Source organism: Rhodococcus sp. NPDC055112, assembly GCF_053607505.1.
The window spans coordinates 1-54,824 of the sequence record NZ_JBSGTR010000030.1 but is presented as its reverse complement, the minus strand read 5'-3'; the positions used below and the strand labels follow the sequence as shown (position 1 = coordinate 54,824).

Below are 54,824 nucleotides of genomic sequence, written 5' to 3'. Positions count from 1 at the left end.
GATGACGAGGAACAGCACCGTGCCGATGCCCGAGAACAAGAGCGTGGTCGTCACCGGGAATCCGGTGATCGTCGGCACCAACAATGTCGCGCCGAACATCGCGATCACGTGCTGCATACCGATTCCGACCGTGCGTGGCCACGACAGCCGCTCGTCGGGTGCCACGACGGCACCGTCCGCGATCCTCTTGCCGTCGCCGTGCATCTGCCAACGGAATCGGGATCCACCGGCGCCCGTCGTAATCTCCTGCTCAGTCACGGGGGCCAATTCTAGGACGCGACACCGCATTCGCGCCCACGTGGATGAAACGGTGCGATCGATCGGCCCCTCGGCTAGCGTTACCGCCCATGAACGGGCCAGCTGGTCCGTGACTTCCGTTCCCGAGGAGTTCCATGTCTATTCGTCCCACTTTGGGGAGTGTTGGCGAACATGAACTGCAGAACGAATTCGGCACAACAGAACGTGCCGAGCGGTTCTATTCCGATCAGATGCTCAATCACCTGAATCCGACGATGATCGAGTTCGTAGCCCGGCAGGAAATGGCGTTCATCGCGACCGCTGATGCACACGGCGAATGCGATTCCACATTCCGGGCTGGTGAACCGGGCTTCATCCACGTCGTCGATCCACGGACCGTCGCGTATCCGGAGTATCGCGGCAACGGGGTGATGGCCAGCCTCGGCAACATCAAGGAGAACCCTCATGTCGGGATCCTGATGATGGATTTCGTCCGCGACCTGATCGGTCTCCACGTCAACGGCTCGGCTCGTATCGTCGAGGACGTCGACCTCCGCGCCCAGCTGGCCGACCTGCCCGACACGCACGCCAACGGCCGCACCCCCGAACGCTGGGTGGTCGTGGATGTCGAAGAGGCATACATTCACTGCCGCAAGCACATTCCACGAATGGCACCCGTCGATCGGAACCGTTCCTGGGGCACCGATGACGTGCGCCGCAAGGGCGGCGACTACTTCGACGCGAAGGGCACCCCGCACGAACTGCAGGAGCCGGTCGCACCCGCCGCGGAAATCCCGGCCGAGCCGGCGAAGGCGCCCGCACGGAAGCGGGCCGCGAAGAAGGCGGCCACCGGCAAGACCCCGGCCACCAAGACCCCGGCCAAGAAGGCACCGGCGGCCAAGACACCAGCCAAGAAGGCCGCCGCACGAAAGGCCGCTCCACGCAAGGCGGTCGCCGCAACGTCGGCCACCTCACGGACCCCGGTCAAGAAGAGCGTGTCCCAGAAGACCACTGCCGCACGCATTCCGGCGAAGCGGACGGGCACTTCGGAGCCGACCGTCGAGGAGTGACCCGAGGATCTACTGCAGGGTCCAGGCGATGAGGTCGTCGGCGGTCCAGGTGTTGATCACCCTGTCCGCCCCGACCCCGGCCGCCTGAGCCCGCTCACACCCGTATCCCTGGAAGTCGAGCTGGCCGGGCGCGTGCGCGTCGGTGTCGATCGCGAACAGGCAGTCCCGTTCGAGCGCCAGCTCGATCAGGCGCGCGGGCGGATCACGGCGCTCTGGCCTGCTGTTGATCTCCACCGCCGTGCCGAACTGGCGGCAGGCCTCGAACACGACCGCCGCGTTGAACTTCGACTCCGGCCTGGTCCCTCGGGCGCCCTCGACCAGCCTGCCGGTGCAGTGCCCGAGCACGTCCACATGCGGGTTGGCGACGGCCCGCACCATCCGTCTCGTCATCGCGTCGGACTCCATCGCGAGCTTCGAATGCACGCTCGCGACCACGATGTCTAGCTCGGCCAGCAGACCCTCCTCCTGGTCCAGGGAGCCGTCGTCGAGGATGTCCACCTCGATGCCGGTCAGGATGCGGAACGGCGCGAGTTCCGAGTTCAGCTCCGCGACCACCTCGAGCTGACGGCGCAATCGGTCGGCGGAGAGTCCGTTCGCCACCGTCAGCCGCGGCGAATGGTCGGTCAGCGCGCAGTATTCGTGACCGACCATGGCTGCGCGACGCATCATCTCCCCGATGGGGCTGCCGCCGTCGGACCAGTCCGAGTGCGTGTGCAGGTCGCCGCGCAGTGCCGCGAGCAGCGCCCGGCCGCCCTCACCGATCTGCCCGGCCTTCGACCTCACCTCGGTCAGGTAGGCGGGCACCCCGCCTGCATATGCCTCCGAGATCACCGTGGCCGTCTTCGGCCCGATCCCACTCAGCGCGGCCCAGGTCCCGGTGCGGCCGAATCGGTCCCGCTGCTCGTCACTCAGGGCCTCGACGATGTCCGCGGCGCGGCGGTAGGCCTTGACGCGGTGCGTCTCGGCCCTGCTTCGTTCGAGCCAGTACGCGATCTCCCGCAACGCCTCGACCGGGTCCATGAGTACATCCTGAGCCCTCGGTGGTGACCTGGCCACCGGTTGCGGGCAATACCGTCGTTCTAGGGCGCGTGCAGGCCGGTGCGCTCGGCGACCCAGTCGAGCTCGCGTGCCAGTGCTGGTCCCCACACCTGCGGGCTGTGGCCCCCGGGCAGCTCGTAGTAGCGGGCGTCCATCCCGGCGGCCCGCGCTGCCTCGAACATGCGCTGCTGTTGGGGTCGGTACTCCTCGTCCCCGCTGCCCGCCACGAACACCCCGGCGAGCTGCGGCATGGTGGTCACTGCCAGCAGGTCGCGCGCGTTCACCGCGGCGAACGCGGACTCATCGCCCCCGAACGTCGCGGCAACCGTGCTCGCGTGGTCACCGAGCGACGGCTCGTCCTGCCCCGAGATGTCCACGAAGGTCGGATACACGTCCGGGTGACGAACGGCCAGCTGGACCGAGCAGGTACCGCCATAGGAAAAGCCGCCGATCGCCCAGTGCTCGGGATCGTTCTCCACCTGGAGGTGTCCTGTGATCCAGTCCGGCACGTCCCGCGCCAGGTAGGTGTCCACGTTTCCGAGCTGCGAATCGAGGCACAGCGGCACCGCATCGGTCGCCCCGAGAGCGTCCGGGACCACGACGACCGGGGCCAGGCCGTCGTGCTCGGCTGCATACGAGGTGACCGTCTCGGCGAGGCCGCCGAGGGTGAGCCAGTCATCCGGCTGCCCGGGGTTGCCCGCGACGAGAACCAGAACGGGCAGCATCGCGCGCGGCGAATCCAGATAGGCGGGCGGCAGGTAGAGCAGCGCGGGCCGTGGTGCGAAACCCGACACCGCGCCAGGGATCTCGACGTGCGTGAGCACACCGTCCCGGGCCGAGCGCAACGGCCGTCGCCAAACATCGGCCACGGGGTCACCCGACTGGACCTCGGCCTGTGGCCCCGGCACCGCGGCGAAGTCCGTCGCCATCGTGCCGGGAGGTGCCCGGTGCCCGATCACCGCACCGAGCGTGGGAAAGGTACCGAGATCCTCGTTCACCACTCCGGCACCGCATGCGAGAAGAGCCGCGGCCGTCGCCAACGCGAGCGCCACCCTCCCACGGCCCCGGCGACGAAGCAGGCAGCCCGCGGCCGCGAACATGCCGAAAAGGCCGACCGCGATACCCAGAAAGCTCTGCACCGACAGTTGAGGGGGCAGCGGCCGCAGTGCCAACCACACAGCCACCGCGATGCAGGCGGATGTCGCGACGGCGAGGCCCGCGACCGTCCCACGCACCCGAATCGGGACCCCCCGCAGCGCCGTGCCCGCGCCGGCAAGCCCTCCGACCCCGAGCACGAGTACGGCGGTCACGGCAACGGCGCCGGTCATCGACAGCTGCGAGAGTGCGCTCAGCACGGCATGGGCGCACATCGGACCAGTATCACGCCCGTTCCGGTCCCGACACCAATCGGACAAATCGTGGCCGTCGGCGCTGGCGTGGCGCTCTGCTTGGAGGCGTAGGCCCGGCTACTGCGCGCGGGGCGGTAGTTGGGTTTGCGCCCACTCCGCCCACTCGCGATTCATGGCGTGGAAGCGTTCGCCCCACTCCATGGCGATCCGGCCGTAGACCGACAGATCGGTGTCGTCCCAGTCGATGGCGGCCTTCAGTGAGGCCAGCTCGCCGTGTGCTTTGAGTGAGCGGTCCTCGATATCGCGGAGGTACTCGCGAGCATGCTGCTGGGAAGCGACGCCGAGGAAGAACACGCGCAGCAGAGTTTCGTTGCGCGCCGACCGCTTGGGTTTGGTGGTGGTGAGCCAGGTGCGCAGGTCGTCGAGTCCGGCCTCGGTGATTGTGTATTCCTTGCGCCCGCGCGGGCCCTCGTCGGTGACGGCGATCAGTCCGGTATCGGCGAGTTTGGTGAGCTCGGTGTAGATCTGGCTCTGCGTCGCGGGCCAGACGTTGGCAAGGGACTCCTTGAAGCGCCGCAGCAGGTCGTAGCCGCTGGCCGGTCGATCGGACAGCAGCCCTAGTAGCGCGTAACGGAGACTCATGGCATGCACTCTACATTCCAGTATTGACATGTCGAATATGGAGGCTCAGTATTTGACATGTCAAAACTGGAATGTCAACGGCAAGGAGCCGGACGAAGATGACGTACCTTCGCACTTTCGCCCCGTGGATCGTCTACGCCGTGATTCCGTCGCAGCACTGGCAGTGGTCCGCGATGATCGCGCTCGCCATCGCGCTGGCCGGTATCGCCCAGCAGATCCGCGCCGGGCAGCAATGGGACGCGCTGATCATCGACATCGGGTCGGCGGCGTTCTTCACGGCGCTGACAGCCCTGGCGTTCACCGATCCGGACACCGCGCTGCATCCGTACATGCCCGCCATCTCCTCTGGGGTGCTCGCGCTGATCGCCGGCGTCTCACTGCTGGCGCGGGTGCCGTTCACCCTGCCGATCGCCAAACAGACCACGCCGCAGGAGTTCTGGGATCAGCCGATGTTCATCCGGACCGCCTACATCCTGACCTCGGTGTGGACGGCGAGCTTCGCCATCGGCTGCATCGCACTGACCGCGCTCGCCCATTCCTCCTCGGGCCTGCGCACCACGGTGCAGGTGCTGGCCTTCGTCGTCCCGGTGGTGTTCACCGTCCGCTACGTCGCCCACGTCCAGGCCAAGGCGAAGCTGCTCGGCGAGCCCGCAGCCTGACCCTTCACGACACCCTTCGAAAGAACAGGTACGGATCATGACCGTCCCACATCTGACCGGCAACTACGCACCGGTCACCGAGGAACTCACCGCCTACGAATTGCCCGTCACCGGAACCATCCCCGCCGAGTTGACCGGCTGGTACTTGCGCAACGGCCCCAACCCGCACGCCGCGGCTTCACAGCACTGGTTCCTCGGCGACGGCATGGTGCACGGTGTGCGTCTCGAAGACGGACGCGCCGTCTCCTACCGCAATCGGTGGGTCCGCACCACGACCTTCACCGAAGGCGCACGCGGTCGGGACAGTCAGGGCAATCGGGATCTCGTGGCAGGCGTGGCCAACACCCACGTCATCCGGCACGCGGGGCGCACCCTCGCACTGGTCGAGTCCTCCTACCCGTACGAGTTGACCTGCGACCTGGACACTGTCGGCCCGCACGATTTCGACGGCAAACTGACGACCGCCATGACAGCGCACCCCAAGACGTGCCCGGTCACCGGCGAACTGCACTTCTTCGGCTACGACGTCTTCGAGCCGTATCTGACCTATCACCGCGCCGATGCCGCCGGCAACCTCGAAGTGAGTCGTGCGGTCGAGGTGCCGGCCGCCACCATGCACCACGACTTCAATCTCACCGCGCGGCACGTCGTGTTCATGGATCTGCCGGTGCTTTTCGACCTCGCGACCGCGCAGGCCGGAACGGGTATGCCGTTCCGGTGGAACGACGACTATCAGGCGCGACTCGGCGTACTGCGCCGCAATGATCCGTACGGTGAGATCCGCTGGTTCCCGATCGACCCTTGCTATGTCTTCCACGCACTCAACGCGCACGACGAGCCGGGCCGAATCGTCCTGCACGTCATGCGGTATCCGAGCATGTGGCGGGCCGATTCGCACGACTTCGAGCAGGCCACACTGTGGCGATGGACCATCGATCTGGTCGCCGAAACGGTTCGGGAGGAGCAGCTCGACGACCGTGTCGCGGAATTTCCTCGGGTCGACGATCGGCTCGCCGGTCTCGACACCCGATTCGGGCATGCCAGCGTCTCGGGCAGCAGTGGCGCGCTGATCCGCTACGACTTGCACCAGAGTGTCAGCTCAGCTCATGAATTCGGCCCCGGCCGGATTCCGGCCGAGGCGTCCTTCGTCGCCGCCGATGAAAACCCCGGCGGCGACGGCTATCTCATGACCTATCTCTACAACGCCGACAGCGATCGCAGTGATCTGGTCATCCTCGATGCAGGCGATCTCGCCGCGCCGCCGGTGGCGACTGTCCACCTGCCCAGCCGGGTCCCCTACGGGTTCCACGGCAATTGGCTCGCCGACATCTGACCTCGGCGCGATCGACGGCGTTGCGCCCGCTTCGGCGAAGTCGCCGAAGCAGGTGCACCGGCGCACCGCATGTCAGGTCAGAAGCTCGTTTCGACGGGCACGGGCGGCAACGTGACGACCTGGCCCGCGTAGCTCAGTCCGGCCCCGAAGCCGAGCAGCAGGGCGAGCTGTCCGCCCTTCGCCTTACCCGTCACCAGCATCTCCTCCATCGCGAGTGGAATCGACGCGGCGGACGTGTTGCCGGTGTTCTCGATGTCGTTCGCGACCGGCACGTCGTCCCCGAGGCCCAGGTTCTTCTTCATCAAATCGTTGATCCGGGCGTTGGCCTGGTGCGGGACGAAGACCTCGATGTCCTCGATCGCGACGCCGGACTCAGACAGGATGCTGCCGAGGGCCTTGGGCAGGGTGATGGCCGCCCACCGGAACACGCGCGGGCCCTCCATCGACACCACCATGCGGCCGACCTGCTCGGCGTCCGCACCCTGGGCCTGCAGGGACTGCGCCCGGTCCATGTATGCGGGGATGTCGTAGTTCTGGCTGATGGCGGCGGAGTTCTCGCCGTCGCTACCCCACACCGTCGGCGAGATGCCGTTCCGCTCGCTGGGGCCGACCACCACCGCACCCGCGCCGTCGCCGAAGATGAAGGCGGTGTTGCGGTCGGTCGGTTCCATCACCACGGACATGGTCTCGACACCGATGACCAGGACATACTCGGCCGACCCGGACCGGATCATGTCGGTGGCCACGCCGAGCCCGTAACCGAAGCCGCCACAGCCCGACGCGAGGTCGAACGCCGCGATGCCGTTGATCCCCAGTTCGTGTGCCACCTGCGGGGCGCCGTGCGGGATCTTCGTCTTCCAGCTGCCGGTGGCGAGGACGAGCGCGCCGATCTGCTCCTTGTCGATGCCGCTGTTCTTGATCGCGCGCTCGGCCGCGGCAACGGCCATCGACTTCGCGGTCTCGTCGCCGCTGATCCAACGGCGGTTGCGGATGCCGCTGCGCTCGTAGATCCACTCGTCCGACGAGTCGAGTACCTCGCACACCTCGGCGTTGCTGACGATCCGCTGGGGCCGGTAGGCACCGATACCGAGCAGCGAGACGTTCTCGTGCCCCTTCTTGACCGCAATGTTGAACATCTGGATCTTGCCCTTCGCCGCTGTGAGAGTTGTCCGCCGTTCGGCTGACGTGTGAATCGGCATGGAGCCTACCGACCCGAACCCGACAACTGTTCAGTTCCGTCGACGCCGCGAACGGATCCGCCACCACAGCAGGCCGCCGACGGTGACCACGAGCCCGGCGCCGACGCCCGCGGCGATCAACGCCCCTGAGTCCATCTGCAGTGCAACCCCCACCTCCCCGGCCGCGGGGGTGACCAGCGCCGTCGCCCCGTACAGGACCCGTATCGGCGGCAGCGGTCCGCCGTTCGCCTCGGACGCGCTGAGCAGGTCCCCTGCCGGGGTGAAGGCGATGGCCTCGCCCTGCGGTTGGTCCGGCATCGGCACCCGGATCGCCTCGGCACCGGTCAGCGCCGCCACCACGTCGCCGTCCGGCGCCGGGTACAGGTACACGTCGGTGTAGGTGCGCAGCGCCACCACCGTGCCGTCCCGGCTGACCGCACCGCCGGTGATCATGACCCCGCCCGCGAACGGGATCGGGCCGCCCGGTGTCTCGGTCGGCTCGAATCCGATCTGCCCGACCCGCTCCAACGCGGTGGGGCCCGGGCTCGGCAACTGCTCGGCGCGCAGTGCACCGACGGGCCGATAGATGCCGCTCGCGCCGAACAACTCCTTCGTCACGAGCACCGGGACCCCGTCGCGGCCCAGGAGGATCGCCTCCGCGTCGTGGGCGCCGTCCGGGTAGGTGAGCCGGCGCAACGTGCCCGCACCGGTGCCGGTGTCCATGTCGGTCAGCGCGACGGTGGTCCGCGCACCGGCATTGTCGCCGGTGTCCGAGAACCACAACCGCCCGTCGGCCTGTGCCAGATCCTCCACGTCGAACGGGTCGACCGGCAGCGGCAACGTGCCGGTCACCCGGCACTGATCATCGAGGACCCGAACCGCATCGTCCGTCCCGCTGTCGGCGGCCGCGTAGATCCCGTCATCGGTGACCGCCAGACCGGACAACTCCTCCAACCCGGAATCCGTTGGAGTGCAGAAGTTCTCGAAAGCAACGTCGACCGTCTCGATCGGAGCGGGTGCCGCGCTCGGCTGGGCCGACGCGGGCGCCGCGGTGAGGGCGGCCGAACCAAGGACAGTGACGACCACCGCCGCGAGGCGGCTACGCACCGAGGTCGACCAGTCCGGTGGCGCCGCGCAGGACCTGGATCGGCGGCAGCGGACCGCCGTTCGCCTCGGACGCGCTGAGCAGGTCGCCGTCCGGGGTGAAGGCGATGGCCTCTCCCTGCGGCTGGTTCGGCATCGGGACCCGCACCGGCGTCGTACCGGTCAGCGCGGCGGCGATGTCTCCGTCGGGCGCCGGGTAGAGGTAGACGTCCGTGTAGGTGCGCACCGCGACCACCCGACCGTCGGCACTGACCGCGCCGCCGGTCACCAGGATGGACCCCGCGACCGGCATCGGGCTGCCGGGGGTATCGGTTGGCGCGTAGGCGATCTGCCCGATGCGCTGCATCGGCGCCGGGCCCGGGCCGAGCTGGTCCAGGGAGGCGCCACCGGCCGGGCGGTAGATCCCGCTGGCCGCGAGGATCTCCTTGGTGACGATCACCGGTCTGCCGTCGCGGCCCACCAGCAGCGTCTCCGCGTCGTGCGGGCCGTCCGGGTAGGTGAGCAGGTGCATCGTGCCGCCGCCGGTGACGGGATCCACGTCGGTCAGCGACACCTGCTGGCGGACCCTGTTGTTGTCACCGGTGTCCGAGAGCCAGAGCCGACCGCCGGACATCGCCATGTCCTCGACGTCGACCGGGGTCCGCGGCACCGGAACCGTGCCGGTGAACCGGCACTGGTTATCGAGCACCCACACCTCGTCGTCGGTGCCGCTGTCCCCGATGGCGTAGATCTTGTCGCCGGTGGAGACTAGTCCGGATATCTCCGCGAGCCCGGGATCAGTTGGGGTGCAGAGCGTCTCGAAGCGGGCGTCCGACGCCGCGGAACCCGACGAGGAGCCGGTGGAACCGCTCGACCCCGGCGCAGCCCCGGCCGGGGCCGCGGTCAGCACGGCCGAGCCCACCACCGCCAGCGCGAGCACCGCCGACCGGCTACGCATCGGCGCGCCAGGCAGATCCGGCCGCGGTGCGCGCAGCGTCGAGACAGGCAGCGCCCGGTTCCGTCATGTCCATTCCCGTCCGGTCAGGCGCTGTGTCGGTACTCCTGGAGTGCGGAGGCCAGCGCCTCCGGCACCTTCGCGCGGACCAGTGTGCCCTCCGGCTCGTGCGAGGACCCGAGAATTCGTCCATCCGAGTGAATTCGGGCCACCAGGTCGCCGCGGGTGTACGGCACCAGCACGGTGACCTCCACCTCCGGCGCCTTCACGATCTCCGCGAGGCACTCCCGCAGCTCGGCGATACCCTCGCCGGTCCGCGCCGAGACGAACACCGCACCGGGCAGTAGCCCTCGGAGCTGGGTGAGCGTCACCGGATCCGCGGCGTCGATCTTGTTGACCACCAACAGCTCGGGCGGCGCAGGCGAATCGGTCTCGCGGAGCACCTCGGTTATCACCTCGCGCACTGCCTTGATCTGGTCCGTCGGGAGCGGGTCGGAGCCGTCCACGACGTGCAGCAGCAGGTCGGCGTCGGCGACCTCCTCCAGCGTCGACCGGAAAGCCTCGACCAGCTGGGTCGGCAGGTGCCGGACGAAGCCGACGGTGTCGGTCAGTACGTACTGGCGGCCGTCCTCGAACTCGGCCTTGCGGGTGGTCGGGTCGAGGGTGGCGAAGAGTGCGTTCTGCACCAGCACGCCTGCGCCGGTGAGCGAGTTGAGCAGGCTGGACTTGCCTGCGTTGGTGTATCCGATGATCGCGACCGACGGCACCTCGCTGCGCAGCCGCTGGGTGCGCTTGGTGTCGCGGGCGCCCTTCATCTCCTTGATCTCGCGGCGCAGCTTCGCCATCCGCTCGCGGATCCGGCGGCGGTCGGTCTCGATCTTGGTCTCGCCCGGTCCGCGCGTTCCCACGCCGCCGTCCTTGCCCGCGCGGCCGCCCGCCTGCCTGGACATCGACTCACCCCAGCCGCGCAGCCGCGGCAGCATGTACTGCATCTGAGCCAGCGCGACCTGCGCCTTGCCCTCGCTGGAGGTGGCGTGCTGGGCGAAGATGTCGAGGATCAGGGCGGTCCGGTCGATGACCTTGACCTTCACCACCTTCTCCAGGGCGTTGAGCTGCGCGGGGGTCAGCTCGCCGTCGGCGATGACGGTGTCGGCGCCGGTGGCGAGCACCACCTCACGCAGTTCGTTGGCCTTGCCGGAGCCGATGTAGGTGGCGGCGTCGGGCTTGTCGCGGCGCTGCACCAGCCCCTCGAGAACCTCCGAACCCGCGGTCTCGGCGAGCGCAGCCAGCTCGGCCATGCTCGCCTCGGCCTGCGCGGCGGTGCCGTGGGTCCAGACGCCGACCAGCACCACGCGCTCGAGGCGCAGCTGGCGGTACTCGACCTCGGTGACGTCGGTGAGCTCGGTGGACAGTCCGGCGACACGGCGCAGCGCAGCGCGCTCGTCCAACTGCATCTCACCGACCGACGGGTCGTGGCCCGTCCAGCCGGTGTCGTGGTCGGTGGCGTCGTGGTCATCGGCGCCGCGGTGCTCGGCGCCGATGTCATCGAGGATCGGTGTCTTCGTGATACGCGGTGTTTTCGTCATACAGGACCCATGGTCCCACGACCGACCCTCCTGGTGCACGCGCATTTACGCGAGCGCGTTCCACCAGTCGTCGTCGATCCGCCCGGAACCGACCAGAACCGACGGACCCCGCAGTTCGGCGGCACCGTCGCGCACCGCGACCAGGACCTCACCACCCGGCACCCGCACCAGGACCTCGCCCTCCTCACGCCCGTCGGCCCGCAGCGCAGCGGCGGCGGCCGCGACGGTGCCCGTGCCACAGGACCGCGTCTCGCCGACCCCGCGCTCGTAGACGCGCATGTCGACGGCGCCGTCGACGAGCGGCGTGAGGATCTCGATGTTGACCCCGTGTGGGAAGAAGTCCGACGCGAACTCTGGCGCTGCCGTCAGGTCGAGCGCGGCGAGCTTGTCGGCGGTGAGCGACTCCTCGACACAGGCCAGGTGCGGATTACCCACGTCGATGCCCAGCCCGGTGAACGTCTGGCCGCCCACGGTGGCGCTGGAGGTCCCTAGCTCGGTGACCGTGCCCATGCCGACGCTCACGTCGGCCGTCCACCCGTCGCAGCGGTGCACGGCCACGGGCCTGGCGCCCGCGCGACTGCCGACCACGAACTCGGTCGCTCCCTCGAGGCCGGTGGCCCGGAGGTAGTGCGCGAACACCCTGACCCCGTTGCCGCACATTTCGGCGATCGATCCGTCGCCGTTGCGGTAGTCCATGAACCAGTCGTCGTCCCCGACGCCCTCGGGCAGCGTGTCGAGGACGCCCCTGGCGCGCAGGGCGCCCGCCCTGGCGACGCGCAGGACGCCGTCGGCGCCGAGTCCACGACGCCGGTCGCACAGCGCGGCCACCCGATCGGCGCGCAGATCCAGGCGCACGTCGAGGTCCGGCAGCACCACGAAGTCGTTCTCGGTGCCGTGGCCCTTGCTGAATTCCATGCCGATCATGCTACCGAGCGGCGGGTACGGTTCGCCGACCCCGGCGAACAGGGCCATCCGCGCGGCCAGCCGGCCTGCGAGAGCCGCCGACGACGCGTCCGGATGCGACGTCCAGTCCGAATCCCACTCGTTGTTCATCCGCGCTGCCTCGCGATCTCGTAGAGGCAGACCGCGCCCGCGCTCGGTGCGCCGAGGGAGCTGGCCGCGCCGCCGATCGGGATGCTCGCGGTGACGTCGCAGGCCGCGCGCCAGGAGGCGCTCATCCCGCGGGTCTCGTTGCCGATGACCAAGATCGTGCCTCCCGTGAAGTCGTGCTCGAAGATCGGCACGTCGCTGTCCTCGTCGGTGCCGACGATCCGCAGCTCGGTGCCGCCGTCACGGATCCGCGCCCGGTAGGCCAGCACCTCGTCCGCGTCGGCGACCGTCAGCACCGGCAGTGCGAAGAGCGATCCCGTCGAGGCGCGAACGCACTGCGGGTCGTACGGATCGGCGGCATGCCCGGCGACGATCACCGCGTCCGCACCGAAGGCGTTGGCCGACCGGATGAGGGTGCCCAGGTTGCCGGGCGAGGACGGCCGGTCGAACACCACGAGCAAGGGCGACGCCCCGGTGAGCGCGAGCGAACCCAGCCCGCGGTGTCGCTGTTTCGCGACCGCGATCAGTTCGGGCGAGGCGTCCTTCTCCCCCAACTCCGCCATGAGTTCGCCACTGACGCCGACCTTCTCGTGCTGCCAACCGTCGAGCACACCTCGGGCCCATGACGAGAGCGGAGGTCCGTCGATGCGGTACAGGAGCGCCTCCAACGGCCAGTCGTGCTCGATCGCGAGGGTCAGCGGTCGCACACCCTGGATCAGGAAGCGCGCCGACTTCGTCCGCTTGGCGCGGGTGTTCAGGTACGACTCCCACTGCTGAAAGCGCGCATTGCGCACCGTGACCCGCGCGTCGCGCGCCGCGAGTCTGCTCACCGGCTTCTTGCTCACTGGCTCCCCACAATCGTCATTGCACTAGAGATCACATCGCGGTCGCCGCCGTCGAGCCAGTGCACCCGCTGGTCGCGCCGGAACCAGGAACGCTGCCTGCGGACGTACCGCCTGGTCCCGATCAGGGTCCGCTCCCTGGCCTCGTCCATGTCGTACTCGCCGTCGAGCGCGGCCAAGACCTGGGCGTAGCCGATGGCCCGCGGGGCCGTCACACCCTTGCGCAGTCCAACCTCGATCAGGCCGAGAACCTCCTCGACGAGACCGCCGTCGAACATCATCCGGGTGCGCAGCCCGATTCGTTCGTCGAGCTCCGCGGTGTCGCGATCCACACCGAGAATAACGGTCCCCCAACGCGGTTCGCCGATGGTGGGCGCAGATGCCGCGAACGGCCTGCCGGTGAGCTCGACGACCTCGAGGGCACGGACCATCCGCCTGCCGTCCGTCGGCAGGATCGTCGCGGCGGCATCCGGGTCCGCCTTGAGGAGTTCAGCGTGCACCCCCGCCACACCGCGCTCGGCCAGCACCGCTTCCCAGCGCGCCCGCACCGTGGGATCGGTGGCCGGGAACGACCAGTCGTCGAGCAGGGACTGCACGTACATCATCGAACCGCCGACGATGATCGGCACCGCGCCGCGGGCTGCGATCGCCTCGACATCGGCACGAGCCCCGCGCTGGTAGTTCGCGACGGTGGCCGTCTCGGTCACGTCGAGCACGTCGAGCTGGTGGTGTGGGATGCCGCGGCGCTCATCAGGTGGCAGCTTGGCGGTGCCGATGTCCATGCCGCGGTACTGCTGCATCGCGTCGATGTTGACGATCTCGCCGCCGAGCCGCTCCGCGAGGTCGAGTCCGAGGTCCGACTTGCCGGTCGCGGTCGGGCCGACCACCGCGATCGGTACGGGTGTGCGCGCGGTCACGGCAACCACATGCCGACGTGGTAGCCGACGCCGTAGGGCGCGCCTCGGTAGTAGGTCCGACACTCGCCCGGCGCGCCCCCGAACAGCCCGGCGAGCACCTGCCAGGCCGCGCGGCCCTCGATCCCGATGTCGAGGCAGGCCACCGGATCGAGTTCCGCCAGGTACTCGGCGTCTCCGGAGTCCAGTGCCCGGTCCAGCTCGGCCTGCGCCTCGGGCGCCCGCTCGTCGAACGAGCCCGGTGCCTTGGCCGTGAGCGTCCTGGCGCCGTCGGCTATCACCAACACGCCTCGGGGGTGGGGGTCGGCATCGAGGCGATCGCGCAGCCGGGCGCCGAGTTCCGCGCAGTACACCGGCGAGGTGTCCTCGGCAACGATGATCGCGTCCACGACGGTCTCGGCGGGCGCCGCGGCTCGCAGCCAGGCGGCGATCAACGCGGCCAACGGCAGCTCCGTGTCCAGACCCGAGGCGGCAGGCGACAGCGCGACCCGCACGTCCGCGCCGTAGCCGCGGAAGGTTCCCGCCGCGGTCGCCTGGATCTCGCATTCGGTGCGTCCGACACCGATCGCGGTCCAGCGAGTCGAGAGCGCGCCGAGCCGTGCCGCCACGTCCTTCGAGGCCAGCCGCAGCTCGTCGGTCTCCGCCGCCGCGCCGCCGGCCAACTCGGGTATCAGCAGAGGTGGCGAGGGGACGAGAGCCGCGGCGGTGAACACCTGGGCCACGGTAGCCGACGGCGGAATCCCCGACTTCGGGGTCTGACCTGTTTCAATAGTCCTGGCCACTTGCAGCGGGTTGAATGGAACCCACATGGACGAGTGGCACCGAGACCTACGACGCAACGGCAGCCGTGACGCGCGGCAGAGATGAGGAGTCATGACCGACAGCAGCGCACCCAAGCCAGGCGCCCCCAAGCCAGGAGCACCCAAGCCCGGCGCCCCCAAGCCCGGCGCGATCAAGCCGTCGGCCGCTGGGCCCGCCCCCGCCGTGGCGCATCCGCCCACCCTGGCTCCGCCGAGCGACCCCAGCCTCTTCGGCCGGGTGGACGAGGACGGCGCAGCATGGGTCAAGACGGTCGACGGCGAGCGCCAGATCGGTTCCTGGCAGGCCGGTGACGCGGCCGAGGGCCTGGCCCACTTCGGTCGCCGATACGACGACCTGGCCACCGAGGTCGGACTGCTGGAGGCCCGGCTCGCCTCGGGTGCGGGCGACGCGAAGAAGACCAAGGCCGCCGCCGTCGCGCTCGCGGAGTCGCTGCCGACGGCCTCGGTGATCGGCGACATCGACGCGCTCGCGCGCAGGCTGGACGTGATCGTCGCGGAATCCGATCAGGCCGCGGCGGCCGCGAAGGTCGAACGCGAGCACGAGCGGGAGGAGCACACCCACCGCAAGGAGGAGCTCGCCGCGGAGGCCGAGCAGATCGGCTCCGAGTCCACCCAGTGGAAGGCCGCAGGCGATCGGCTGCGCGAGATCCTCGACGAGTGGAAGACGATCCGTGGGGTGGACCGCAAGGTCGACGACGCGCTCTGGAAGCGGTACTCGAAGGCCAGGGAGGCGTTCAACCGGCGTCGCGGCGCGCACTTCGCGGAGCTCGACCGCGACCGCGCCTCCGCAAAGGTCGTCAAGGAGGAGCTCGTGGTCCGCGCCGAGGCGCTGTCGGACTCCACCGATTGGGGCCCGACGGCCGCCGCCTTCCGTGATCTGCTGACCGAGTGGAAAGCAGCAGGCCGGGCACCGCGCGATGCCGACGACGCCCTGTGGAAGCGGTTCAAGGGCGCCCAGGACGTGTTCTTCGCCGCCCGCAACGCCGCGGCGTCCGAGCGCGACGCCGAGTTCGACGAGAACGCCACCGCGAAGGAGGCGTTGCTGCGCGAACACGGGGACATCGATCCCGAGAAGGACCTCGAGTCGGCCCGCGCCGCCCTCCGCGACCTGCAGGACAAGTGGGACGCCATCGGGAAGGTGCCGCGCGAGCGCATGCACGATCTCGAGGGCAAGCTGCGCGCGATCGAGAAGAAGGTCCGCGACGCCGTCGATTCCCAGTGGCGCCGGACCGATCCCGAGGCCATGGCCAGGGCGGCCCAGTTCCGCGAGCGGGTTGCCCAGTTCGAGGACCAGGCCGCGAAGGCGACGGCCGCGGGCAAGACCAAGGACGCGGAGAAGGCCCTCGCCCAGGCACAGCAGTGGCGTGAGTGGGCCGAGGCCGCCGAGGGCGCGGTCAACGGACGCTAGCCGGCGCTGGTGTCCGCGGATCCCGCGGACACCAGGTGCCGGGCCGAGGCCACCAACAGGATCACGCACACCACCACCGCGGGCCAGATCAGCACCAGCCCTACCGGCCTGAGCCAGGACGCCCCGATCGCGCCTGCGACCGTGATCGTGGCCGCCGCGGTCATCCCCATCGGAAACGCGGTGGACCAGCGCCGGACGTCGAATCCCGTGCGGGGCCACCGCACCTCGCAGATCGCGAGCGCCAGGTACCCGGCGAGGTCAAGGGCCAGTATCGCAGCCGCGGCGACGCGGATCACGGTGTGCGGCCAGCCATTCCAGCCTGCCGCGTCCATCGCGAGGATGAGCTTGCCCGCCGCGAGAGCGCTGATGGCCAGTCCGCCCGCGCACACCCAGTGGTCGCCCGACCCGACCCTGAACTGCACGAACGAGAAGCGGGCAAGCACGACCGCGTAGGCGACGAGGCCGAGGACGAACACCGCCCCCGAAACCACGGTCAGGAACGGCGCGCGCAACGCGACCGCGAGGGTGGCGCCGAGGACCGCCAGTCCCTGCGTCGCCACGCACAGCAGAAAGTGCGCCCCGACAGTCGGTCCGGTCCAGTGCCCGATCACCACGGGCATCAACACCGCCCAGACGAGGACGGCCAGGCACAACGCGACCATGGCGACCGCGTCCCAGCCGAGCAGGGCAACCCGCGTGCCGAGGACCGTGGTCGCCGCGACCGCGGTCAGGGCGGCCGGGGTATCGGCCTCCGTCTCCCAGCGGGCCCGGTCGCCGACGAGGCGCGTGAGGAAGATCCCGACGAGCACCGCCCAGATGCCGATCCCGATGACCAGCCAGATCATGGAGAACCACTCGATGCCGGCCAGGTGGAGCGCGACCGACACGATCCCGGTGGCCATCGCGGCAGCACCGGCGCCCGGCGGCACCGCGCTCAAGGCGCGGTCCGCGGCGACTACCTCCTGATGGCGACCGAGCACGAACCCAGCATGACGGCAACGAGCGCGCCGCGCCGGACGAATCCGGTCACGCCGCTCAATCCTTCTGGTCGCCCCAGATCGTCCGCTGTTCGGCCTCCGCCGTCCGCTGCCTGCGCTCCTGCTCCGCGGCCAGCTGCAGGGAGGTGCGGCTCCAGACCACCTTCAGCCAGTGGAAGGTCAGGAACAGCACCGCGATCCAGCCGAGGATCAGGCCGATGCCTGGCCCGCCGCCCGGGTCGGTCGCGGGCAGCGTCTGCCGCGACCAGATGGCCAGCATGCCGAACACGAAGGCCACTGCGCAGCCCGCCGACGCGACCCACGCCAACGCCCAGCGACGGGTGACCAGCGCCAACACGCTCACCCCCACGCCGAACACCATGGCCAGCCACACGAACACTCGGGACGGCATCGCGATCGACTCCGCGACCGCGGTGTCGTCGCCTGCGAGCACATCCCACCCGTTCGCGGACCCGGCATGGGGCAGCATGAACGAGAGCAGCAGCGCGAGCACGGCCACCGCGACCACGACCGCGCGCATCCCGGGGTCGATCTCCCCTGCGACCTTCCGCTCGGCCGCCTCGATGTCCTTGCGGTACTGCTCGATGGGGTCCTCGTGTGCGTCTTTGCTCATACTCCACATCCGGTTGCGGTCGGCAGCGGCGCGGGCGCACCGATCTGCGGTAGGCCAAGCCCGACGCCGATGGGCGGCGTCTTGGGGGTGATGCCACGTTCGTGTGAGTCGCCCGCCCTGGTGCGGCGGTGGCTGAGCACCGGGCCGTCTGCGATCAGGTGGTGCGGGGCGGCGCCGGTGATCGTCGCGGTGATCACGTCGCCGGGGCGGAGGTCGCCGTCGAGCCGGCCCTCCGGACGGAAGTGCACGAGTCGGCCGTCGCGGGCGCGGCCACTCATCCGCTGGGTCGCCTCGTTCTTGCGGCCCTCACCCGCGGCGACGAGCAGCTCGACCTCGGCACCGAGCAGCTTCTGGTTCTCCTCGAGGGTGATCTGCTCCTGCAGCGCGATCAGCCGGTCGTACCGTTCCTGGACGACAGCCTTCGACAGCTGGCCCTCCATCTCGGCGGCCGGGGTGCCGGGCCGCTTGGAGTACTGGAACGTGAAGGCGCTGGTGAAGCGCGCCTTCCGCACCACGTCGAGGGTCTCCTGGAAGTCCTCCTCGGTCTCCCCTGGGAAGCCCACGATGATGTCGGTGGTGATCGCGGCGTGCGGCATGGCCGCACGGACCTTCTCGATGATGCCGAGGAACTTGGTCTTGCGGTACGAGCGGCGCATGGCCTTGAGCACACGGTCGGAGCCGGACTGCAGCGGCATGTGGAGCTGGGGGCACACGTTGGGGGTGGTGGCCATCGCCTCGATCACGTCGTCGGTGAACTCGGCGGGGTGAGGGGAGGTGAAGCGGACCCGCTCGAGACCCTCGATGTTCCCGCAGGCGCTCAACAGGGCGGCGAAGGCGCCCCGGTCGCGGGGGACCTCGGGGTCGGCGAACGAGACGCCGTAGGAGTTGACGTTCTGTCCGAGCAGGGTCACCTCGAGGACACCCTCGTCGACCAGGGCCTGCACCTCGGCGAGGATGTCGCCGGGGCGACGGTCCACCTCCTTGCCGCGAAGCGCGGGCACGATGCAGAACGTGCAGGTGTTGTTGCAGCCGACCGAGATGGACACCCAGCCCGCGTAGGCGGACTCCCGCTTGGCAGGAAGGGTGGAGGGGAAGGCCTCGAGCGACTCGAGGATCTCCACCTCGGCCCGCTGGTTGTGCCGGGCCCGGTCGAGCAGGGTGGGCAACGAACCGATGTTGTGGGTGCCGAACACCACGTCCACCCATGGTGCCTTCTTGACCACGGTCTCGCGGTCCTTCTGCGCCAGACAGCCCCCGACAGCGATCTGCATGCCGGGGTGCGAGGCCTTGGTCGGTCGCAGCATGCCTAGGGTGCCGTACAGCTTGTTGTCGGCGTTCTCGCGGACGGCGCAGGTGTTGAACACCAGCAGGTCAGGCTCGGCTCCTGGGGCCGCCTTGGTGTATCCGGCGTCCTCGAGCAGACCGGACAGGCGCTCGGAGTCGTGCACGTTCATCTGGCAGCCGAAGGTGCGTACCTCGTAGCTACGCGCCACCTGGTCATCGGAGTCGCTGTGCGCCGCGGGGGTCTCTCGGTCGATCGTGTCCACGTCAACCAGGGTACGGCCCCGTCAGGGGCAGCTCGCACGCCCACGTTTGCCCGCGGCTCAGGCCGACGGCGCCGACCCCGGCACACCGAGCCGCAGCGCTTCCGCCGCGACGCTCGGCAGCCCCGACAGCCGCCGGTTCATCGACGTCGCGATCCCCGCGCCCTGGACCTTTGCCCGGTCCGCGTGCGGACCCGCGTACATCTCGTCGACGGTGCGGTGCCAGAGTTCGAGCCAGCGATCGAAGTGCGCCGCACCGAACGGGTGCTGTGATCGGACCCGCTGGTGCACCCGTAGCGCGCTGCCGCGGTAGGTCCCCGCGCCGAACAACACCGTCTCCCAGAAGTCGCACATCACCGGCAGGTGCGACTCGAGGCCCTGTTCGCGCACCTCCGTGAACGGCTCCGCGAGTAGGTCGTCGACCAGGGCCCGGCCGTAGAACCGTCGGAGCAGGGCCTCCACGTCGTCCCGGCAGGTCAGGTCCCCGGTCATGCGCTCCCCTTTGCTTCCTGTCGCGTTCGGCCCGGCCAACCTACCGGGACCACGGCGCGGCGCGGCCCGCAAAGGTCGCGGTGCGCCGTCCCGACCCCCTAGGGTCTTGGGCTATGACGAACGCTGGTGAATCGGGGGCTGCCACCTCGGTGGCCGACTCCCCCACCATGATCTCGATGAAGTCGGTCCAGAAACACTTCGGTGACCTGCACGTGCTTCGCGACATCGAGCTGGAGGTCCCCACCGGCCAGGTCGTGATCGTGCTCGGGCCGTCGGGGTCGGGAAAGTCCACACTGTGCCGAACGATCAACCGGCTCGAGCCGATCGACTCGGGAACGATCGCGATCGACGGCAAGGAGTTGCCCGCCGAGGGCCGGGCGCTCGCCGCGCTGCGGGCCGACGTCGGGATGGTGTTCCAGTCCTTCAACCTGTTCGCGCACAAGACGATTCTCGAGAACGTGATGCTCGGGCCGATGAAGGTGCGCAAGAAGAGCAAGAGCGAGGCCAAGGCGCGGGCAACGGAACTGCTCGAGCGGGTCGGCATCGCCAACCAGGCGGACAAGTATCCGGCCCAGCTCTCGGGCGGCCAGCAACAGCGGGTGGCCATCGCGCGGGCGCTCGCGATGAACCCCAAGGTGATGCTGTTCGACGAGCCGACGTCCGCGCTGGATCCGGAGATGGTCAGCGAGGTCCTCGAGGTGATGATCTCGCTGGCGAAGGAGGGCATGACGATGCTCGTGGTCACCCACGAGATGGGGTTTGCACGCCGCGCGGGCAACCGCGTCCTGTTCATGGCCGACGGCCTGATCGTCGAGGACACCGATCCCGAGACCTTCTTCACCGCACCGGAGACCGACCGCGCAAAGGACTTCCTGGGCAAGATCCTGGGCCACTGAGCCAGGGACACTCCTGGCACGCCCCACCCGCCACCCTGCACCAATGTTCTGACCACAGAGAGGAACACCATGAGGATCACTCGCGCACTACGACTCGGCGTCGGCATGGTCGCGATCGCCGTCGTCGCCACCGCATGCGGAGGCGACGAGCAGAAGAGCGCCTCGGAGAGCGCCGAGAGCGGCAAGCTGACCGTCGGCATCAAGTTCGACCAGCCCGGTCTCGGGCTGCGCAACCCCGACGGCACGTTCACCGGTTTCGATGTCGACGTCGCCACCTACGTGGCCGACAAGCTGGGGGTGCCCGCGTCCGGCATCACCTTCAAGGAATCCCCCTCCGCCCAGCGCGAGACGCTGATCCAGAACGGCGAGGTCGACTACATCGTCGCGACGTACTCGATCACCGACGCCCGCAAGGAGAAGGTCGACTTCGCAGGCCCCTACCTGACCACCGGCCAGTCCCTGCTGGTCAAGACGGACAACACGGACATCACCGGCCCCGAGTCCCTCACCGGCGGCAAGAAACTGTGCTCGGTGACCGGATCGACGCCCGCACAGAAGATCAAAGACCAGTACCCGGATGTACAGCTACAGCCGTTCGACACCTACTCGGCCTGTGTCGAGGCGCTCCGCAACGGCGCGGTGGATGCGGTGACGACCGATGCGGTCATCCTGGCCGGCTACGCCGCCCAGTACCCCGGCCAGCTCAAGGTCGTCGGGCAGCCGTTCACCACCGAGAACTACGGCATCGGACTCGCCAAGGGCGACACCGAGACCCGCAACAAGATCAACGACGCGATCGAGGCGATGATCGCGGACGGCTCCTGGCAGGCGGCGCTGGAGAAGAACGTCGGCCCGTCCGGCTACCCGATCCCGGCTCCGCCCACCGTCGACCGCTACTAGCCGGCGCTACGCGCCGGTGGTGCGGTTACGGAGGGGCTGCGCTCCGTGACCGCACCACCGCGGCGCGGCCGCATCATCACGACTCGGGAGAGGCCACGTGGACATACTCAGTGAGTATTGGGATCAACTGATCTCCGCTTTCTGGATGACGATCAAGCTGACCGCGCTGTCCGCGGTGGGCGCGCTCGTCCTCGGCACGATTCTCGCCGCCATGCGTGTCTCCCCCATCCCGGTGGCCCGGTGGATCGGCACCGCCTACGTGACCATCTTCCGGAACACACCACTGACGCTGATCATCATCTTCTGCTCGTTCGGCCTGTATCAGACGATGGGCGTCAGCCTGGCGCCGGAGAACTCACCGACCTTCCTGGTGGACAACAACATTCGGCTCGCGATCCTGGGCCTGAGCGTGTACACCGCCGCGTTCGTCTGCGAGTCGCTGCGCGCCGGGATCAACACCGTGCACGTCGGCCAGGCCGAGGCCGGGCGCTCGCTCGGCCTCACCTTCGCGCAGAACCTCCGGTTGATCGTGCTGCCGCAGGCGTTCCGGTCCGTGATCGCGCCCCTGGGCAGCGTGCTGATCGCGCTGACCAAGAACTCGACGATCGCCTCGGTGATCGGTGTCGCCGAGGCATCGCTGCTGATGAAGTCGATGATCGAGAACGAGGCCGCGATCTTCGTGGTCGGCGGCATCTTCGCCCTCGGGTTCGTGATCCTGACACTGCCGATGGGACTGCTCTTCGGCTATCTGGGCAAGCGGCTGGAGGTCGCCCGATGAGAGCCGAACCGACCCTCCTCTACGACGTGCCCGGCCCGAAGGCACGCAATCTCTACCGACTGCTGTCGGTGGCGGTGGCGGTGGCTCTCGGCGTCATCGGATACCTGGTGTACCGCGCGCTGGACTCGAAGGGCCAGCTCACCTCCGAGAAGTGGAGCCCCTTCACCGAGTCCACCTCGTGGACGACGTACCTGATCCCCGGCATCCGAGGCACCCTCATCGCCGCGGCCCTCTCGATCGTGCTGGCGCTGATCCTCGGCGCGGTGCTCGGCATCGCCCGATTGTCCGATCATCGGGTGATCCGGAGCGCCGCCGGCTTCTTCGTCGAACTGTTCCGCGCCATCCCTGTGCTGATCCTGATGATCTTCGCCTACCAGCTGTTCGCCGACTACCAGGTCTTCAAGGCGAAGTACCTGGCGCTCGCGGCCGTGGTCACCGGACTGACGCTCTACAACGGCTCGGTCATCGCCGAGATCGTCCGCGCGGGCATCAAGTCGCTCCCGAAGGGCCAGACCGAGGCCGCGAAGGCGCTCGGCATGCGCAAGAGCATGATCATGCGGACCATCCTGTTGCCTCAGGCGGTGACCGCGATGCTGCCCGCGATCATCTCCCAGATGGTGGTCGCGCTGAAGGACTCCGCGCTCGGTTACCTCATCGGCTACATCGAGGTGGTCCGCTCGGGGCAGCAGCTCGGCTCGTTCTACGGAAACTACCTACCGGCCCTGCTGGTGGTGGCCGCGATCATGATCGTGCTGAACTCGGCGCTGACGATGCTCGCCACCCGGGTCGAGAGGCGACTGCGAACGGGTAAGCGCGGCAAGGTGACCCCGGTGCCCGCGGGCGGCGCGGCCGCGGCCGCGCCTGGCATCGACATCACCGGCGACTGATCACGTTTTCAATGCGGCGCGGGCGCAAGATCGTTCGCTGCCAGCGCGAGAATGTCGTCCGCGTGACTGACGGCGATGAAATGACCGCCACCGCTGATCGGGTGCCAGATGGCCCCCGGGGTCTGCTCGGCCACTGTCTTGTTGATGACCTCCGGGACCAGGGAGTCGTCGTTGCCCTGCCAGAAGTGCACCGGCCGCGTCACGCCGGTCATGTCGAACGGCCAGGCCTCGTAGAGCAGGGTGGCGTCGACGACGAGTCCGTCGGCGCCTTGCCGGAAACACTCACGCCCCGCCGCCAGAAACCACTTCATCACCTCCCCGTCGGCCAGCACCTCCCGATCCGCGGCGCCGACCGACTTGGTGATCGCCTTCGCGTAGCGATCCTCGAAGTGGGTGGCGCTCATCCCGAGCAGTTCGTACATCAGGGTGAAGCCGGGGTGGAAGTGCAGCGCCAGGCGACCGCCCAGCGCGTCCACGCTGCTCAGATACTTCGCGGCCCAGTTCGGTCCGAACGTTCCGTAGTTCCCGCCTGCGATGCAGGTGACGTGGACGAGGCGCGCGGGGTCCAGGTACGCGGCGGCCGCAAGGGCCCACGGCCCACCCTCTGACCAGCCGGTCACCGCGAATCGGTCTGCGCCGAGGGAGTCGGCCAGCAGCAGGAGGTCATCGGTCCAGCCCGCGAAGGTGCGGCCCTGCTGAGGATCGGACCCGCCCATGCCCGGCCGGTCGGCGCACACGAATCTCAATCCGTTGGCCTTCGCGGACGAATCGAACAACTCGGCCTCGAGTCGACTCGAGGGTCCCCCGTGGTTGTGCAGGACGAGGGGACCGCCCGGATCACCGGCCTCGAGAAAGGTGACGGTCCGGTTGCCGACCCGGATACTTCCCTCTCGTGTCATCTGGACTCCTCATGGTGTTGGCCGGGTGCCGAAACCCGATGGCAACGAACCCGAGACTCACGAGTAGGCGGCGCGCCACTCGGCGACGGGTGAGGGGCTACCGCCCCCAGCCGTTGCCGTTGAACGGGATGATCTTGGTGCGTGTCCCGTCAGGATGACGAGGGGCCACTGATGAGTACTTGCTGGCCGCCCGGTCACGGAGCAGGTTCCCGGGGCGCAGGAAATCCAAAGCCCCGCGCATCCACCGGAACCGAGAACGACCCCCCGCGCTCGCCCGGGGTTCCGGTTCGATCGGTTCCTTCCTGACGTAGTGGCTCATGTCCAGATTCTAGGCGCGTGAGCCAGTCCTCGGCCTTTGTTCCGATGCCGACTCCGGGACCGATGGGCACCTGAGACCAGATGCCATAGGCCGATGCGACGGCCTCGGGATGCGAAGGTCACAACAAGGCACACCTAGACGAACATCACCTGCGGCGCGCCTCCCCCCGAATTGTCTTCCGCCACGGTATAATTAGAGTGCATGCAATCATGCGATTCCACGCTTGTCGAAGCCTTCCTCGCGCGCTATGCCGACGCCGACAGCGCCGAGCAGTTCGCGCCACTCTACGAAGACCAGGTGCTCGTCGGAGATCCTGACGGCAATCAGCACGTCAGCCGCGAACAGTTGCTCGCCGGCATCGCCGCGCGATCCGAGCTGTTCGCGGCGATCGGCTACGGCGGCACCACCCTCGCCTCGCACTCCGCAACCTGGCTGGGCGAGCACTACTGCCTCGCCAGTACCACCTGGTCCATCCCGCTACGGCCGCGCTCCTCGGACCCCGTCACCCTCACGATGGCCTCGGATTTCCTGTTGCGCCGGCGCGGCGACGAACTGCGGATTGCCGCGTACCTGACCCGCACGTCGATGCTCGACGAGCTCAGGAGGGTGGGGGTCCTGCCCGCTACGGGAGGGACGCCCTAGCCGTCCACCATGCCGTCGAGCTCCGAACAGGCGTGCGCGAGTTCGCTCTTCACCACATCGAAGGCCATCGACTGCGGGTAGCCGCGGCGGGCCAGCATGGACACCAGCCGGCGCACGGCCCGGTCCCGTTCGCTGCTGCGCCCGCCCGGTCCGTCCACCTCGAAGTCCAGCGACATGGTGCGCAGCTTCCGCTGCACCAGTTCGATGGCACGGGCACGCTCGTCGTCACCGTCGATCTGGTCCAGCGCCTGCGCCGCGATCTCCGGCGCGACCCCCTTGGTGCGCAATTCCATCGCAAGCGCGCGCTTCCCCTTGCCGGAGAAGGTGTGCCGCGAATGCACCCATTGGGCGGCGAACGACGCGTCGTCGATCAGGCCGACCACGGTGAGCCGATCGAGCACCCGCACGGCGACATCCTCGTCGAAGCCCTTGTCCGCGAGTTTCTTCGCCAGCTCCGCCCGGCTACGCGCCCGATCCGTCAGGAGGCGCAGGCACAGATCCTTCGCCTGTGCCTCCTGAGCGGCCGGGGTCCGGGGGGCATCGTCACCGGAGCGCACGAGGGTCCTAGAAGTCGACCGGGGCCGCAGGCGCCGCGTCCGCCGTCACGTCGGCGCCGATGCCCAGCTTTTCCTTGATCTTCTTCTCGATCTCGTCGCGGATGTCGGTGTTCTCCAGCAGGAACTTCCGGGCGTTCTCCTTGCCCTGGCCCAACTGGTCGCCCTCATAGGTGAACCAAGAGCCCGACTTCCGGATGAAGCCGTGCTCGACGCCCATGTCGATCAGCGAGCCTTCCTTGCTGATTCCGTGACCGTAGAGGATGTCGAACTCGGCCTGCTTGAACGGCGGCGCCATCTTGTTCTTGACGACCTTGATGCGGGTGCGGTTACCGACCGCGTCGGAGCCGTCCTTCAACGTCTCGATTCGCCGGATGTCCATCCGGACAGACGCATAGAACTTCAGCGCCTTACCGCCGGTGGTGGTCTCCGGCGAGCCGAACATGACACCGATCTTCTCGCGCAGCTGGTTGATGAAGATGACGGTGGTGCCGGAGTTGCTCATCGCGCCCGTGATCTTGCGCAGCGCCTGGCTCATCAGGCGGGCCTGCAGACCGACGTGGCTGTCGCCCATCTCGCCCTCGATCTCGGCGCGGGGCACCAGCGCCGCCACCGAGTCGACGACCAGGATGTCGAGCGCGCCGGAACGGATCAGCATGTCCGTGATCTCCAGCGCCTGCTCACCGGTGTCCGGCTGGGAGACCAGCAGCGCATCGGTGTCGACGCCGAGCTTCTTGGCGTAGTCCGGATCGAGCGCGTGCTCGGCGTCGATGAAGGCCGCGATACCGCCGTTGGCCTGCGCGTTGGCGACCGCGTGCAGGGCGACCGTGGTCTTACCCGAGGATTCCGGGCCGTAGATCTCGATCACACGACCGCGCGGCAGACCGCCGATGCCGAGGGCGACATCCAGTGCGATCGACCCGGTCGGGATGACCGCGATGGGCTGACGGGACTCGTCCCCGAGGCGCATCACCGAACCCTTGCCGAAGTTCTTGTCGATCTGCGCCAGTGCGAGCTCGAGCGCCTTGTCGCGATCGTGTGCCTGTGGTGCCATCTTCGGTTCTCCTTAAGTCAACGACTCGTCCAGCGATCTGGGATTCATCAGCGATCTGTTTCAAGCGATGCCGTCACGTTAGAGCGGGGTACCGACAAGTTCGTGATCAGTCGACTTGTCCAGGAACAAGGTCGCCGATCCGGGCGATCACCGAACACAACCCAGCATAGGGGAACACCTGTTCGAGTCAACATCTGCGGCGGCGTGGCGCAGGACCAATCGACGGATCCGGGTTCACCAGCGGGCGCGCGGGACCTCGAACTCGGCACACAGCGCACGCCAGACCTCGCGGGGATCGCGACCTGCCTCAATGGCCTCGGCCGCGGTCTTGCCGTCGAGGCTGATCAGGACGTGGTCCACCAGCAGCGAGTCGCCGTACAGTCGGCCGAACTCGCCATGGACCATCTCGTTGAACTCGGTCAGTCGCACACGGCAACGGTAGCGCGCATCGTCACCGGGCCGCCGCCCTGCACACCGCCACCGGGTCCGCCACCTCCGTCAGGCCGCCCGCCGCGGCGGCCGCGGCAGCCGCGAACCCGGGTTCGGACAGCACGCGCAGCACGGCCTCGCGCAGGGCCTCCGCCCCGAGCGGGCGCACCACCACCGCGCTGCCCTGCCTGGACGCGCGGTTCGCCAGTTCCCATTGGTCCCCACCGCCGGGCACCGTGACCGCAGGGACCCCGGCCAGCAGGGTCTTGGCGAGCATTCCGTGCCCGCCGCCGCACACGACCGCGGCGGACTGCGCGAGCAACGCGTCCTGCCTGCCCAGCCCCGCGCGAGCCCAGTCCGGCAGGCCGGTCGGCGGCTCGTCGAGCATGGAGGCGACCACCCGCACACCCGCGCCGTCGAGGGCCTTCAGCGCCGTCTCCAGCATGCCCTCGGCGCCGGTGAACGCGGTCGAGGGCGCGATCATCACCAGCGGCTCGTCGCCCGGCGGCGGCGTGAGCAGGTCCGAGGTCGGCTCCCACAGCAGTGGGCCGACCACGTGTGCGTTCTCCGGCCAGTCCGGGCGCGGAACCTCCAGCGCGGGCAGGGTCGCGATCAGCCTGGCCACGGGGCCGGGGTCCGTCGCGGGCAGCCCGACGGTGACCCTTGCCTCGGAACGCTGTCGCAGGCCCTGCTTGATCGACCGGCCGGTCGCCGCCCGCATCAGCGTGTCGCGGGCACGGCCGCGCAGACCCTCCCCCGGCGCGAGGCCGCTGCCGATGGGCGGCAACCCCTTCGAGGGCGAGTACAGCGGGTGCGGCGACAGCTCCACCCATGGCACGTCGAGCCGCTCGGCCGCCATCCCACCGCCCGCGGTGAGAATGTCGGAGACGACAAGGTCCGGGAGCATGGCGCTCAGGTCCGGCAGCACCTCGGTCGAGATGTGCGCCGCCCGCGAGTGGATGCGCTGGCCCGCGTCCATGTCGTCGTCCTCCGGCCGCGGCGCCAGGCCCTTGAGCTTGCGCGCGGTGATGCCTGCCTCCCGCGCCGCCTCCAGCCAGCGGGCCCCGGTGAAGAGAACCGGATCGTCACCGGCCGCAATGAATCTCAGGCAGAGCGCAATGGCGGGAATGGCATGACCCGGATCCGGTCCGGCGACGACGGCGACTCGCATCCGATCAGCGTGCCACAGCGGCCGGAGCGCCCTGACCTCAGTGACGTGCTTCGAGGCCGACGGCATCGCGGAGCCGGGTCGCGGCCTCGCGCAGCGCCGGATCGTGCACCGCGGACGAATCCATCAGCGCGGCCAACGCCTCGGCGATGACATTGAGCTTTTCCTGCTCGGCCTCGTCGGCCCGCCTGCTCGCGTTCTCCAGCAGCACCACCAGGAGCAGGGTGAAGACGCTCGCGACGGTATGGATCGCGGCCTGCCACGCCTTGAGATCGGTCCACAGCGGAAGGCTGACCAGCCAGAGTGCGACCAACCCGGCGCACACGAAGAAGAAGGGCGACTGACTGACCCGGAGCTGGGCCCGCTCGACGAACCGCTCGAACGCCGAACGCCGATCCCCGCGCCGCCGGGTCTGCGCCGCGTCACTCCTGCGCTCCATCCCGCTCGCCTCCTCCTAGCGGCGCACCAATCCGCCCAGTGTCCGGCCTGCCAACTCGACGATGCCCGGCTCGTGGCCGTTCGCGATCAGATTGATGACGACGCCGTCGATGCCACGGTCGAGGACCCGCGATGCGATCTGCTCGGCCACGTCGTCGGGATCACCGACGAACTGCCGATCCGTGGCTGCGGCGCGTTCGTCCTCGTCGAGAGCATCCAGGTCGAGCCCGCGGGTGAGCAGGAGGTCGCGTTGCAGCCTGCGGGCGCGATCGCCGTCCTCGTCGATGATCACGAAGGCGAGGAAGCTCGTCTCGAGAGTGCCGCGATCCCGGCCGACCTCCGCGCAGCGCGCGGCCAGCGCGTCCAGTTTGCGGGGCAGCTCGGATGCGTTGCAGATCATGTTCAGGTGATCGGCATAGCGGGCCGCAAAGCCGAAGGTCTTCTTCTCACCGCCGCCGCCGAGCAGCACCGGCAGGTCGTCGCGGATGCGGGGCTCGTTGATCGCGCCCTCGGTCCGGTACCACTTGCCCTCGAAGGTCGGACGCTGCCCGCGCAGCATCGGCACGATGATCTCCAACGCCTCGCCGAGCCGCTCGAAGCGATCGGTGAAAGTGCCGAACTCGTAACCGAACTGGCGGTGTTCGAGCTCGAACCAGCCGGCGCCGATGCCGAGCACAGCCCGCCCGCCGCTGACCACGTCCAGGGTCGTCACCGTCTTGGCGAGCATGGCCGGGTTCCGGTAGGTGTTGCCGGTGACGAGCGCCGAGAGCTGGATGCTCTCGGTCGATGCCGCGAGCCCGGCCAGCGCGGTGTAGGCCTCGAGCATCGGTTCGTCGGGCTCCCCGATGCCGGGCAGCTGATAGAAGTGGTCCATCACGAACGCGGTGTCGAATCCGGCCGCCTCGGCCTCGCGGGCCTGGGCGATCACGGTCGGGAACAGCTCCCGCACCGACCGCGAGTAGCTGAAGTTGGGCATCTGATATCCGAGTCGAATGCTCACGAACTCCGACGCTACTCCCGGCCGGCCGGGCACGCGCGGCATCGAGGCGGGCCACACCAAGGGTGGCGGATTGTCACCCTTGGGTCGGTGGGGTCCGACCCGATTCGGACGGAGCATGAGGGTGATCACCTCGCACCACATGCCTCGGCTCCAGGAGAACACGATGTCCAGCGCCGAACTCCCGGCGAACGGCACCAACGGCGAGCGGACGATGCAGGACGAACTGGGGACCTCGTTCCGCGCCGACCGTTTCTACGACCGCCAGATGTGCGCCCGCCTGAACCCCGCGATGATCGAGTTCATCGCGAGAATGGACCTGCTGTTCATCGGCACGGCCGCGCCGGACGGAACCTGCGACGTGTCGCTGCGGGCCGGCCCACCTGGCTTCGTCCGGGTCTTCGCCGCTGACCTCGTCGGATATCCCGAGTACCAGGGCAACGGAGTGATGGCCAGCCTGGGCAACATCATCGAGAACCCGCACATCGGGCTGTTCATGGCGGATTTCGTCACCGATCTGATCGGCCTGCACGTCAACGGCACGGCACAGATCATCACCGACGACGAGGTGCGGCGCGCATACCCGGATCTTCCGAAGGAGCGGGAGCGCGGCCGCCGCGCGGAGCGTTGGGTCGTCGTGCACATCGAGGAGGCATACATCCACTGCCGCAAGCACATCCCCCGGTTGGTGCCCGTCGACCGGGTCCGCCGGTGGGGCACCCACGACCCGGAGCACAAGGGCGGCGACTACTTCGGAGTCGCCGCCGAGCGCAGCCTCCCCCGTTAGAACTCCATGCCCGCGTCGGCCCCCATCTGCATGGTGGTGTTCCCGCCGTCGAGCGACTCACGGATGATGTCCGCGTGGCCCGAGTGCTGCGCGGTCTCCCGGAGGATGTGCAGCAGGATCTTTCGGGCCGTCCACCACTCGCGCTCGGGGGCCCACGGCGCGGTCGGCATCGGGATGAGCACGCCCAGGTCCGGCAGTCCCGCCACCGCCGCATCGGTCGCGCGTGCGACGGCCGCGTAGTCCTCGAGCAACCCGGCCAGGGTCGTATCCTCGCCGACGGTCCACGCCTCGGTTGCGGTCTCCATGTCGAACTCGGCGTTCTCGTCAGGTTCGATCATCGTCTCGATCCAGTGCCGCTCCGTGGCGGCGACGTGCTTGACCAGGGACATCAGGGTGAGTTCGCTCGCCGTCGACCGAGTCCGTGCCTGCGCGTCGTCGAGCCCGCGGAACGTGATGAGGAAGGTCTGGCGCTGGTCGGCCAGCATCGCCAGGATGTCGGCGTGCTCCCCGGTGACGGTGGACTGTGCGGCGGCGTTCTGAACTGTGCTCATGTGATCGGCCTTCCCTTGTCTGTTGGTAGGGATGACGCTACGAGCTATTGCGGTCAGAAACGGTCCTCAATTGCCGGTGTCGCGGAGAAGACCCGAAAATCCTCGCCGTCAGCCCTTCAGCGCGGCCTCGGCAGCCTCCGTCGCCCGCTCGCGATCCGCGGGCACCAGCCCGATCCGGGTCCGCCGGTCCAGCAGGTCGTCGACGTCGAGGGCGCCCTCGTGGCTGACCGCGAAGGCCAGCTCGGCGTGCGTGACGTCGATACCCTCCGCGATCGGGGCGAGCTCGCCCGCCGCCGCCACCTGTGCCGACTCGCTGCCGTAGCGGGCGACGAGCGAGGCAGGCAGGTCGCCCGTGACCGGCCCCGCGCCGACCACAGGGAGCTTCGTGGTCACACACGGTCCCGCCACGAGAGCACCCGCGCGGACGGCGGCGTCGACCGCGTCCTGCGCCATCTTCCGATAGGTGGTGAGCTTGCCGCCGACCACACTGATGACGCCGTTCGACGAGCGGAGCACCGCGTGGTTGCGCGAGAGATCGGCGGTCGAGCCCTCGCCGGTGTCGAGCAACGGCCGCAGACCCGAATAGGTGGCCAGCACGTCCGCCCGGGTCAGCGGCGTACCCAGCGCGGTGTTCACCGTGTCGAGCAGGAAGTCGATCTCGAAGTCCGCGGCCTGCGGCACGTCGGGGATCTCGCCCTCGATCGCCTCGTCGGTGAGGCCGAGGTAGACCCGGCCCAGCTGCGCGGGCAGCGCGAACACGAATCGGTTGGTCTCCCCCGGGATCGGCACCGTCAGGGCTGCGGTGGGATTCCCCAGCGCCTCCGCGGGCAACACCAGATGAGTGCCCCGGCTCGGCTTCAACCGGATGTCGGGATCGACCTGCCCGGCCCAGACCCCCGCCGCGTTCACCACCGCGCGGGCCCGGATCGTCAGTTCCTCGCCGGTCTGCTCATCGCGCAGCCGCGCCGAGGTACCGGTCACGTCGTACGCACCCACCCGGGTCAGAACCGTGGCGCCGTGCTGAGCAGCGGTGCGCGCGATGGCCACGACAAGCCTGGCATCGTCGATCAGCTGGCCGTCGAACGCCAGCAGCCCGCCGCGCAGACCGTCGCGCCGGACCGCGGGCGCGAGCTCCGCGGCACGGTCGGCGGACACCCGGCGCGAGCGCGGCAACACTTTCGTCGACGTCCGGGCAGTGGCCCGCAGCACGTCGCCCGCCAGGAATCCGGTTCGCACCAGGGTCTTCTCGAAGGCCCCGACCGACGGCAGCAACGGAACGAGCTGCGGCATCGCCCGGACCAGGTGCGGCGCGGTGCTCGTCATCAGGATCCCGCGCTCGACGGCGCTCTCCCGCGCGATGCCGACGTTCCCCGAGGCCAGATAGCGCAACCCGCCGTGGGCGAGCTTTGAACTCCATCGGCTCGTGCCGAACGCCAGGTCGTGCTTGTCGACGAGCACCACCCGCAGGCCGCGCGAGGCGGCGTCGAGGGCGGTACCGACACCGGTGATGCCGCCGCCGACGACGAGCAGGTCCACCGCGGTCCCGTCACCGAGCTCGGACAGTTCCCGGCTGCGCCGGTCCGCATTCAGCGCCGACTTCGATTGCTGGTTCACCGTTGCTCCTATGTGAGGGGTGGTCTGAGGTACGCGTCGACCGCGTGCGCGAGCTCCGCGATCAGCGCCTTCGGGGGCAGGATCTCCGCGACCATGCCCGCTGACTGCACGGCCGACTGCGCCATCAGCAGGATCATGGTGGCGATACCGGTGGCATCGCCCGCGCGGATCGAGCCGTCGCGCTGCCCGACCAGGACGACAGGGGTGAGCGTGTCGACGATCGCCCGCTGGCTCGCCCCGAGCCGGTCGACGATGTAGGTGATGAGCAGTTCGGGGTCCGAGCGCAGGATCTTGACGAACAGCGGGTGGCTCCGCACAGTCTCGGCGGTCTCCGCCACGCCGCGCACCAACTGCTCACGCGCAGCCCCCGACCCGGACATCTCCGGCAGCGCCTGCTCGATCTCCCTGGTCAGCAGGTCCGCGACGACGGCCTTGGTATCGGGCCAGCGGCGGTACACGGTGGGTCGACTCACCCCCGCGCGACGGGCGATCTCGGCCAGGGTGGTCCGCCTCAGGCCGAATTCGAGCACACAGGCCCGGGTTGCGTCGAGAATGAGGTCGTCGACGGTGGGCGCTGCAGCTGCAGTCTGCGGTTCAGCGTTACGGATAGACATCGTATGTAACACTGTAACGCATGTCCGACACCGCAGCTCCGCAATCAGCCCCCACTCCGCAGTTCCCCGACACCGCGGCACCCACCATGGAGTGGGACGCCTGGGGAGTCGCCGAGTTCCGCAAGCAACTCTCGCCGCAGGTGCTCACCCTGCTCCGCTCCGCACTCGGCGTCAGCGCCGAGCAGTCCCCGCCGCCCGAGGAGTCGGCCGCGGTGCTGCGCCCGATCAGCCTGACCGAGGGCCACCGCACCGACCTCGACGAGCTGATCGGGGCCGAGCACGTGCGCACCGACGACGCGACCCGGCTCCGCCATGCCGGCGGCAAGAGCACGCCGGACCTGTTGCGCCGCAAGGACACCGAGCCGCAGGATGCCCCCGACGCGGTGGTCCTGCCCGGCTCACACGACGAGGTGCTCGCCCTGCTGCGGTACTGCGCGGCCGAGTCCATCGCTGTGGTGCCCTTCGGCGGCGGCACCAGCGTGGTCGGCGGCGTCGACCCGGCACGCGGCGGTTTCCACGAGGTGATCGCCCTCGACCTGCGCCGCCTGGACGCGCTGCTCGAGCTCGACACCGTGTCCGGCATCGCGACCCTGCAGGCGGGCGTCACCGGCCCGCAGGCCGAGCAGCTCCTCGGCACGCACGGCTTCTCGCTCGGTCACTTCCCGCAGAGCTTCCAGTTCGCCACGATCGGCGGGTTCGCCGCGACCAGGTCCTCCGGCCAGGCCTCCGCCGGCTACGGCCGCTTCGACGACATGGTCCAGCGGATCCGGGTCGCGACCCCGACCGGCGACCTCGACCTGGGCAGGGCGCCCGCGTCCGCCGCCGGACCGGACCTGCGCGAGCTGTTCGTCGGGTCGGAGGGCGCGTTCGGGATCATCACTGAGGTGGCCGTCCGGGTGCACCCCATCCCCGAGACCACCGCCTACCGGGCCTGGTCGTTCCCCGATTTCGAGACCGGCGCGACCGCGCTGCGCACGGTGATCCAGACCGGCGCCACCCCGACCGTGATGCGGCTGTCCGACGAGGCCGAGACCGGACTCAACCTGGCGCTGGCAGGCGACGTGGGCGGCGAGAGCCCCGCGGCGGGCTGCCTGGCGATCACCACCTTCGAGGGCACCGCGGCCCACGTGGAGTCCCGGCACGCCGAGGCGTGCGCGCTGCTCGCCGCCGCGGGCGGCACCGACCTGGGCGAGCAGCCCGCCAGGTCATGGGAGCACGGCCGCTACGACGCGCCGTACCTGCGCGATGCGCTGCTCAACGCGGGCGCCATCGTGGAGACCCTCGAGACGGCCACCACGTGGTCGAACCTGTCGAACCTCCGTACCGCCGTCACCACCGCGCTCACCGAATCGCTGACCGCACAGGGCACCCCGGCGCTGGTGATGTGCCACATCTCGCACACCTACCCGACCGGCGCCTCCCTCTACTTCACCGTGGTCTGCGCACAGACCGCCGATCCGCTGCCCCAGTGGGCGGCGGCGAAGAAGGCCGCCGGCGACGCGATCGTCTCCGTCGGCGCCACCATCACCCACCACCACGCCGTCGGGCGCGACCACCGTCCGTGGATGTCGGACGAGGTCGGCGAGCTGGGCGGACGGGTGCTCCAGGCAGTCAAGGACGCCGTTGATCCCACCGGAATCCTCAACCCTGGCAAGCTGATTCCATGAGATCAGTCACGGTTCTGACGAACCCCGCCGCAGGCAATGGCCACGCCCCGGAGGCCGCCGCGGCGGCGATCGCCCGGCTCCGCGAGCTCGGCGTACAGGTCACCGAGATCGAGGGGGAATCCGCGACGGAGGCCCTCGAGCTGGCACGAAAGGCAGTTGCCGACGGCACCGACGCGTTGGTCGCGGCCGGCGGCGACGGGCTGATCAGCATCGCCTGGCAGGCCCTTGCCCAGAGCGGCATCCCGCTCGGCATCATCCCCGGCGGCACCGGCAACGACCACGCCCGGTTGTTCCACATCCCGGTCGACGACCCGGCCGCCGCCGCGGATGTCATCGCCCGCGGCACCACCGAGACGATCGATCTCGGCAAGGTCGGCGACCGCTGGTTCGGCACCGTGCTCTCCAGCGGGTTCGACTCGCTGGTCACCGACCGGGCGAACCGGCTGCGGTGGCCCCGCGGGCCGATGCGCTACAACGTCGCGATGCTCGTCGAGCTGGCGCAGCTGCGCCCGATCCCCTACCGGATCGTGCTCGACGACCAGACCATCGAACTCGACGCGGCGATGGTCACGGTCGGCAACGGCACCTCGTACGGCGGCGGCATGCTGATCACCCCGAACGCCGAGGTCACCGACGGACTGCTGGACGTCACCGTGGTGGCGGCGAGCAGCCGGCTGCGGTTGGTGCGCCTGTTCCCGACGGTCTACAAGGGCACCCACGTCGAACTGGACGAGGTGCAGACGTTCCGGTCCCGCAGGGTCCGGCTCGAGGCGGCCGGCATCACCGCCTATGCCGACGGCGAACGGTTCGACCCGCTGCCGATCGACATCGAGGCGGTTCCCGGCGCGGGATCCGTCATCGTCGGGGCACCGATCCGCTGACGGGGTGCGCTCGCCGGGGTTGGCGGTCCATCCCGCCTCCACCTCGGCGAGCGCGTCGGCCGTGGCCTCAGAACTGGTACAGCTCGAACCCGACCGCACGATCGGCCGCGAAACCGTCCCTCGGACCGGTCGCCATCTCGATCTGCGCCCGCGCCTGATCCAGCACCGGGACGTCGCTGAGCGCCTGCAGGTACCGGCTGTGTTCGGCGAGCGACGCCACCGCCGTGTCGACCGTGGCGCTGACGTCGACGGCGTGGGTTGCCCCGACCATGACGTTGACCGCCACCCACCGCACGCCCGTCCACCGCGGTTCGGTGAGCTCGGGAAAGATCCACTCGTTGGCCGCGTCGGACACCGCGTCGAGCACGCTCTGCCCGAGCGCCCGATGGTCGGCGCTGTTGAGAAAGCCCGGCCCCCAGGTCTCGCGATGATTCATGGTGAGCACGAACTCGGGCCGATGCCGCCGGATCGCCGCCGCCAGATCCCGTCGCAGATCCAGCCCCTCCTGGAGTCTGCCGTCTGGGTGGCCCAGGAATTCGACCTCCCTGACGCCGACGACGGCCGCCGAGCGGCGTTCCTCTTCCTCGCGCAGCGGCCCGCACTCGGCAGGCGGCAGGCCCGTGATGCCCGCCTCGCCGCTGGTCGCGAGGACATACCGGATGTCCTTGCCCTGACCGGTCCACCGGGCCACCGCCGCGGCGGCCCCGTACTCGATGTCGTCGGGGTGGGCGACGATGACGACGCCCCGTTTCCAGTCCTCGGGAATCGGCTCCATGCGCCTCAGCATGCCCGTCCCCGGGTGGTACCGCGCGGCGCCGCGCTAGAGCCGGGTGACGTCCTTGGTGTCGCTGTCGGACATCGCCTTGAAGAGCAGGTACAGCCCGAACACCACGGCACCGACGACCAGGACCCAGAACAGCCCCTTGACCAGCGCGCCGACCACGGCCAGCGCGATCCAGACGAGGGCGACAATACCTACGATCTTCCAGAACACCGCGTTCTCCGTTCACTCGATCGGACCGCCGAACGTGACGGCCCGATGCGTCCAGCCTGTCAGCACTCGAGGAGAAAAGCACCAGCTCAGAGGCAAGATCAGGGAAAGATCAGGGTGATCCCTTAGGGCGCCGAGGCCGGGGCGGTCCGGGTGAACCACCGCTGGTCCCCGCCGCTGGCATAGGCTCAGCGGGTTGTCCCCGTACTCGCAAGGAGCTCGACCGCTCGTGTCTACACGCACCGCAGGCGCCCCCCGCAACACCGCTCGTGACCTCGCCCAGGTCGCGGTGTTCGCCGCCCTGATCATCGCCCTCGGGCTGCCCGGCACGATCACCATCGGATCCTCCGGCGTCCCCATCACGCTGCAGACGCTTGGGGTGATGGTCGCGGGCGCGCTGCTGGGACCCCGCAAGGGTGTCCTGACCGTGCTCACCGTCATCGTGCTCGGCCTGGCCCTGCCCGTGCTCGCGGGCGGCCGGACCTCGCTCACCTCCCTGTCCAGCCTCACCGGTGGATTCCTGATCGGCTGGATTCCTGCGGTCGCGCTGATCGGCTGGCTCACCGTCAAGATGCTGCCCCGCTACAACGTCTTCATCGGCATCGTCATCAACGCACTGGGCGGGATCGTGGTGATCTACGCCTTCGGCATCGCGGGCATGATGCTCCGCAGTGACCTCACCTTCTGGCAGGCGCTGAGCGCCAACGGCACCTTCGTCCCCGGCGACCTCCTCAAGGCCGTCATCGCGGCGGTCGTGGCCGCCCAGGTGCATCGCGCCTACCCCGCGCTGCTGACGTCGGCGGCACCCACCCGCACGCCCGTCGACGCCGTCTAGCCGCGCCGATGCCCGAGATCCGCTTCGAGTCCGTCGCCCACCACTACGGTGAGCGCGCCGTGCTCGCGGACGTCGATCTCGTCCTCACCGAGGCGCGGATCGGTGTCATCGGCGCGAACGGCAGCGGCAAGTCCACCCTGGCCCGGATGATCAACGGCCTGGTGACGCCGAGTGGCGGTCGGGTCACGGTGGACGGTCTCGACACCGAGCGTGAGGGCCGCAAGGTGCGACGCAAGGTCGGTTTCGTGTTCACCGACCCGGACCATCAGATCATCATGCCGACGGTCGCGGAGGACATCGCGTTCTCCCTGCGCCGCAGCTCGATTCCCGCCGCCGACCGGGCCGCCCGGGTCGCGACGGTGCTCGAGACGTTCGGGCTGGCCGGGCACGCCGAGCACCCGACGCATCTGCTCTCGGGCGGCCAGAAGCAGCTGCTCGCCCTCGCCGCGATCATGGTCACCGACCCCGAGCTGATCGTCGCCGACGAGCCGACCACGCTGCTCGACCTGCGCAACACCCGACTGGTTGCCGAGACATTCGCGGCGCTGCGCCAGCAGGTGATCGCGGTGACCCACCAGCTCGACCTGCTCCACGACTTCGACCGGGTCCTGGTGATCGACTCCGGCCGGGTGGTCGCGGACGGCGCCCCGGACGAGGCGATCGGGTTCTACCGGCGACTGATCGGATGACCACGCTCGGCATCTACCACCCGGGCACCTCGCTGTTGCATCGAGCGCCCGCCGGGGCCAAGCTCGCGGGCCTCGTCGTGGCGCTCATCGCGCTCGCGGCGGCGGTGCGGTCGCCCTGGCAGCTGATCCCGGCCACGGCGCTCGTCGCTGCCGGCTTCGCGGCGGCCAGGATCCCGGTCCGGCTCGCGGTTGCACAGCTGCGCACGGTGCTGTGGATGCTGACCTTCGTCGGCGTGTTCCAGGTGATCTTCACCGGGTGGCGCCGCGCCCTGGTGGTGTGCGGGGTGTTGCTGCTGTCCGTGGCGCTCGCCGCCCTGGTCACGCTGACCACCAAGGTGATGGACATGCTGGACGCGGTGGCGCGAATGCTGGCCCCGCTGAGGCGATTCGGGATCAACCCGGAGCGGGTGGGACTGGTCCTCGCGATGACCCTCCGGTGTATCCCCCTGCTCAGCGGCCTCGTCTCCGACGTGACGGAGGCGAGAAAGGCCAGGGGCCTGGGGTTCTCACTGCGCGCACTCGCGGTGCCCGTCGTGGTGGGCGCGTTGCGGACCGCCGACGCGATGGGCGAGGCACTGGCCGCGAGGGGCGTCGACGACTAGACGCGGTGCCTGCGCCTGATCGCCTCGATCTCTTCGAGCGCGCCGGCCCACCCCTCCAGGCGATCCGACGCCGAAAGCATCTCGGACCGCTGCCTTTCGAGCGCTCCGAGCGAATCGGCCGTGGCAGGCACCGTCATCTTCGCAACGGAGGCGAGGAGCTCCTCGTACTGCTCCACGCCGTCCGACAGCCGGGTCGCCGTGGCGTCGATCGTGTCGCCGAGCTGCAGTCCGGCCGTGGTCGAACCCGCGCGTTCCATCGCGATGACGTCATCGGCCACCGCGAACAGGGCCTCTGCGGCCGACGCCGCGGTCTCGCCGATCTGCTCGATGTCCTCCTCCGCGACCACAGCGGACCTGGTGAGCACCCCCAGCAGCTCCTGCAGGCCGGTCTGTGCGCCGAGCAGCCGGGAGATCGGCTCGCGGGCCGCCGACCCGACCGGTGGCAGTGCCCGTCGCGCCGGAGTCCGCACGGGCAACGGAATCTCGTTGAGTCGCCGATAGGTTCGCCACGCGGCGACCGCAGGAACTGCGAACAGCACGGTGGCGCCGCCGCCCGCGATCAGCGACCATTCCGGCGCCGATGCCGCGACCAGGCCGACCGTGCCCACCGCCGAGGCCCCCGATACGGTGCCGTACCGGACCCGACGCCGGTTCGCGCGGCGCCGCCTACGGAGCAACTTCTCCCGGGGATCGGACCACTTCCGCACGACCGAGGCCACCGACCCGCTCACGGTGCGGGCCGCCTCGGTGGCCGCGACCACACCGGAGGCACCGTTCGCCGCGGCGGCGAAAAAGGCAGCGGCCGAACGGGAATCACTTCCCACTCGGCCGCGCCTCGAACTCGTCATCTCACCCTCATCGGACCACGCGACTACTGCGCGGCAGGTCCCGCCGCATCGGGCTTGGCCGCGGGCGTGGCGGGCGCTGCCGGGGTGGCCGGGGCAGCCGCGGGTGTCGCCGTGCCGCCGGTGGGCAGCGCGTCACCCTTCATCGAGGCCCGGATCTGCTCGAGCCTGCTGTGCCCGGCCATCTGGACGCTGGCCTGCTGGACCTCCATCATGCGACCCTGCACCGAATTCTGTGCCAGCTCGGCGGAACCGAGCGCATCCGCGTAGCGACGCTCGATCTTGTCGCGGACCTCGTCCAGGTTCGGGGTGTTGCCCGGCGCGGAGAGCGTGCTGTCCATCGAGCGCAGCGAGTCGCTGACCTTCTCCTGCATCTTCGCCTGCTCGAGCTGGCTGAGCAGCTTGGTCCGCTCGGCGACCTTGGCCTGCAGGGCCATCGCGTTCTGCTCGACGGCCTTCTTGGCCTGGGTGGCGGCCTGCAGCGACTGGTCGTGCAGCGCCTTGAGATCTTCGACGCCCTGCTCGGCGGTGACGAGCTGCGCGGCGAACGCCTCGGCGGCATTGGTGTACTGGGTGGCCTTCTCGACGTCACCGGCGGTGGCGGCCTGATCTGCCAGCGTGACCGCCTGACGGGCGTTGGCGTTGAGCTTCTCCACCTCGTCGAGCTGGCGGCTGAGCTTCATCTCCAGCTGGCGCTGGTTACCGATCACCGACGCGGCCTGCTGGGAAAGTGCCTGGTGCTGACGCTGCGCGTCCTCGATCGCCTGCTGAATCTGAACCTTCGGGTCGGCCTTCTCGTCGATCTTCGCATTGAAGAGCGCCATCAGGTACTTCCATGCCTTGACGAACGGATTAGCCATGGGTTGATCCTGCCTCCATTTGATGCGCCGCGCGAAGCGCGACCCGATGCGCGACCGTCACGCACCGGAACACGGGCACTGCCCTACCTGCTGGTCGGACCCACCAGTCGAGCACTGGTGGTCACACACAAATCTATCGGTTCGGACGACCGCTGGCATCCCCGCCACGGCCCAATTGTCAAGAACTTACGCGGCGGCGAGTGCGGTGGCGTTCGGCGCAGGGATCACCATGCGGGTGTCCTCGGCGATGCGTGGCGAACCACCGGCCACACCGGGGGTCGCGTTCGCGGAGGCCACGTTCGAGTTCGCCGGGGCGCCCCGATCGGCGGCGGAGTCCGACAGCGACTCGCTGACGTCGTACAGAACCTCGGACAGGGGCACTTCGAGGGCATCGCAAATGGCCGCCAGCAGCTCACTGGAGGCCTCCTTGCGCCCGCGTTCCACCTCGGAGAGATAGCCCAGGCTCACGCGCGCGGTGCCCGAGACCTCACGCAGGGTTCGGCTCTGCGAGACCCTCGCACGCCGCAGACTGTCACCGATTGCTTCACGCAACAGCACCGCCATGTGGCTCCTCCTTCATCTCCGCCCAACAGCTTGTTCAACGCCCGAGGGTTCCGAAATGGTTCCCGGTGGCCGCGGCTTGAGCAAACCGAGCCTATCCCGCCGCGGCCGCGCGCATGCGGACTAGGAGTGTCGACACGGCCGATCGGACCGCGCCGCTGCGAATCGCCCAGCGGTCACCGGCGAGTTCGAGCCGCTCCGCCGAGACCCCGTCGGGACCGGCGATACCGAGATACACCGTGCCGACCGGCTGGCCATCCTGCGGGTCCGGCCCCGCCACACCGGTCAATCCCACGCCCCAGTCGGCCCCGCACCGTGTCTGCGCGCCCACCGCCAGCGCCCGGGCCGTGCTCGCGGCGACCGGACCATCCGTGGCCAGCACCCCCGGATCGACGCCCGCGAGGCCGACCTTGAGATCTGTCGCGTACACCACCAGTCCGCCGCGCAGCACCAGGCTCGCGCCAGGAATCCCGCCGATCGTCGCCGCGAGCAGCCCCGCGGTCAGCGACTCGGCGGTCGCGACCGTCTGGCCCCGCGAGGTGAGGGCCGACACCAGATCAGCCGCCTCGGTCCCGGCGACCAAGGGGTCGGTCACTGCCCTGGTTCGTGCGGGTGCACGCCTGCCCTGAGGCGAACAGCCTGGATCACGTAGTCCAGGCCGGTCACCACGGTGAGGAGGACCGCAAGACCCATCGCGATCGCGCTCACCGTCGCCCACCCGGCGGGCAGCGGCAACAGGTACATACCGATCGCCAGCGATTGCACCAGGGTCTTGAGCTTGCCGCCCCGTCCCGCGGGAATCACTCCGTGCCGCAGGACCGCGAACCGCATCAGGGTGATCCCGAGTTCGCGGGCCGCGATGATCGCCGTGACCCACCAGCTGAGATCGCCGAGCACCGACAGACCCACCAGTGCGGCACCGATCAGGGCCTTGTCGGCGATGGGGTCGGCGAGCTTGCCGAAGTCGGTGACCAGTCCGTACTTCCGCGCGAGCTGGCCGTCGATGCGGTCGGTGATCGCGGCGACCGCGAAGACGATGGTGGCGATGATCCGCCAGAAGGTCGAGTGCCCGCCGTCCATGAACAGCGCGACCAGGAAGACCGGGACCAGGAAGATGCGGAGCACGGTGAGGATGTTCGCGATGTTGACCACGGGCACCGGCTTCTCATGCGGCACGCCGCCGGCGACCGGTGCCACCTCAGTCCCCGCGTCCCGATGCCCGCCGGACGCCATCTCGTCGTGCGACTGCGCGGTCACAGGGCCGCCGCCAACGCAGCGCGAGACGCCACCCCGCAGAAGTGGGTTTCGTCGCGGAAGCTGTCGAATCGGGCGGGCACATGGCTAAGAATATCGGTTGGCTCCATGACTACTCTTCACCACATGACCTCTGGGCCCATGACCCCCGATCCGGACGCTCCGACTGTCCGTCGCGCGCGAACCTCCGACGTGCCGCAGATCAAGCGCCTGATCGACATCTACGCGGGCCGAATCCTGCTCGAGAAGAACCTGGTCACCCTCTACGAGGCCGTTCAGGAGTTCTGGATCGTCGAACTCGACGGCGAGGTAATCGGTTGTGGCGCACTGCATGTCCTGTGGGCCGACCTCGGCGAGGTACGCACCGTCGCCGTGGACCCGAAGGTCAAGGGCCGCGGCATCGGCCACCTGGTGGTCGCACAGCTCATCCAGGTCGCGCGCGAGCTCGAACTCGGGCGCGTGTTCGTGCTCACCTTCGAGGTCGACTTCTTCGGCAAGCACGGTTTCGTCGAGATCGAGGGGACACCGGTGACCGCGGAGGTGTTCGGCGAGATGTGCCGGTCCTACGACACCGGCGTGGCGGAGTTCCTCGACCTGAGCTACGTGAAGCCGAACACTCTCGGCAACACCCGCATGCTTCTCACCCTCTAGAGACCCGCCAACCCCATCCCGAAAGCGAGCCCCCATGCCCATCTTCGCCGTCGAGTACACCTACAGCGAGGCCACCGCCACCGCCAGGGACGAGATCCGGCCCGACCACCGCGCGTGGCTGTCCGGACTGGTCGACAGCGGCGTCGTGCTGACCACGGGACCTTTCGCGGACGGCAGCGGCGCACTGATCCTGGTGACGGCCGAGGATGCCTCGGCCGTGCGCTCGCTCTTCACCAACGACCCATTCGGAAAGGCCGGGCTCGTCGAGGCCGCCCGGTTCACCGAATGGACGCCGGTGATGGGCGCCTTCTCCTGATGCGGCTGCGCCGCAGTGGTGCGGTGGCGGAGTCCTCGGACCCCGCCACCGCACCACTGCGCGTCAGCGCACCACTCGGTGGCCTTACTTGGCCGCGGTGTTGCGGGTCTTGAGCAGGCTCGCCACCGCCGTCACCACCAGCACACCGAGGATCACGAGCAGCGAGAGTCCCGTGGAGATCACGGGGACGCTCACGTGCTCGCCGCCGTTGATGAACGGCAGGGTGTTCTCGTGCAGCGCGTGCAGCACCAGCTTCACGCCGATGAACGCGAGGATGATCGACAGGCCGTAGGACAGGTACACCAGCCGCTCGAGCAGCCCGCCGATCAGGAAGTACAGCTGCCGCAGGCCCATCAGCGCGAAGGCGTTCGCGGTGAACACGATGTACGGCTCCTTGGTGAGGCCGTAGATCGCGGGGATGGAGTCGAGCGCGAACAGGATGTCGGTGAACCCGATCGCGACGAGGGCCAGGAACAGCGGCGTGACCAGGCGCTTGCCGTCGATCCTGGTGGTCAGCCGGTCGCCGTCGAACACCTCGGTGGTCGGCAGGAACCGCTTGGCCAACGCGATGATCTTGCTCTCGCGTTCCTCTTCCACCTCGGCCTCGTGCCCGGCCTCCTTGATCAGCTTGTACGCGGTGTAGACCAGGAAGAAGCCGAACAGATAGAACACCCAGCTGTACGCGTTGATCGCCGCGGCACCGACGGCGATGAAGGCGCCGCGCATCACCAGTGCCATCACGATGCCGATCAACAGCACCTTCTGCTGGTACTGACGGGGGATCGCGAAGGTCGACATGATGATGACGAACACGAACAGGTTGTCGACCGAGAGGGCCTTCTCGGTGACGTACCCGGCGAAATACTCACCGCCGTAGGTGCCGCCCCAGCCCCAGATGATCACGAAGCCGAACAGGATCGCGATACCGATGTAGACGGCCGACCAGAATGCGGATTCGCGGAAGGTGGGCTCGTGGGGGGTGCGCACGTGCGCGAAGAAGTCGAATACGAAGAGCCCGAGGATCACCGCAATGGTGACTATCCAGATGAGCGGTGTGACATGCATCAGCCAACGACCTCCGGTTGCCGATAGGTAGGGCACCGGAGGTCTCTCCCGCCGACGGTGCAGTCGACCGGCAACCCCGGAGCGGCAATGGTGCCGTTCGTGCTGACGAGGTTGCCACAGGAATGGGGGATACTCCCCTCCAAGGCTCGTTCATTCAACCACAACGCGGCCTGCCCGCCGGCCAGGCGCGGACGGGCCGACTCAGTCCTCGGGCTCGGACTCCGGATCCCCGCCGCGGATCGACCACAGCAGCCCGTCCAGCTCGTCCGGCTTGATCAGCACGTCGCGGGCCTTGGAGCCCTCACTGGGGCCGACCACTCCCCTGGTCTCCATCAGGTCCATCAGACGACCCGCCTTGGCGAAGCCGACCCGGAGCTTGCGCTGCAGCATGGAGGTCGACCCGAACTGACTCGTGACCACCAGCTCGACGGCCTGCAGCAGCACGTCCATGTCGTCGCCGATGTCGGGATCGACGTCCTTCTTGTCCGCCGCCTTCGAGGCAGTGACGCCCTCGGTGTACTCGGGCTCGGCCTGGTTCTTGGAGAAGTCGACGATCGCGGAGATCTCTTCGTCGGTGATGAAGGCGCCCTGCAGACGGGTCGGCTTGCCAGCCCCCATCGGCAGGAACAGCGCGTCGCCCATACCGATCAGCTTCTCCGCGCCCGGCTGGTCGAGGATGACCCGCGAGTCAGTGAGCGACGAGGTCGCGAACGCCAGCCGTGAGGGCACGTTGGTCTTGATCAGGCCGGTCACCACGTCTACCGACGGGCGCTGGGTCGCGAGCACGAGGTGGATGCCCGCCGCGCGCGCCTTCTGCGTGATCCGGACGATTGCCTCCTCCACGTCCCTCGGCGCGGTCATCATCAGGTCCGCCAGCTCGTCCACGATCGCGAGGATGTACGGGTACGGCCGGTACACGCGCTCGCTGCCGAGCGGCGCCGTGATCTCCCCGGACCTGACCTTCTTGTTGAAGTCGTCGATGTGCCGGACCTTGTTGGCCTGCATGTCCTGGTAGCGCTGCTCCATCTCCTCGACCAGCCACGCCAGCGCGGCCGCGGCCTTCTTCGGCTGGGTGATGATCGGCGTGATCAGGTGCGGGATGCCCTCGTACGGCGTCAGTTCGACCATCTTCGGGTCGATCAAGATCATCCGCACCTCGTCCGGGGTGGCCCTGGCGAGCAGCGAGACCAGCATGGAGTTGACGAAGCTGGACTTGCCGGAGCCCGTCGAACCCGCGACCAGCAGGTGCGGCATCTTCGCCAGGTTTGCGCTGACAAAGTTGCCCTCGATGTCCTTGCCGAGGCCGATCACCAACGGGTGGTGATCCTTCCTGGTCGACGGCGCCGACAGCACGTCCGCCAGGCGCACCATCTCCCGGTCCGAGTTCGGCACCTCGATGCCGACCGCGGACTTGCCGGGGATCGGCGCGAGCAACCGGACGTTGTCGGTCGCCACGGCGTACGCGATGTTGCGGGCCAGGGCGGTGATCTTCTCGACCTTGACGCCTGGGCCCAGCTCCACCTCGTATCGGGTGACCGTCGGGCCGCGGGTGAAGCCGGTGACCGCGGCGTCGATCTTGAACTGCTCGAGCACCTCGGTGATGGCCTCGATCATGGTGTCGTTGGCCGAGCTGCGGGTCTTCGGCGGATCGCCCTCGATCAGCAGCGACGTCGGCGGCAGCGTGTAGTCGCCCTCGATGACGCGGTCCGGGATCAGCATCGCGGGCGTCGTGTCCTCGGCCGCGGCCGGGGCGGGGGTCGGCTTCGGCTTCGGCCGCGGTCGGGCCGGGGGCACCGGGGCGGCGGGCGGTGCCGCGATGACCTCGGTGACCGCCTCGTTCGCGGTCTCCTCGACCGGATAGTTCGCGGCAGGCCCCACCCGCTCGTCCACCGGGTAGCCGTCGGCGTCGAACAGCGCCGGGTCGAAATCCGACGGATCCTTGCTCGCCCGACGTGACCGGCGCGCCGGGCGCAGGTTTCGCAGGTCCTCGAGGTCGTCGTGCCCCGGGTCGTCGTGCCCGTGGTCGTAGCCGTCTTCCGGGTCGTACGGCTCGTACTCGTCGGCGTGGCCGTGCACGCCGAACAGCGTCCTGAGCCGCTCCGGCACCTCACGGACGGTGGTGCCGGTGACCAGCAGGACCCCGAACCCCATCGCCAGGATCAGCAGCGGGATGGAGAGCCACATCGTGAGGCCGTCGGTCAGCGGACCGCCGACGACGTACCCGAGGAACCCTGCCGCCTCGGCCCGGCCCTCCGCGTCGACGGGCGCCCCGCTGATGACGTGCCACACGCCAAGCGCGGGCATGCCGATCAGCAGCGAACCGAGGATCAGCCGTGGCCGCACCTCCGGGTGCGGTTCCGAACGCATCAGCACCACCGCGATCGCGCCCGCGATGATCGGCAGGACCGCGCCCGCGCCACCGAAGAGCGCCCGCACCCCGGTCTCGATCCAGTCCCCGACCGGACCGCCAGCGGCGAACCACATGGCGGCCGCGACGATCGCGCTGCCCGCCACGAGGCCGAGCGCGATCCCGTCCCGGCGGTGCCCCGGCTCGATGTCGGCGGCCTTGCTGACCGTCCTGGTCGTCGCGCCGACGCCGCGCGCCATCAGGGCCCAACCGCGGCCGAGCCCTCGCCCGGCGGCCTTGAGCGGGCTCACCGGCGCCTTTGCGGCCGGCTTGCGCCTCGCCGCCTGCGCGTTGCTGCGCGGCGCCGTCGGCTTGCGCGGGGTGGTCACCGTCTTCGTGGTCCGGCCACCCGACCGCGCCTTCGAACCACCCGACGCCGACGATCCCGAGCTCGCGGAGGACCGCGGCGAGGATGACGCGCTCTTGGTAGTTCTGGTCCCGGTCTTACCTGCCATGCACGTCAGGTTAGTCGCTGAGGCCCCATCAGGACCATCCGCAACACCCGCAACAGGGCTTCTAGATGCCGCGATCGAGCGACATCACACTCAGGACGGCCTGATCGGAGCCCGTGGCCTCGAGCCGGACCGCGTCGCGTCCGAAGGCGTGCAGGGCGAGCTCCGCGGGGTCCCCGCGCAGCACCACGGTCTCGCCATCCGCGCTGCGCACCGTGGCTCGCCCTCCGTCCGGGCGCTCCAGCACGACCGAGCAGGACGCCCGTCGATATGCGCGCCTGCCCATCCGCCGGGCCAGCGCCCACAGCGGTCCCGCCCAGACCGGATCGAGGACACGGGGCTCCCAGTCCGGACCACCGCGCCGCACGTCCTCGTGGTGGACGAACATCTCGGCCAGATTCAGCTGCTCGTCGAACGGCCGCATCAGCGACCACACGGGCGGGCCCGTCCTGATCTGCTCGAGCAGGTCCTCGAAGGATCCACCGGCGATCGACGCCTGCACCCGCTCGGTGTACCCGGACAGGGCGGAGACCATGATGCCCGCGGCCGCATCGGGCCGTCGTTCGCGGAGCACCAGGTGCGCGGCCAGATCCCGGACGGTCCACTCGCCGCACAGCGTCGGCGAATCGGGCCCGACCTCGGCCATCGTGGCAACGAGCGCGAGACGCTCGTCATGGGCCAGCTTCATGCCCGCCACGCTACTGCCGCGCGGGCCCGCCCGCGCGCTGACACGCACCCAGTACCGTCCCTCCGGTGCCCATCACCGAGATGATCGTCATCGCCCTCGCCGGTTTCGGCGCAGGCGCGATCAACGCCCTCGTCGGCTCGGGAACCCTGATCACCTTTCCCACCCTTGTCGCGTTCGGCTATCCGCCGGTGGTCGCGACGATGTCGAATGCGGTCGGCCTTGTTGCGGGTGGCGTGTCGAGTACCTGGGGATACCGCCGCGAACTCCGCGGCCAATGGGACCGGCTGCGCTGGCAGATCCCGGCATCGCTCGCGGGAGCGGGCCTCGGCGCGTGGCTGCTGCTACACCTACCCGAAAAGGCGTTCGTCACGATCGTGCCGGTGTTGTTGGTGCTCGCGCTGATCCTGGTGGTCGCCGGTCCCCGGATCCAGGCCTGGGCCCGCGAGCGCGCTGAGGCGCAGGGCCGGACCGCCGAGCACGTCGGCCCGGGGAGGATGGCGGCGCTGACAGCGGGCACCTTCGCGGTCGGGGTGTACGGCGGTTACTTCACGGCTGCGCAGGGAATCCTGCTGGTGGGCGTGATGGGCGCCCTGTTGCCGGAGTCGATGCAGCGGATGAACGCCGCGAAGAACCTTCTCTCGCTGCTCGTCAACCTCGTCGCCGCCACGGCGTACACACTGGTGGCCTTCGACCGGATCAGTTGGGCCGCAGCGGGACTCATCGCCGTCGGATCACTTGTCGGCGGAGCCGTCGGCGCCAGGTACGGCCGACAGCTCTCCCCGACGGCGCTCCGCGGCGTGATCGTCGTCGTCGGCCTGATCGGCCTGTGGCGACTGCTGTTCTAAAAGCCCCCGCGCGGGCCGGCCCGGTGATCGAGACCCGGGCCGGCCGTTGCGAGAGTCCTGACGCGGCGCTAGACGCCGATGACGGTCGGCACGATCATCGGCCGACGCCGGTACTTGTCCGCCACCCAGCGACCGACCACGCGCCGGACCGCCTGCGCGATCCGATGGGTGTCGGTGATGCCTTCGGAGGCGAGCCGGGCGAGCTCCGCCTCGACGAGCACCGCGGCTTCCTTGAGCGCCGCCGGATCGTCGGAGAATCCGCGCCCGTGCACCTCGGGGGTGCTGACGGCCTTGCCGGTGTGCGTGTCCACGGCGAGCGAGATCGAGATGAATCCGCCCTCGCCGAGCACGAGGCGGTCCGAGAGGGTCGAGTCGCCGACGTCACCGACGGAGTTCCCGTCCACGTAGACCATGCCGACCGGGACACGACCCACGATCTCCGCGAGACCGTCGACCATGTCCACCACGACGCCGTCCTCGGCGAGCACGATGCGCTCCTCCGGGACACCGGTGGCCTTGGCCAGCGCCGCGTTGGCCCGCAGGTGTCGCCACTCGCCGTGCACGGGCATCGCGTTGGTAGGCCGCACCGCGTTGTACAGGTACAGCAGCTCGCCCGCCGAGGCGTGGCCGGAGACGTGCACCTTGGCGCTCTGCTGGGTGACGACGGTGGCGCCGCGCTTGGCGAGGCCGTTGACCACGGCGAACACCGAGTTCTCGTTGCCGGGGATCAGCGACGACGCGAGGACCACGAGGTCGTTCGCACGGACGTTGATCTGCCGGTGCTCGCCGCGGGCCATCCGGGACAGCGCGGAGAGCGGTTCGCCCTGCGACCCTGTGGAGATGAGCACCAGCCGGTCGTCGGGCAGGTTCGCCGCGGTGTCGACGTCGACGACGACGCCGTCGGGGACGGACAGATAGCCGAGGTCCTGGGCGATCTGCATGTTGCGGACCATGGACCGGCCGACGAACGCGATCCGGCGGTTGTACCGCACCGCGACGTCCACCACCTGCTGGATGCGGTGCACGTGGCTGGCGAACGACGCGACGATGACGCGCTGCTTGGCCTTGCCGATGACGTTGTCCAGGACGCCGCCGATCTCCCGCTCGGGAGTGACGAAGCCGGGCACCTCGGCGTTGGTGGAGTCCACCAGGAACAGGTCGACGCCCTCGTCGCCGAGCCGCGAGAAGCCGGCGAGGTCGGTCAGGCGGCCGTCGAGCGGCAGCTGGTCCAGCTTGATGTCGCCGGTGTGCAGCACGACGCCTGCGTCGGTGCGGATCGCGATGGCGATGGCGTCCGGAATCGAGTGGTTGACGGCGAAGTACTCACACTCGAACGGGCCGTGCGTGGTGCGCTGACCCTCGATGACCTCGATCAGGTTCGGCCGCTGCCGGTGCTCGCGGCACTTCGCGGCGACCAGCGCAAGGGTGAACTTCGAGCCGATGACCGGCAGGTCGGGGCGCAGGCGCAGCAGGAACGGGATCGCACCGATGTGGTCCTCGTGACCGTGCGTGAGCACCACGGCCTCGACGTCCGCCATCCGGTCCTCGATGTGCGCGAAGTCCGGCAGGATCAGGTCGACACCGGGCTGCTGGTCCTCGGGGAAGAGGACACCGCAGTCGACGATGAGGATCTTGCCCTTGTGCTCGAAGACCGTCATGTTGCGGCCGATCTCGCCGATGCCGCCCAGCGCGACGACGCGCAGGCCGTTGTGGGGCGCCTTCGGCGGCAGGCCGAGCCGTTCGGTCGGGTCGACGCCTGCACGACCGTCCGGGCGCTGCGCGCCGCCCGCGTTCTTCGGCTGACGCTGCGGACGTCCCGATCCAGCCTGCGACCGGGACTTGGGGGCGTTGCCACCCTGCGACTTGGCTCCGGCTCCGGCGCCGCCGCCCTGCGACTTCGCGCCACCGCGGCGGCGCTTGGGCGCCTGTTCCTGTGCCGCCGGTGCCGACTCGGCCGGCGCCTGCTGCGGCTGTTCGGGGGCCGGGGCGGGCGCCTGCTGCTGCGGGGCGGCTTCGGGAGCCGCGGCGGGGGCCGGGGGGCCGGCCTGACGGCTGGCGCTGCGACGACGAGGCGGGCGGGTCATGACAGCACTCCTGCCGCGCGCAGGTCGGCCGCGAGGACCTCGACCTGTTCCGGACTTGGCGGCACCTGTGGCAATCGTGGGTCACCGACGTCGATGCCCTGCAGTCGCAGCCCGGCCTTCGAGGCCGAGACGCCACCGAGCCGGCCGAGCGAACGGATCAGCGGCAGCAGGCTGACGTTGATCTCACGGGCGCGGTCGTTGTCGCCCGCCAGGAACGCATCGCGCAGCTCGCGCAGGCGCCCCGGGACGAGATGACCGATCACGCTGACGAAGCCGGTGGCTCCGACGGAGAGCCACGGCAGGTTCAGCGGGTCGTCACCGGAGAAGAACTGCAGGTCGGTGTTCGCGATCAGCTCGGCGCCCGCGTTCAGGTCGCCCTTCGCGTCCTTGACCGCCAGGATCCTCGGGTGCTCGGCGAGCCGGTAGATCGTCTCGGTCTCGATCGGCACCACCGAGCGCGGCGGGATGTCGTAGAGCATCACGGGCAGATCCGTCGCGTCGGCGACCGCGGTGAAATGCGCCAGCAGGCCGGCCTGCGGCGGCTTCGAGTAGTACGGGGTGACGACGAGCAGTCCGTGCGCGCCCGCCCGAGCGGCGTCGCGCGCCAGCTCGACGCTGTGCGCGGTGTCGTTGCTGCCCGCGCCCGCGATGATCCTGGCCCGGCTGCCGACGGCGTCGATGACCGCGCGCATCAGCTCGAGCTTCTCGTTCTCCGTGGTGGTGGGAGATTCACCGGTGGTGCCCGCGAGCACCAATCCGTCGCAGCCGCCGTCGACGAGGTGCGTCGCCAGCCGAACGCCCGCATCGACGTCCAGCTTCCCGTCGCCGGTAAACGGGGTCACCATCGCGGTCAGGATGGTGCCGAACGGATGCTCGACGGGGGCGGATTCACCGTTGGTCATGGTCAGAAGGTTACCCGGTGGGCAGGTGAAGATTGAACACCGCAGTGCCCGTGCTGAATCGCCCCGCTCAGTCGCGGTTGTCGAACTCGCTCACCGCAACCTCGGTACCGTCCGCGAGTGTCGCGATCTCGAAGTCGCCGAACACATTCGGTGCCGCCTCCGTGAGCTGACGAAGGCATTCGATTGCCAGGCTGCGAATCTCCACGTCGGCATGCTCGGAGGCACGCATCGCGATGAAATGCCGCCATGCCCGGTAGTTGCCGGTGACGACCACTCTGGTCTCGGTCGCGTTGGGCAGCACGGACCTCGCCGCCTGCCGGGCCTGGCGCGCCCGCAGCGACCCGTTCGGGACGTGCGCGAGCTTGGTCTCGAGCGCCTCGAGCAGTTCCACATAAGCGGCGCGGCTGGCATCGGTCGCCGCGACGAACAGCGCTTCGAGCTCGGGGTCGCCGACCACGGCGGGCGGCACCACGACGTTGGCGTCCCGCTCGGTGACCGATCGCTGCGAGAGCTGCGAGTACGACAGGTGCCGATGCCGGATCAGCTCGTGCGTGCAGGAGCGCGAGATCCCCGTGATGTAGAAGCTCACGCTGCCGTGCTCGAGGACCGACAGGTGTCCGACCTCGAGCAGGTGACGCAGGTAGCCGGCGTTGGTCGCGGTTCGCGGATTCGGCTTCGACCAGCTCTGATAGCAGGCCCGACCGGCGAACTCGACGAGCGCCTCGCCGCCGTCCGCATCGGTCTCCCACGGCACGTCCGCCGGTGGGGCGAACTCCGTCTTCGCGATGAGTTGCACTTTCAGAGACACCGCTTGCCGCACTGCGTTCCTTCCCGGTCCTACCAGTCCTGCTCGCCGAATCACCGCACCCTATCGGCGCGACTCCCAGCGTTCACCTGCACGGTGTACCAACTCCGGTGTCCGAACGTCTTGGATCACCGCGTGGTGGTCCGCGCTACCCCCATGGAGGCACCTCGTGGCCCTCACCCCCAACCGTGCCCACGTCCTGCGCGCGGCCGCGGTCGTCGCCGTCGGAACCTCGATCTTCGTCGCTTCCGCCGCGGGCACCGCCCTCGCCGGGGCGCCGACCGCGGTCGAGCAGTCCACCTTCGACCGGTCCCTGCACCTCGACGGCGCCGAGAACGCCCGCGATGTCGGCGGGTACACCACCGTCGACGGCCGCACGGTGAAGACCGGCCTCGTGTTCCGCACCGATGCGCTGAACAAGCTGTCCCCCGCCGACCTCGGCAGGCTCGAGGGCCGGAACGTCAAGGCCGTCGACGACCTGCGCACCGTCTTCGAGCGGGCGCTGCAGCCCGACCTCGTGCCCGCGGGCGCGAAGGCCAACTGGTACGACGTGCTCGGCGCCTCACCCGTCACCACGCTGGTCGACCTGAACTCGGCGTACCGCGCCTTCATCACCGGCCCCGGCGCCGACAAGGCCTTCGGCGCCGTCCTCCGCGACATCCGCGACACCGACGGCGCGGTGCTCTTCCACTGCAGCGCGGGCAAGGACAGGACCGGCTGGACCGCCGCGGTGCTGCTGACGATCCTCGGTGTCGACCGCGCGACGGTGAACGCCGACTTCATCCTGAGCAACCACTACCGCGGAGTCGACGCCGACAGCCCCACCGCGATGCTCGACGGAGTGAAGCAGGAATGGCTCGACGGCGCCTTCGCCGCCGCCGACGAGCGCTACGGCAGCTTCGACAACTACGTGCACCAGGGCCTCGGACTGACCGACGGCGACATCACCGCGCTGAAGGCGAAGCTGCTCGCCTGACACCATGACGCCTTGACCGACGTCAGGAATGACGCCACAATGACGTCATGGAACTGTCGGAGTACACCACCACCCTGCGTGACGACCTGATCGCGGCGGCCGCCCTCGGCGACGAGAACACCAAGCGAATCGCCGAGGCGCTGGCCGTCGCGGCCGAGAACTCGGCGCGTTTGATGCTGCTGTCCGCGCTCTCCGACCTGGCGGCCGAGGTGTCGACCGCGCTCGGCGACCGGACGGTGCACGTGCGGCTCGACGGCGATCGAACGCACGTCGAGGTGGCTCGCCCGGCGCGGCCCGGATCCGGCCCGCGCGGCGAGAGCACCACGAGTGACTACGTCAACGACGCCATCGATGACGTCACCGGAGACATCTCCCGGGTGACCCTGCGCCTGGTGGATCAGATGAAGTCACGCGCGGAGGAGGCCGCATCCCAGAACGGGATGTCGCTGAACTCCTGGGTGTCGCAGGCCGTCCAGGGCGCACTTCGGGACCAGGTGCGCAAGGGCAGGCGGACCGAGGAGTGAGCTGGACGCGCGTCCGCAACCCAGGACCGTTTCGGAATGATGTAATGACGCACTGAGTTTGGACGCAACCGCATGAAGGGGTGGGCTCGATGGCCGTGTCAGGTAACAAGGAATTCCACATCAAGGCCGACCCGGCCAAGGTGATGGAGGCGATCGTTGCGGTGGAACGAGTACCGGAGTGGTCGTCCTCGCACAAGTCGGTGATCGTCGAGAGCACCCACCCCGACGGCCGTCCGCTGCGCGTGCGCATGAAGGTCTCGGTGCTGGGCGTCAACGACGAGCAGGTGGTGGACTACCAGTGGGTCGGCGACGAGAAGGTGAGCTGGACCCTCGTGGAGAGCGACCAGCAGAAGACCCAGGACGGCTCGTACACCCTCGTCGCCGACGGTGACGGCACGAACGTGACCTTCGACCTGACCGTCGACCTCAAGATCCCGATGCCCGGGTTCATCGTCAAGCGCGGACAGAAGATCGCCCTCGAAACGGCCTCGAAGGGCCTGACGAAGTTCGTCGAAACCCTCTGACCGGCAACCGGTTCCGATCCGGACGATCAGACCCGGTCGGCGAGCGCGGCGGCGAGATCCC

Annotated in this window: 59 protein-coding genes and 1 pseudogene (1 of these 60 running past the window's edge); 21 read left to right on the top strand and 39 right to left on the bottom strand. The window is 69.2% G+C overall.

What is annotated here, in order from left to right:
- Positions 1–204, bottom strand: the 5' end (the start) of a protein-coding gene (locus ACWFRB_RS15040) for a uracil-xanthine permease family protein (protein WP_037175212.1). The gene continues 1,035 nt to the left of window position 1, outside the view; the window shows 204 of its 1,239 coding nt (coding positions 1–204); it begins with the start codon at positions 202–204; its stop codon lies off the left edge, out of view.
- A gap of 188 nt (positions 205–392) precedes the next feature.
- On the opposite strand from ACWFRB_RS15040, the pseudogene ACWFRB_RS15035 reads away from it, so the two are divergent.
- Positions 393–1,052: pseudogene (locus tag ACWFRB_RS15035) on the top strand (pyridoxamine 5'-phosphate oxidase family protein); the annotation flags it as partial.
- Positions 1,053–1,316: 264 nt separating this feature from the next.
- Here the strand turns inward: ACWFRB_RS15035 and ACWFRB_RS15030 are convergent.
- The 3 genes from ACWFRB_RS15030 to ACWFRB_RS15020 all read right to left on the bottom strand — a co-directional run bounded on the left by ACWFRB_RS15030 (position 1,317) and on the right by ACWFRB_RS15020 (position 4,336).
- Entirely contained in the window at positions 1,317–2,327 is a 1,011-nt protein-coding gene (locus tag ACWFRB_RS15030; RefSeq protein ID WP_452641936.1) for a PHP domain-containing protein, read from the bottom strand.
- Positions 2,328–2,386: 59 nt separating this feature from the next.
- On the bottom strand, positions 2,387–3,715 hold the full coding sequence (locus ACWFRB_RS15025) for an alpha/beta hydrolase (protein ID WP_452641935.1): 1,329 nt from the start codon (positions 3,713–3,715) through the stop codon (positions 2,387–2,389).
- Between the two features lie 96 nt (positions 3,716–3,811).
- Positions 3,812–4,336 (bottom strand): PadR family transcriptional regulator, encoded by a 525-nt coding sequence (locus ACWFRB_RS15020; protein WP_452641934.1) that lies wholly within the window; start codon positions 4,334–4,336, stop codon positions 3,812–3,814.
- Positions 4,337–4,434: 98 nt separating this feature from the next.
- Here ACWFRB_RS15020 and ACWFRB_RS15015 point away from each other — a divergent pair, with 98 nt between their 5' ends.
- Positions 4,435–4,995 (top strand): hypothetical protein, encoded by a 561-nt coding sequence (locus ACWFRB_RS15015; protein ID WP_452641933.1) that lies wholly within the window; start codon positions 4,435–4,437, stop codon positions 4,993–4,995.
- A gap of 37 nt (positions 4,996–5,032) precedes the next feature.
- On the top strand, positions 5,033–6,328 hold the full coding sequence (locus tag ACWFRB_RS15010; RefSeq protein WP_452641932.1) for a carotenoid oxygenase family protein: 1,296 nt from the start codon (positions 5,033–5,035) through the stop codon (positions 6,326–6,328).
- Between the two features lie 77 nt (positions 6,329–6,405).
- Here the strand turns inward: ACWFRB_RS15010 and ACWFRB_RS15005 are convergent, their stop codons facing one another.
- From ACWFRB_RS15005 to ACWFRB_RS14970, 8 genes are all read right to left on the bottom strand, one after another.
- On the bottom strand, positions 6,406–7,464 hold the full coding sequence (locus ACWFRB_RS15005; RefSeq protein WP_452641931.1) for a beta-ketoacyl-ACP synthase 3: 1,059 nt from the start codon (positions 7,462–7,464) through the stop codon (positions 6,406–6,408).
- 93 nt (positions 7,465–7,557) lie between these two features.
- Positions 7,558–8,613: a hypothetical protein gene (locus tag ACWFRB_RS15000; RefSeq protein WP_452641930.1), complete on the bottom strand. Its 1,056-nt coding sequence runs from the start codon at positions 8,611–8,613 to the stop codon at positions 7,558–7,560.
- Positions 8,606–9,547 (bottom strand): hypothetical protein, encoded by a 942-nt coding sequence (locus ACWFRB_RS14995; protein ID WP_452641929.1) that lies wholly within the window; start codon positions 9,545–9,547, stop codon positions 8,606–8,608. Before ACWFRB_RS14995 ends, ACWFRB_RS15000 begins: the two co-directional genes overlap by 8 nt.
- An 83-nt stretch (positions 9,548–9,630) precedes the next feature.
- Positions 9,631–11,130, bottom strand: a complete 1,500-nt coding sequence (gene hflX, locus ACWFRB_RS14990; RefSeq protein WP_452641928.1) for a GTPase HflX — start codon at positions 11,128–11,130, stop codon at positions 9,631–9,633.
- 45 nt (positions 11,131–11,175) lie between these two features.
- Entirely contained in the window at positions 11,176–12,045 is an 870-nt protein-coding gene (gene dapF / locus ACWFRB_RS14985) for a diaminopimelate epimerase (RefSeq protein WP_452641942.1), read from the bottom strand.
- A gap of 134 nt (positions 12,046–12,179) precedes the next feature.
- Positions 12,180–13,025, bottom strand: coding sequence for a TrmH family RNA methyltransferase (locus ACWFRB_RS14980; protein WP_452641927.1), 846 nt, complete (start codon positions 13,023–13,025; stop codon positions 12,180–12,182).
- Positions 13,022–13,939, bottom strand: coding sequence for a tRNA (adenosine(37)-N6)-dimethylallyltransferase MiaA (gene miaA, locus ACWFRB_RS14975; protein ID WP_452641926.1), 918 nt, complete (start codon positions 13,937–13,939; stop codon positions 13,022–13,024). The genes ACWFRB_RS14980 and miaA overlap by 4 nt, the downstream gene beginning before the upstream one ends.
- Positions 13,936–14,649, bottom strand: coding sequence for a hypothetical protein (locus ACWFRB_RS14970; RefSeq protein ID WP_452641925.1), 714 nt, complete (start codon positions 14,647–14,649; stop codon positions 13,936–13,938). Before ACWFRB_RS14970 ends, miaA begins: the two co-directional genes overlap by 4 nt.
- 160 nt (positions 14,650–14,809) lie before the next feature.
- Between ACWFRB_RS14970 and ACWFRB_RS14965 the strand changes: the two genes are divergently transcribed.
- Positions 14,810–16,165 (top strand): DUF349 domain-containing protein, encoded by a 1,356-nt coding sequence (locus ACWFRB_RS14965; protein WP_452641924.1) that lies wholly within the window; start codon positions 14,810–14,812, stop codon positions 16,163–16,165.
- Here the strand turns inward: ACWFRB_RS14965 and ACWFRB_RS14960 are convergent.
- The 4 genes from ACWFRB_RS14960 to ACWFRB_RS14945 are packed head-to-tail and all read right to left on the bottom strand — an operon-like array spanning position 16,162 to position 19,812.
- Entirely contained in the window at positions 16,162–17,145 is a 984-nt protein-coding gene (locus ACWFRB_RS14960) for a tellurite resistance/C4-dicarboxylate transporter family protein (protein ID WP_452641923.1), read from the bottom strand. The genes ACWFRB_RS14965 and ACWFRB_RS14960 overlap by 4 nt on opposite strands.
- 55 nt (positions 17,146–17,200) lie before the next feature.
- A complete protein-coding gene (locus tag ACWFRB_RS14955; protein WP_452641922.1) occupies positions 17,201–17,776 on the bottom strand; it encodes an Rv2732c family membrane protein in 576 nt (191 codons plus the stop codon).
- Positions 17,773–19,323 (bottom strand): tRNA (N6-isopentenyl adenosine(37)-C2)-methylthiotransferase MiaB, encoded by a 1,551-nt coding sequence (miaB, locus tag ACWFRB_RS14950; protein ID WP_452641921.1) that lies wholly within the window; start codon positions 19,321–19,323, stop codon positions 17,773–17,775. The genes ACWFRB_RS14955 and miaB overlap by 4 nt, the downstream gene beginning before the upstream one ends.
- A gap of 57 nt (positions 19,324–19,380) precedes the next feature.
- Positions 19,381–19,812, bottom strand: a complete 432-nt coding sequence (locus ACWFRB_RS14945; protein ID WP_452641920.1) for a group III truncated hemoglobin — start codon at positions 19,810–19,812, stop codon at positions 19,381–19,383.
- A gap of 167 nt (positions 19,813–19,979) precedes the next feature.
- On the opposite strand from ACWFRB_RS14945, the gene ACWFRB_RS14940 reads away from it, so the two are divergent.
- The 4 genes from ACWFRB_RS14940 to ACWFRB_RS14925 all read left to right on the top strand — a co-directional run bounded on the left by ACWFRB_RS14940 (position 19,980) and on the right by ACWFRB_RS14925 (position 23,273).
- On the top strand, positions 19,980–20,708 hold the full coding sequence (locus ACWFRB_RS14940) for an amino acid ABC transporter ATP-binding protein (RefSeq protein ID WP_452641941.1): 729 nt from the start codon (positions 19,980–19,982) through the stop codon (positions 20,706–20,708).
- Between the two features lie 69 nt (positions 20,709–20,777).
- Positions 20,778–21,608, top strand: coding sequence for a glutamate ABC transporter substrate-binding protein (locus tag ACWFRB_RS14935; protein ID WP_452641919.1), 831 nt, complete (start codon positions 20,778–20,780; stop codon positions 21,606–21,608).
- Positions 21,609–21,705: 97 nt separating this feature from the next.
- A complete protein-coding gene (locus ACWFRB_RS14930) occupies positions 21,706–22,386 on the top strand; it encodes an amino acid ABC transporter permease (RefSeq protein WP_097211215.1) in 681 nt (226 codons plus the stop codon).
- Positions 22,383–23,273, top strand: coding sequence for an amino acid ABC transporter permease (locus tag ACWFRB_RS14925; RefSeq protein ID WP_452641918.1), 891 nt, complete (start codon positions 22,383–22,385; stop codon positions 23,271–23,273). The genes ACWFRB_RS14930 and ACWFRB_RS14925 overlap by 4 nt, the downstream gene beginning before the upstream one ends.
- A gap of 8 nt (positions 23,274–23,281) precedes the next feature.
- Here the strand turns inward: ACWFRB_RS14925 and ACWFRB_RS14920 are convergent, their stop codons facing one another.
- On the bottom strand, positions 23,282–24,172 hold the full coding sequence (locus tag ACWFRB_RS14920) for an alpha/beta fold hydrolase (protein ID WP_452641917.1): 891 nt from the start codon (positions 24,170–24,172) through the stop codon (positions 23,282–23,284).
- A 520-nt stretch (positions 24,173–24,692) separates the two neighbouring features.
- Here ACWFRB_RS14920 and ACWFRB_RS14915 point away from each other — a divergent pair.
- Positions 24,693–25,133: a hypothetical protein gene (locus ACWFRB_RS14915; RefSeq protein ID WP_452641916.1), complete on the top strand. Its 441-nt coding sequence runs from the start codon at positions 24,693–24,695 to the stop codon at positions 25,131–25,133.
- Here ACWFRB_RS14915 and recX read toward each other — a convergent pair.
- The 6 genes from recX to ACWFRB_RS14885 all read right to left on the bottom strand — a co-directional run bounded on the left by recX (position 25,130) and on the right by ACWFRB_RS14885 (position 29,776).
- Positions 25,130–25,690, bottom strand: a complete 561-nt coding sequence (gene recX / locus ACWFRB_RS14910) for a recombination regulator RecX (RefSeq protein WP_452641915.1) — start codon at positions 25,688–25,690, stop codon at positions 25,130–25,132. The two genes, ACWFRB_RS14915 and recX, sit on opposite strands and share 4 nt — an antisense overlap.
- Before the next feature lie 7 nt (positions 25,691–25,697).
- Complete coding sequence (gene recA / locus ACWFRB_RS14905) at positions 25,698–26,741, bottom strand: recombinase RecA (protein ID WP_077041372.1); 1,044 nt, start codon at positions 26,739–26,741, stop codon at positions 25,698–25,700.
- Positions 26,742–26,975: 234 nt separating this feature from the next.
- Positions 26,976–27,170 carry a DUF3046 domain-containing protein gene (locus ACWFRB_RS14900; protein WP_077041371.1) on the bottom strand — a complete coding sequence of 65 codons (195 nt, stop codon included), beginning with the start codon at positions 27,168–27,170 and terminating at the stop codon, positions 26,976–26,978.
- 22 nt (positions 27,171–27,192) lie between these two features.
- Complete coding sequence (locus ACWFRB_RS14895) at positions 27,193–28,341, bottom strand: glycosyltransferase (RefSeq protein ID WP_452641914.1); 1,149 nt, start codon at positions 28,339–28,341, stop codon at positions 27,193–27,195.
- A gap of 37 nt (positions 28,342–28,378) precedes the next feature.
- Entirely contained in the window at positions 28,379–28,777 is a 399-nt protein-coding gene (locus tag ACWFRB_RS14890; protein ID WP_452641913.1) for a low affinity iron permease family protein, read from the bottom strand.
- 15 nt (positions 28,778–28,792) lie between these two features.
- The gene (locus tag ACWFRB_RS14885; RefSeq protein WP_452641912.1) at positions 28,793–29,776 is read right to left on the bottom strand and encodes an LLM class F420-dependent oxidoreductase; all 984 of its coding nucleotides are present in this window, start codon (positions 29,774–29,776) and stop codon (positions 28,793–28,795) included.
- Positions 29,777–29,939: 163 nt separating this feature from the next.
- On the opposite strand from ACWFRB_RS14885, the gene ACWFRB_RS14880 reads away from it, so the two are divergent.
- Complete coding sequence (locus tag ACWFRB_RS14880) at positions 29,940–30,560, top strand: pyridoxamine 5'-phosphate oxidase family protein (RefSeq protein WP_452641911.1); 621 nt, start codon at positions 29,940–29,942, stop codon at positions 30,558–30,560.
- Here ACWFRB_RS14880 and ACWFRB_RS14875 read toward each other — a convergent pair.
- The 3 genes from ACWFRB_RS14875 to ACWFRB_RS14865 form a co-directional block, all read right to left on the bottom strand.
- A complete protein-coding gene (locus tag ACWFRB_RS14875; protein ID WP_452641910.1) occupies positions 30,557–31,111 on the bottom strand; it encodes a DinB family protein in 555 nt (184 codons plus the stop codon). The genes ACWFRB_RS14880 and ACWFRB_RS14875 overlap by 4 nt on opposite strands.
- A gap of 108 nt (positions 31,112–31,219) precedes the next feature.
- Positions 31,220–32,725 carry a glycerol-3-phosphate dehydrogenase/oxidase gene (locus ACWFRB_RS14870; RefSeq protein WP_452641909.1) on the bottom strand — a complete coding sequence of 502 codons (1,506 nt, stop codon included), beginning with the start codon at positions 32,723–32,725 and terminating at the stop codon, positions 31,220–31,222.
- 8 nt (positions 32,726–32,733) lie between these two features.
- The gene (locus ACWFRB_RS14865; RefSeq protein ID WP_452641908.1) at positions 32,734–33,339 is read right to left on the bottom strand and encodes a TetR/AcrR family transcriptional regulator; all 606 of its coding nucleotides are present in this window, start codon (positions 33,337–33,339) and stop codon (positions 32,734–32,736) included.
- An 86-nt stretch (positions 33,340–33,425) separates the two neighbouring features.
- Between ACWFRB_RS14865 and ACWFRB_RS14860 the strand changes: the two genes are divergently transcribed.
- Entirely contained in the window at positions 33,426–35,006 is a 1,581-nt protein-coding gene (locus ACWFRB_RS14860) for an FAD-binding oxidoreductase (protein ID WP_452641940.1), read from the top strand.
- On the top strand, positions 35,003–35,887 hold the full coding sequence (locus ACWFRB_RS14855) for a diacylglycerol kinase (protein ID WP_452641907.1): 885 nt from the start codon (positions 35,003–35,005) through the stop codon (positions 35,885–35,887). Before ACWFRB_RS14860 ends, ACWFRB_RS14855 begins: the two co-directional genes overlap by 4 nt.
- A 67-nt stretch (positions 35,888–35,954) precedes the next feature.
- Here the strand turns inward: ACWFRB_RS14855 and ACWFRB_RS14850 are convergent, their stop codons facing one another.
- The gene (locus ACWFRB_RS14850) at positions 35,955–36,662 is read right to left on the bottom strand and encodes a PIG-L deacetylase family protein (RefSeq protein WP_452641906.1); all 708 of its coding nucleotides are present in this window, start codon (positions 36,660–36,662) and stop codon (positions 35,955–35,957) included.
- A gap of 45 nt (positions 36,663–36,707) precedes the next feature.
- Complete coding sequence (locus ACWFRB_RS14845; RefSeq protein ID WP_169310579.1) at positions 36,708–36,881, bottom strand: hypothetical protein; 174 nt, start codon at positions 36,879–36,881, stop codon at positions 36,708–36,710.
- Between the two features lie 226 nt (positions 36,882–37,107).
- On the opposite strand from ACWFRB_RS14845, the gene ACWFRB_RS14840 reads away from it, so the two are divergent.
- The 3 genes from ACWFRB_RS14840 to ACWFRB_RS14830 are packed head-to-tail and all read left to right on the top strand — an operon-like array spanning position 37,108 to position 39,004.
- Positions 37,108–37,713, top strand: coding sequence for a biotin transporter BioY (locus tag ACWFRB_RS14840; RefSeq protein ID WP_452641905.1), 606 nt, complete (start codon positions 37,108–37,110; stop codon positions 37,711–37,713).
- Between the two features lie 8 nt (positions 37,714–37,721).
- Positions 37,722–38,402, top strand: a complete 681-nt coding sequence (locus tag ACWFRB_RS14835) for an energy-coupling factor ABC transporter ATP-binding protein (RefSeq protein WP_452641904.1) — start codon at positions 37,722–37,724, stop codon at positions 38,400–38,402.
- Positions 38,399–39,004 (top strand): energy-coupling factor transporter transmembrane component T family protein, encoded by a 606-nt coding sequence (locus ACWFRB_RS14830; RefSeq protein WP_452641903.1) that lies wholly within the window; start codon positions 38,399–38,401, stop codon positions 39,002–39,004. The genes ACWFRB_RS14835 and ACWFRB_RS14830 overlap by 4 nt, the downstream gene beginning before the upstream one ends.
- On the opposite strand, the gene pspM is transcribed toward ACWFRB_RS14830, so the two are convergent.
- From pspM to pgsA, 5 genes are all read right to left on the bottom strand, one after another.
- Positions 39,001–39,828: a phage shock envelope stress response protein PspM gene (gene pspM / locus ACWFRB_RS14825; RefSeq protein ID WP_452641902.1), complete on the bottom strand. Its 828-nt coding sequence runs from the start codon at positions 39,826–39,828 to the stop codon at positions 39,001–39,003. The genes ACWFRB_RS14830 and pspM overlap by 4 nt on opposite strands.
- A gap of 47 nt (positions 39,829–39,875) precedes the next feature.
- Entirely contained in the window at positions 39,876–40,709 is an 834-nt protein-coding gene (locus tag ACWFRB_RS14820; protein ID WP_097211193.1) for a PspA/IM30 family protein, read from the bottom strand.
- Positions 40,710–40,895: 186 nt separating this feature from the next.
- On the bottom strand, positions 40,896–41,273 hold the full coding sequence (locus ACWFRB_RS14815; protein WP_452641901.1) for a helix-turn-helix domain-containing protein: 378 nt from the start codon (positions 41,271–41,273) through the stop codon (positions 40,896–40,898).
- 91 nt (positions 41,274–41,364) lie between these two features.
- A complete protein-coding gene (locus ACWFRB_RS14810) occupies positions 41,365–41,865 on the bottom strand; it encodes a CinA family protein (protein ID WP_452641900.1) in 501 nt (166 codons plus the stop codon).
- A complete protein-coding gene (gene pgsA, locus ACWFRB_RS14805) occupies positions 41,862–42,503 on the bottom strand; it encodes a CDP-diacylglycerol--glycerol-3-phosphate 3-phosphatidyltransferase (RefSeq protein ID WP_452641939.1) in 642 nt (213 codons plus the stop codon). The genes ACWFRB_RS14810 and pgsA overlap by 4 nt, the downstream gene beginning before the upstream one ends.
- 147 nt (positions 42,504–42,650) lie before the next feature.
- Here pgsA and ACWFRB_RS14800 point away from each other — a divergent pair, with 147 nt between their 5' ends.
- Together ACWFRB_RS14800 and ACWFRB_RS14795 are read left to right on the top strand one after the other, a co-directional pair.
- Positions 42,651–43,175 carry an amino-acid N-acetyltransferase gene (locus ACWFRB_RS14800; protein WP_452641899.1) on the top strand — a complete coding sequence of 175 codons (525 nt, stop codon included), beginning with the start codon at positions 42,651–42,653 and terminating at the stop codon, positions 43,173–43,175.
- Positions 43,176–43,209: 34 nt separating this feature from the next.
- Positions 43,210–43,491, top strand: coding sequence for a YciI family protein (locus ACWFRB_RS14795; protein WP_452641898.1), 282 nt, complete (start codon positions 43,210–43,212; stop codon positions 43,489–43,491).
- 84 nt (positions 43,492–43,575) lie between these two features.
- Here the strand turns inward: ACWFRB_RS14795 and ACWFRB_RS14790 are convergent, their stop codons facing one another.
- The 3 genes from ACWFRB_RS14790 to ACWFRB_RS14780 form a co-directional block, all read right to left on the bottom strand.
- A complete protein-coding gene (locus ACWFRB_RS14790; protein WP_452641897.1) occupies positions 43,576–44,556 on the bottom strand; it encodes a TerC family protein in 981 nt (326 codons plus the stop codon).
- Positions 44,557–44,757: 201 nt separating this feature from the next.
- Positions 44,758–47,418 (bottom strand): DNA translocase FtsK, encoded by a 2,661-nt coding sequence (locus ACWFRB_RS14785; protein ID WP_452641896.1) that lies wholly within the window; start codon positions 47,416–47,418, stop codon positions 44,758–44,760.
- Positions 47,419–47,479: 61 nt separating this feature from the next.
- Positions 47,480–48,103, bottom strand: coding sequence for a TIGR03085 family metal-binding protein (locus ACWFRB_RS14780; protein WP_452641895.1), 624 nt, complete (start codon positions 48,101–48,103; stop codon positions 47,480–47,482).
- 80 nt (positions 48,104–48,183) lie between these two features.
- On the opposite strand from ACWFRB_RS14780, the gene ACWFRB_RS14775 reads away from it, so the two are divergent.
- Positions 48,184–48,948 (top strand): sulfite exporter TauE/SafE family protein, encoded by a 765-nt coding sequence (locus tag ACWFRB_RS14775; protein ID WP_452641938.1) that lies wholly within the window; start codon positions 48,184–48,186, stop codon positions 48,946–48,948.
- A 68-nt stretch (positions 48,949–49,016) separates the two neighbouring features.
- Here ACWFRB_RS14775 and ACWFRB_RS14770 read toward each other — a convergent pair whose 3' ends face one another.
- The 3 genes from ACWFRB_RS14770 to thyX all read right to left on the bottom strand — a co-directional run bounded on the left by ACWFRB_RS14770 (position 49,017) and on the right by thyX (position 52,754).
- On the bottom strand, positions 49,017–51,032 hold the full coding sequence (locus ACWFRB_RS14770) for a ribonuclease J (protein ID WP_452641894.1): 2,016 nt from the start codon (positions 51,030–51,032) through the stop codon (positions 49,017–49,019).
- On the bottom strand, positions 51,029–51,934 hold the full coding sequence (gene dapA / locus ACWFRB_RS14765; protein WP_452641893.1) for a 4-hydroxy-tetrahydrodipicolinate synthase: 906 nt from the start codon (positions 51,932–51,934) through the stop codon (positions 51,029–51,031). Before dapA ends, ACWFRB_RS14770 begins: the two co-directional genes overlap by 4 nt.
- Positions 51,935–52,001: 67 nt before the next feature.
- Positions 52,002–52,754 (bottom strand): FAD-dependent thymidylate synthase, encoded by a 753-nt coding sequence (thyX, locus tag ACWFRB_RS14760; protein ID WP_452641892.1) that lies wholly within the window; start codon positions 52,752–52,754, stop codon positions 52,002–52,004.
- Between the two features lie 154 nt (positions 52,755–52,908).
- Between thyX and ACWFRB_RS14755 the strand changes: the two genes are divergently transcribed.
- The 3 genes from ACWFRB_RS14755 to ACWFRB_RS14745 all read left to right on the top strand — a co-directional run bounded on the left by ACWFRB_RS14755 (position 52,909) and on the right by ACWFRB_RS14745 (position 54,763).
- Positions 52,909–53,715: a tyrosine-protein phosphatase gene (locus ACWFRB_RS14755; protein WP_452641891.1), complete on the top strand. Its 807-nt coding sequence runs from the start codon at positions 52,909–52,911 to the stop codon at positions 53,713–53,715.
- Between the two features lie 47 nt (positions 53,716–53,762).
- Entirely contained in the window at positions 53,763–54,239 is a 477-nt protein-coding gene (locus ACWFRB_RS14750) for a toxin-antitoxin system HicB family antitoxin (protein WP_452641890.1), read from the top strand.
- An 89-nt stretch (positions 54,240–54,328) separates the two neighbouring features.
- The gene (locus ACWFRB_RS14745) at positions 54,329–54,763 is read left to right on the top strand and encodes an SRPBCC family protein (protein WP_077041347.1); all 435 of its coding nucleotides are present in this window, start codon (positions 54,329–54,331) and stop codon (positions 54,761–54,763) included.
- The last annotated feature ends 61 nt before the right edge of the window (positions 54,764–54,824 follow it).

What these genes read in the sequence shown, in the direction of transcription:
- ACWFRB_RS15030 (WP_452641936.1), bottom strand. Translation starts at nt 2,327, where the DNA reads ATGGACCCGGTCGAGGCGTTGCGGGAGATCGCGTACTGGCTCGAACGA.
- ACWFRB_RS15025 (WP_452641935.1), bottom strand. Translation starts at nt 3,715, where the DNA reads ATGTGCGCCCATGCCGTGCTGAGCGCACTCTCGCAGCTGTCGATGACC.
- ACWFRB_RS15020 (WP_452641934.1), bottom strand. Translation starts at nt 4,336, where the DNA reads ATGAGTCTCCGTTACGCGCTACTAGGGCTGCTGTCCGATCGACCGGCC.
- ACWFRB_RS15015 (WP_452641933.1), top strand. Translation starts at nt 4,435, where the DNA reads ATGACGTACCTTCGCACTTTCGCCCCGTGGATCGTCTACGCCGTGATT.
- ACWFRB_RS15010 (WP_452641932.1), top strand. Translation starts at nt 5,033, where the DNA reads ATGACCGTCCCACATCTGACCGGCAACTACGCACCGGTCACCGAGGAA.
- ACWFRB_RS15005 (WP_452641931.1), bottom strand. Translation starts at nt 7,464, where the DNA reads ATGTTCAACATTGCGGTCAAGAAGGGGCACGAGAACGTCTCGCTGCTC.
- ACWFRB_RS14995 (WP_452641929.1), bottom strand. Translation starts at nt 9,547, where the DNA reads ATGCGTAGCCGGTCGGCGGTGCTCGCGCTGGCGGTGGTGGGCTCGGCC.
- hflX (WP_452641928.1), bottom strand. Translation starts at nt 11,130, where the DNA reads ATGACGAAAACACCGCGTATCACGAAGACACCGATCCTCGATGACATC.
- dapF (WP_452641942.1), bottom strand. Translation starts at nt 12,045, where the DNA reads ATGGAATTCAGCAAGGGCCACGGCACCGAGAACGACTTCGTGGTGCTG.
- ACWFRB_RS14965 (WP_452641924.1), top strand. Translation starts at nt 14,810, where the DNA reads ATGACCGACAGCAGCGCACCCAAGCCAGGCGCCCCCAAGCCAGGAGCA.
- ACWFRB_RS14955 (WP_452641922.1), bottom strand. Translation starts at nt 17,776, where the DNA reads ATGAGCAAAGACGCACACGAGGACCCCATCGAGCAGTACCGCAAGGAC.
- ACWFRB_RS14945 (WP_452641920.1), bottom strand. Translation starts at nt 19,812, where the DNA reads ATGACCGGGGACCTGACCTGCCGGGACGACGTGGAGGCCCTGCTCCGA.
- ACWFRB_RS14940 (WP_452641941.1), top strand. Translation starts at nt 19,980, where the DNA reads ATGATCTCGATGAAGTCGGTCCAGAAACACTTCGGTGACCTGCACGTG.
- ACWFRB_RS14935 (WP_452641919.1), top strand. Translation starts at nt 20,778, where the DNA reads ATGAGGATCACTCGCGCACTACGACTCGGCGTCGGCATGGTCGCGATC.
- ACWFRB_RS14925 (WP_452641918.1), top strand. Translation starts at nt 22,383, where the DNA reads ATGAGAGCCGAACCGACCCTCCTCTACGACGTGCCCGGCCCGAAGGCA.
- ACWFRB_RS14920 (WP_452641917.1), bottom strand. Translation starts at nt 24,172, where the DNA reads ATGACACGAGAGGGAAGTATCCGGGTCGGCAACCGGACCGTCACCTTT.
- ACWFRB_RS14915 (WP_452641916.1), top strand. Translation starts at nt 24,693, where the DNA reads ATGCAATCATGCGATTCCACGCTTGTCGAAGCCTTCCTCGCGCGCTAT.
- recA (WP_077041372.1), bottom strand. Translation starts at nt 26,741, where the DNA reads ATGGCACCACAGGCACACGATCGCGACAAGGCGCTCGAGCTCGCACTG.
- ACWFRB_RS14895 (WP_452641914.1), bottom strand. Translation starts at nt 28,341, where the DNA reads ATGCGAGTCGCCGTCGTCGCCGGACCGGATCCGGGTCATGCCATTCCC.
- ACWFRB_RS14890 (WP_452641913.1), bottom strand. Translation starts at nt 28,777, where the DNA reads ATGGAGCGCAGGAGTGACGCGGCGCAGACCCGGCGGCGCGGGGATCGG.
- ACWFRB_RS14880 (WP_452641911.1), top strand. Translation starts at nt 29,940, where the DNA reads ATGTCCAGCGCCGAACTCCCGGCGAACGGCACCAACGGCGAGCGGACG.
- ACWFRB_RS14875 (WP_452641910.1), bottom strand. Translation starts at nt 31,111, where the DNA reads ATGAGCACAGTTCAGAACGCCGCCGCACAGTCCACCGTCACCGGGGAG.
- ACWFRB_RS14865 (WP_452641908.1), bottom strand. Translation starts at nt 33,339, where the DNA reads ATGTCTATCCGTAACGCTGAACCGCAGACTGCAGCTGCAGCGCCCACC.
- ACWFRB_RS14860 (WP_452641940.1), top strand. Translation starts at nt 33,426, where the DNA reads ATGGAGTGGGACGCCTGGGGAGTCGCCGAGTTCCGCAAGCAACTCTCG.
- ACWFRB_RS14855 (WP_452641907.1), top strand. Translation starts at nt 35,003, where the DNA reads ATGAGATCAGTCACGGTTCTGACGAACCCCGCCGCAGGCAATGGCCAC.
- ACWFRB_RS14850 (WP_452641906.1), bottom strand. Translation starts at nt 36,662, where the DNA reads ATGGAGCCGATTCCCGAGGACTGGAAACGGGGCGTCGTCATCGTCGCC.
- ACWFRB_RS14835 (WP_452641904.1), top strand. Translation starts at nt 37,722, where the DNA reads ATGCCCGAGATCCGCTTCGAGTCCGTCGCCCACCACTACGGTGAGCGC.
- ACWFRB_RS14830 (WP_452641903.1), top strand. Translation starts at nt 38,399, where the DNA reads ATGACCACGCTCGGCATCTACCACCCGGGCACCTCGCTGTTGCATCGA.
- ACWFRB_RS14820 (WP_097211193.1), bottom strand. Translation starts at nt 40,709, where the DNA reads ATGGCTAATCCGTTCGTCAAGGCATGGAAGTACCTGATGGCGCTCTTC.
- ACWFRB_RS14815 (WP_452641901.1), bottom strand. Translation starts at nt 41,273, where the DNA reads ATGGCGGTGCTGTTGCGTGAAGCAATCGGTGACAGTCTGCGGCGTGCG.
- pgsA (WP_452641939.1), bottom strand. Translation starts at nt 42,503, where the DNA reads ATGGCGTCCGGCGGGCATCGGGACGCGGGGACTGAGGTGGCACCGGTC.
- ACWFRB_RS14800 (WP_452641899.1), top strand. Translation starts at nt 42,651, where the DNA reads ATGACCTCTGGGCCCATGACCCCCGATCCGGACGCTCCGACTGTCCGT.
- ACWFRB_RS14795 (WP_452641898.1), top strand. Translation starts at nt 43,210, where the DNA reads ATGCCCATCTTCGCCGTCGAGTACACCTACAGCGAGGCCACCGCCACC.
- ACWFRB_RS14790 (WP_452641897.1), bottom strand. Translation starts at nt 44,556, where the DNA reads ATGCATGTCACACCGCTCATCTGGATAGTCACCATTGCGGTGATCCTC.
- ACWFRB_RS14785 (WP_452641896.1), bottom strand. Translation starts at nt 47,418, where the DNA reads ATGGCAGGTAAGACCGGGACCAGAACTACCAAGAGCGCGTCATCCTCG.
- ACWFRB_RS14780 (WP_452641895.1), bottom strand. Translation starts at nt 48,103, where the DNA reads ATGAAGCTGGCCCATGACGAGCGTCTCGCGCTCGTTGCCACGATGGCC.
- ACWFRB_RS14775 (WP_452641938.1), top strand. Translation starts at nt 48,184, where the DNA reads ATGATCGTCATCGCCCTCGCCGGTTTCGGCGCAGGCGCGATCAACGCC.
- ACWFRB_RS14770 (WP_452641894.1), bottom strand. Translation starts at nt 51,032, where the DNA reads ATGACCCGCCCGCCTCGTCGTCGCAGCGCCAGCCGTCAGGCCGGCCCC.
- dapA (WP_452641893.1), bottom strand. Translation starts at nt 51,934, where the DNA reads ATGACCAACGGTGAATCCGCCCCCGTCGAGCATCCGTTCGGCACCATC.
- ACWFRB_RS14750 (WP_452641890.1), top strand. Translation starts at nt 53,763, where the DNA reads ATGGAACTGTCGGAGTACACCACCACCCTGCGTGACGACCTGATCGCG.
- ACWFRB_RS14745 (WP_077041347.1), top strand. Translation starts at nt 54,329, where the DNA reads ATGGCCGTGTCAGGTAACAAGGAATTCCACATCAAGGCCGACCCGGCC.